The 57,671-nt window shown below is 35.4% G+C and carries 31 protein-coding genes and 1 pseudogene (1 of these 32 only partly in view); 12 read left to right on the top strand and 20 right to left on the bottom strand.

Translation table 11 applies throughout. The features are described 5' to 3' along the window. Together K322_RS0104650 and K322_RS0104645 are read left to right on the top strand one after the other, a co-directional pair. Positions 1 to 1,074, top strand: partial view of an ATP-binding cassette domain-containing protein gene (locus tag K322_RS0104650; protein ID WP_026625834.1) — the 3' portion only. 525 nt of this gene lie to the left of the window's left edge; only the last 1,074 of its 1,599 coding nucleotides appear in the window; the start codon falls outside the window, past its left edge; its stop codon occupies positions 1,072 to 1,074. A 31-nt stretch (positions 1,075 to 1,105) separates the two neighbouring features. Further along, entirely contained in the window at positions 1,106 to 2,092 is a 987-nt protein-coding gene (locus K322_RS0104645; protein ID WP_026625833.1) for an acyl-ACP desaturase, read from the top strand. A gap of 61 nt (positions 2,093 to 2,153) precedes the next feature. On the opposite strand, the gene K322_RS0104640 is transcribed toward K322_RS0104645, so the two are convergent. The 6 genes from K322_RS0104640 to K322_RS0104615 form a co-directional block, all read right to left on the bottom strand. Further along, entirely contained in the window at positions 2,154 to 3,647 is a 1,494-nt protein-coding gene (locus K322_RS0104640; RefSeq protein ID WP_026625832.1) for a glycoside hydrolase family 125 protein, read from the bottom strand. A gap of 35 nt (positions 3,648 to 3,682) precedes the next feature. Next, complete coding sequence (locus K322_RS0104635; RefSeq protein ID WP_026625831.1) at positions 3,683 to 4,879, bottom strand: glycoside hydrolase family 76 protein; 1,197 nt, start codon at positions 4,877 to 4,879, stop codon at positions 3,683 to 3,685. Between the two features lie 179 nt (positions 4,880 to 5,058). Next, entirely contained in the window at positions 5,059 to 6,219 is a 1,161-nt protein-coding gene (locus K322_RS0104630; RefSeq protein ID WP_026625830.1) for a glycoside hydrolase family 76 protein, read from the bottom strand. Between the two features lie 85 nt (positions 6,220 to 6,304). Continuing rightward, positions 6,305 to 7,435, bottom strand: a complete 1,131-nt coding sequence (locus K322_RS0104625) for a SusE domain-containing protein (RefSeq protein ID WP_026625829.1) — start codon at positions 7,433 to 7,435, stop codon at positions 6,305 to 6,307. 43 nt (positions 7,436 to 7,478) lie between these two features. Beyond that, positions 7,479 to 9,104 carry a RagB/SusD family nutrient uptake outer membrane protein gene (locus K322_RS0104620; RefSeq protein ID WP_026625828.1) on the bottom strand — a complete coding sequence of 542 codons (1,626 nt, stop codon included), beginning with the start codon at positions 9,102 to 9,104 and terminating at the stop codon, positions 7,479 to 7,481. A 19-nt stretch (positions 9,105 to 9,123) separates the two neighbouring features. Further along, a complete protein-coding gene (locus K322_RS0104615) occupies positions 9,124 to 12,243 on the bottom strand; it encodes a SusC/RagA family TonB-linked outer membrane protein (RefSeq protein WP_026625827.1) in 3,120 nt (1,039 codons plus the stop codon). A gap of 400 nt (positions 12,244 to 12,643) precedes the next feature. On the opposite strand from K322_RS0104615, the gene K322_RS0104610 reads away from it, so the two are divergent. Both K322_RS0104610 and K322_RS0104605 read left to right on the top strand, forming a co-directional pair. Further along, on the top strand, positions 12,644 to 16,726 hold the full coding sequence (locus tag K322_RS0104610; protein ID WP_035331335.1) for a hybrid sensor histidine kinase/response regulator transcription factor: 4,083 nt from the start codon (positions 12,644 to 12,646) through the stop codon (positions 16,724 to 16,726). Positions 16,727 to 17,113: 387 nt separating this feature from the next. Then, positions 17,114 to 19,468, top strand: a complete 2,355-nt coding sequence (locus tag K322_RS0104605) for a DUF5686 family protein (RefSeq protein ID WP_026625825.1) — start codon at positions 17,114 to 17,116, stop codon at positions 19,466 to 19,468. 131 nt (positions 19,469 to 19,599) lie between these two features. Here the strand turns inward: K322_RS0104605 and K322_RS18570 are convergent. The 8 genes and pseudogenes from K322_RS18570 to K322_RS0104565 all read right to left on the bottom strand — a co-directional run bounded on the left by K322_RS18570 (position 19,600) and on the right by K322_RS0104565 (position 33,694). After that, positions 19,600 to 20,807, bottom strand: a pseudogene (locus K322_RS18570) (hexokinase family protein). An 18-nt stretch (positions 20,808 to 20,825) separates the two neighbouring features. Next, a complete protein-coding gene (locus K322_RS0104595; RefSeq protein ID WP_026625824.1) occupies positions 20,826 to 22,061 on the bottom strand; it encodes a glycoside hydrolase family 88 protein in 1,236 nt (411 codons plus the stop codon). 41 nt (positions 22,062 to 22,102) lie between these two features. Continuing rightward, complete coding sequence (locus K322_RS0104590; RefSeq protein ID WP_026625823.1) at positions 22,103 to 23,767, bottom strand: glycoside hydrolase family 43 protein; 1,665 nt, start codon at positions 23,765 to 23,767, stop codon at positions 22,103 to 22,105. 16 nt (positions 23,768 to 23,783) lie between these two features. Beyond that, on the bottom strand, positions 23,784 to 26,516 hold the full coding sequence (locus K322_RS0104585) for a heparinase II/III family protein (protein ID WP_026625822.1): 2,733 nt from the start codon (positions 26,514 to 26,516) through the stop codon (positions 23,784 to 23,786). Positions 26,517 to 26,619: 103 nt separating this feature from the next. Continuing rightward, positions 26,620 to 28,023, bottom strand: coding sequence for a glycosyl hydrolase family 28 protein (locus K322_RS0104580; protein WP_026625821.1), 1,404 nt, complete (start codon positions 28,021 to 28,023; stop codon positions 26,620 to 26,622). A gap of 59 nt (positions 28,024 to 28,082) precedes the next feature. Further along, complete coding sequence (locus K322_RS0104575) at positions 28,083 to 30,011, bottom strand: glycoside hydrolase family 127 protein (RefSeq protein WP_051290637.1); 1,929 nt, start codon at positions 30,009 to 30,011, stop codon at positions 28,083 to 28,085. Between the two features lie 105 nt (positions 30,012 to 30,116). Further along, positions 30,117 to 32,069 carry a glycoside hydrolase family 97 protein gene (locus K322_RS0104570; protein ID WP_026625819.1) on the bottom strand — a complete coding sequence of 651 codons (1,953 nt, stop codon included), beginning with the start codon at positions 32,067 to 32,069 and terminating at the stop codon, positions 30,117 to 30,119. Between the two features lie 17 nt (positions 32,070 to 32,086). Then, entirely contained in the window at positions 32,087 to 33,694 is a 1,608-nt protein-coding gene (locus K322_RS0104565; protein WP_026625818.1) for a hypothetical protein, read from the bottom strand. A 629-nt stretch (positions 33,695 to 34,323) separates the two neighbouring features. On the opposite strand from K322_RS0104565, the gene K322_RS0104560 reads away from it, so the two are divergent. From K322_RS0104560 to K322_RS18560, 8 genes are all read left to right on the top strand, one after another. After that, positions 34,324 to 37,086 carry a ligand-binding sensor domain-containing protein gene (locus tag K322_RS0104560; RefSeq protein ID WP_026625817.1) on the top strand — a complete coding sequence of 921 codons (2,763 nt, stop codon included), beginning with the start codon at positions 34,324 to 34,326 and terminating at the stop codon, positions 37,084 to 37,086. Positions 37,087 to 37,573: 487 nt separating this feature from the next. Continuing rightward, a complete protein-coding gene (locus tag K322_RS0104555) occupies positions 37,574 to 40,879 on the top strand; it encodes a SusC/RagA family TonB-linked outer membrane protein (RefSeq protein ID WP_035331334.1) in 3,306 nt (1,101 codons plus the stop codon). Positions 40,880 to 40,898: 19 nt separating this feature from the next. Continuing rightward, positions 40,899 to 42,920, top strand: coding sequence for a RagB/SusD family nutrient uptake outer membrane protein (locus K322_RS0104550; RefSeq protein WP_026625815.1), 2,022 nt, complete (start codon positions 40,899 to 40,901; stop codon positions 42,918 to 42,920). A gap of 547 nt (positions 42,921 to 43,467) precedes the next feature. After that, entirely contained in the window at positions 43,468 to 44,514 is a 1,047-nt protein-coding gene (locus tag K322_RS0104545; protein WP_026625814.1) for a site-specific integrase, read from the top strand. Between the two features lie 266 nt (positions 44,515 to 44,780). Continuing rightward, positions 44,781 to 45,641, top strand: coding sequence for a type IV toxin-antitoxin system AbiEi family antitoxin (locus tag K322_RS0104540; protein WP_084158508.1), 861 nt, complete (start codon positions 44,781 to 44,783; stop codon positions 45,639 to 45,641). Beyond that, the gene (locus tag K322_RS0104535) at positions 45,641 to 46,555 is read left to right on the top strand and encodes a nucleotidyl transferase AbiEii/AbiGii toxin family protein (protein WP_026625812.1); all 915 of its coding nucleotides are present in this window, start codon (positions 45,641 to 45,643) and stop codon (positions 46,553 to 46,555) included. The genes K322_RS0104540 and K322_RS0104535 overlap by 1 nt, the downstream gene beginning before the upstream one ends. Positions 46,556 to 46,570: 15 nt before the next feature. Beyond that, a complete protein-coding gene (locus K322_RS18565) occupies positions 46,571 to 49,939 on the top strand; it encodes a helicase-related protein (protein WP_051290636.1) in 3,369 nt (1,122 codons plus the stop codon). 12 nt (positions 49,940 to 49,951) lie between these two features. Beyond that, positions 49,952 to 53,662 carry an Eco57I restriction-modification methylase domain-containing protein gene (locus tag K322_RS18560; RefSeq protein ID WP_051290635.1) on the top strand — a complete coding sequence of 1,237 codons (3,711 nt, stop codon included), beginning with the start codon at positions 49,952 to 49,954 and terminating at the stop codon, positions 53,660 to 53,662. 469 nt (positions 53,663 to 54,131) lie between these two features. On the opposite strand, the gene K322_RS0104515 is transcribed toward K322_RS18560, so the two are convergent. The 6 genes from K322_RS0104515 to K322_RS0104490 form a co-directional block, all read right to left on the bottom strand. Beyond that, on the bottom strand, positions 54,132 to 54,782 hold the full coding sequence (locus K322_RS0104515) for a master DNA invertase Mpi family serine-type recombinase (RefSeq protein ID WP_026625811.1): 651 nt from the start codon (positions 54,780 to 54,782) through the stop codon (positions 54,132 to 54,134). Between the two features lie 129 nt (positions 54,783 to 54,911). After that, the gene (locus K322_RS18550) at positions 54,912 to 55,436 is read right to left on the bottom strand and encodes a hypothetical protein (protein ID WP_051290633.1); all 525 of its coding nucleotides are present in this window, start codon (positions 55,434 to 55,436) and stop codon (positions 54,912 to 54,914) included. A gap of 34 nt (positions 55,437 to 55,470) precedes the next feature. Further along, on the bottom strand, positions 55,471 to 56,406 hold the full coding sequence (locus K322_RS0104505) for a relaxase/mobilization nuclease domain-containing protein (protein WP_026625810.1): 936 nt from the start codon (positions 56,404 to 56,406) through the stop codon (positions 55,471 to 55,473). Beyond that, positions 56,372 to 56,761: a plasmid mobilization protein gene (locus tag K322_RS0104500; RefSeq protein WP_026625809.1), complete on the bottom strand. Its 390-nt coding sequence runs from the start codon at positions 56,759 to 56,761 to the stop codon at positions 56,372 to 56,374. The genes K322_RS0104505 and K322_RS0104500 overlap by 35 nt, the downstream gene beginning before the upstream one ends. A 12-nt stretch (positions 56,762 to 56,773) precedes the next feature. Next, complete coding sequence (locus tag K322_RS20790) at positions 56,774 to 57,007, bottom strand: hypothetical protein (protein WP_157279386.1); 234 nt, start codon at positions 57,005 to 57,007, stop codon at positions 56,774 to 56,776. Further along, on the bottom strand, positions 56,992 to 57,531 hold the full coding sequence (locus K322_RS0104490) for a DUF3408 domain-containing protein (protein WP_026625808.1): 540 nt from the start codon (positions 57,529 to 57,531) through the stop codon (positions 56,992 to 56,994). Before K322_RS0104490 ends, K322_RS20790 begins: the two co-directional genes overlap by 16 nt. Positions 57,532 to 57,671: the final 140 nt, after the last annotated feature.

The following is a 57,671-nucleotide window of genomic DNA, read 5'->3' as shown; positions in this document are numbered from 1 at the left end:
GTGCCTCAGTTGATTTTCAGAAAAAACAGGACGTTATATGAAAAACTGAAATCGCAGCGAGAAGAGAATAATCAGGAACTTATTCAAAGTTTCAGAGGACGTATAGAGATTTCCAAATATAATATGGAAGGAAAAGCTATCGGTCAATACGAGCAAAGACTATTGAGCCTCGAACGATTAGAGAATAAATTACAGACTAATTCCTTCACACTTCAGCTTATTGCGGGATTGGGAGTCAGCTATATTGCTGCGTTCCTTCTTTGGGATTCGAGTAATTACAGTGTTAGTGCCCCAATGGCAATCGGGATTTTTTTCGGAATTATGGCTCAGGCAGAATTAGCCGAAATGCTCTTTTCGGGAAAGTCTGAAAAAAGCTCAGTCAGAAATCAGATTAAGGATCTTGATTCGATAATTGAGCAAGGCGATCAGCCTGTTGACAGTGTACGAGTAGCTTCCCGTCTTGAATCTGTAAGTTTAAAAAATATAAGTGCAAAAATTCCGGAAACGCATATAGAAACAGCAGAAATTTCATTGGATATAAAGAAAGGTGATTGGATTGCTCTTTATGGCGAAACCGGGAAAGGAAAGACTACTTTGTTGAATAGCCTTTTTTATCCAGAGTACAGAAAGAATGGCTTGCTGATATGGAATGGAGATACTGAATTGAGACATCTGCCTGTTCCCGAATGTATCTATGTAACCCAGAAGGCTTATCTGCTTACCGGAACATTGCGTGAAAATTTCGAAGGCTATTCTGATGATGACATAGAAGAAGCCTTGCAAATAGTCGATTTGGAAAGCTGGCGTTTGTCTCTTCCCGATGGTCTATCCACTTGGCTGGGTGAAAACGGTGAAACCTTGAGCGGTGGGCAGCGTAAAAAGTTGTTATTGGCACAGGCTCTCCTGAAAAAGCCTCAGTTATTGGTGGTGGATGAACCGACAGCCGGGATAAGTTCAGAAAATGCAATTGCCATTTTTGAGAATATCAAGAGCAAGTATCCTGATGTGTCCATTCTGATGGCTACTCATCTCAAAGATTTTGAGAGTGTAGTAGATCGAATTATTAATCTTTAGTTATAGAAAGTCTTTAAAGAAGCATATATTTATGTCTATAAAAAATATTCGTTTGGAAGTTATGCGCTTCCTTGAAAAAAATGTCGATACTTTTATCGAGCAATATTTAGTTCCGATTGAAAAAATCTGGCAGCCAAGTGATTATTTACCTAATTCACAGAAAGAAACTTTCTTTGAAGATGTCAAGGAGTTACGCGAACTGGCTAAAGAACTGCCTTATGATTTTTGGGTGGTATTGGTTGGTGATACCATTACCGAAGAAGCCTTGCCTACGTACGAGTCATGGCTAATGGAGGTTGAAGGTGTTGATAATATGGAACGTAATGGCTGGTCGAGATGGGTAAGGCATTGGACAAGTGAGGAAAACCGGCATGGAGATTTGTTGAACAAATATTTATATCTGTCGGGGAGGGTAAATATGAGAGAAATTGAAATAACAACCCAGCACCTTATAAGTGATGGCTTTGATATAGGCACAGGGCGAGATCCATATAAAAATTTCGTATATACAAGTTTTCAGGAGTTGGCGACATTTATTTCTCATAGCCGTGTTGCCGAATTGGCAAAAAAAATAGGAGATGATAAATTATCCCGGATGTGTAAGAGGATTGCCAGTGACGAGATGAGGCATCATTATGCATACAGTGAGTTTGTGAAGAATATATTCGAAGTAGACCCAAGTGAAATGATGCTTGCTTTCCAGTATATGATGAAACAGAAAGTAGTTATGCCTGCGCATTTTCTAAGAGAATCGGGTCAAAAAATAAGCAGTGCGTTCGAGCATTTTTCTAATGCCGCTCAACGAATGGGTGTTTACACGGCCTCCGATTATGTTGATATTATGCAGAAGCTTATCGATAAATGGCAGATTGACAAATTGTCGGGATTGACTGACGAGGCTGAACGTGCCCGTGATTTTCTGATGAAATTACCTTCACGAATGGCTAAGATTTCCGAACGATTGACAGTTCCTGTTGATTCTTATATCTTTAAATGGGTACAACCTGCGGTGAAGTAAGACATAATAGGAGGGAATTTGTTATATATTACTAAATTCCCTCCTAATTGCTTTTTTCAGATTATTCGATACTGTTCAACAGATCGGTTTTGCCTTCATTTACAAGTTTCAGGATAAGTTCACCGAACAAGGTGTTCTGCCAAGCAAACCACGAACGGGTAAACTTCTCAGGGTTATCTTTGTTGAATGATTCGTGAATGAAACCTGTGCCTGCATCAGTATCCATTACCATTTTGATACAAGCTTTTATTTCTTCATCATCCTGACTGGTAAATGCTTTCATCATTAAACTCATCGGCCATACCATGTCATATCCGATGTGAGGTCCTCCGATACCTTCTCCTGCTTTACCTTTGAAAAAGTAAGGGTTGTCAAGGCTCCACACGTACTTACGGGTATTTTGGTATATTGGGTCATTTACAGACACATCACCCAAATATGGCATAGCCAGCAAACTGGGGACATTGGCATCATCCATCAAAAATTTAGTACCGAAACCATCCACTTCATAAGCATAGATTGTTCCGTATTTAGGATGTTCATAGGTCGCATGCTCTTTTAAGGCTGATTCTACTTCATTTGCAAGATCAGTACATTCTTGAGCCAACTTTGTATCTTTATTGACTTTAGTCAGTATTTCGGCTGCTTTACGTAATGATGTAACTGCAAAAAAGTTAGAGGGTACAAGGTACAATAATGTTGTAGCATCATCAGAGGGGCGGAATGCCGAAGCGATAAGACCAACCGGTTTTACAGGAGCTCCCCATCCGTCGTTTATCATTGTGTCTGTGGCTTTTTCTGCACGACGTTGAAATCTGTATGGGCCAAGATTATCTTTACGTTGTTGTTCTTTGAATGTCTTCAGTACATTCTTTATTGCGCTCATCCAAATATCATCGAATACACTGGTGTCACCCGTTACAGTCCAATAGTAATATGCCAGACGCAGCGGATAGCAAAGGGAATCTATTTCCCACTTGCGTTCATGCAGTTCAGGTTTCATATCTGTTTGGTCTGTCTGCCATTGATGATCAGGATTGGGATCATGAGGATCAAGAAATGCGTTGGCGTAAGGATCTATAACAATACATTTAAATTGACGGCGAATTGTTCCTGCGAGCATCTTTCTCAGTTTTTCGTCTTTAGTTGCCAGCTGAACGTAAGGCCAGACCTGAGCTCCGGAATCCCGCAGCCACATAGCATGAATATCACCCGTATATACAACAGTATCATCCTTACCGTCTATCGTATAATACCGAACGGTAGTATCCAATGTATTCGGGAAACAGTTTTCGAACATCCATGCCAGTTTTCTATTTGTTATAACTTTTTTGATTCGTTCTATTTCTTTTTCTACTGCATTCGATTTAAATAAACGTTCTCCCGGTGCAGGTCTGTTTGTTACGGAGTAATCGGGAATAACCTCTTCCGCCATTTTTCTTGATACTGCTGTATTATCACTTGGATGCACTTTTATATCCATAGAGGCAAACGTGTTTCCTCCTGAAAGAAGCATAAGAGCCAAAGCATAAATGCTGACATGTTTTTTTTTCATATTTTACTTATTTGAGTATTTGTTGGTATTCAATCTTATTTGGTGTTTTTTATCTCAGCCAGCCGTCCATAGAATTCTACAAATGCGGCTTGTGTCAGCAACCATTTTTTGTCGTCTTTTTTCTCTCCTGTCCAATCGGTGCTGAATAAGCCTTTTTCGTCACGCATATGAGTCCATGCGTATTCGAGGTTTTTACGGAACGCATTGATGTATACATCATTTTTGTCCAGATTATATAATTCGATATAGCCTCGGAACATTACAGCTATAAACCAGACATCGCTTTTCTTCAATAATCTGAATTCTTCTCCATCGGATGTTTTAAAATCCGTAAAGAAATAGTTATAACCTGATTTGGCTATATTCTGAGCATCTGTCAGATAGTCTTTGTTTTTGGTCAGTTTATATAGTAAAGCCGAAGCCTGGAGCATTTGTCCGCTGTTGTATGGATATTTAGCTTTGTCGACCTTACCTTCCATATTAATATTATCGAAGTACAAATAATCTTCGGTATCCTGAAGGTTTTTTTTCGTCCATTCATATAGCTTTTTTCCCTGATAAAAATAGCTGCTGTCATTTGTTGCTTCAAACAGTTTCAAGGCGTATACTGCTCCCGGAGCATTCGAGCATGTATTCTTTCCGGATTTCTTTTGTTCGCACCAATAAATACCTCCGCCCAGTTTGTCATCGGTTCCGCTTTCGATAAATTTCCATATCATTTTTGCTTTGTCGAGGTATGATTGTTGTTTGGTCTGCATATAGATATCGGTAAAATCAATTCCTAACCATACATTGTCATCATAAAAACGATCCGATTCGGAAGCCAAATTTATGTACGAAGCATATGCTGCTGGTTGTCTTTTTGTATCTAAGTACTCTTCAAGTCCCGGTAGAACTCTGTTATCCAATACCTTTTTATTATAGACTGTGTCTCCGGCTGCAATTAATACATTTATAGCGGAAAATGTTCCTGAATACGGCCATAAATACGAGTATGCATTAGGTACATTTGCTTGTTCCGCAGATGCCAGATAAGTAGCTGTATGAGCCGAATCGAGAGGGTAGGTTTCCCTGAGTAGATTAGAGCCTTCTACCGAATAATACTTATACAAAGAATCTAGTGTTTGCTGAGCTCTTAACCGATCCGTATTTTCTTCATGAACTGATTTTGTTGCACAAGCCACAGATAGAAATAGAAATAGAAGCGGAAATATTCTGTTTGCTTTATTCATGTCCGATGTTTGATTTAAGTTATTATAAAAATATTAAGTAACAATAAGTACTTTACTTATCGTAGCGTCACTGACTGTTACGTACATAACGTAGTTCAACGGGATAGCTGTTCGTCTTTTTCAGGGAAGAATAGAGAAGATGTTGTCAATCTCTCTATTCTTCTTTACATTAGAAGTAATTACTTCTGAGATGTATTCCATTTTTCATATGCGGCTTTGGCTTCTATGAGCATACATCCGCTGGCCTGTGACGTTAGTTGGGTAAAGCTAACTGGTGCAGAATCCCAAGAAGTTCCAAATAGCAAGTTATCATCATAAGTCCCCTTTTTATATACACCCGAAGACCAAAGTTCATATGCATTATTATTAAAGAAGGTGATAAACTTATGCTTATAAGCATCATCAAGGTCATTTACTTTGATAAGCTCAAAAAAGTAACGCATAAATATACCTTTAAATAAACCATTATCGCCACTTCCTTCATCTCTTAATACATTACTGCTCGAATTAATCAGGGTTGAAATTGTATAGTTGGCAGCTTTTTTTGCATCATTCAAATATATAATCTCTTTTGTCAAATTATACAGTTCGACTCCGGCTCCTACATAAGTTCCCTGATTGTAGGTGAGAGCCGTACCGGAAACTGTTCCGGTTTCGACATTGATATTATCCTTAACTTCTCCTGTCGAAGAATTTACCAGAGTTTGCTTCTCCCAGTCATATATTTTTTTTGCCCATTCGAGATCGGATTCGTCATTGGTTATCTGATACATCCGGGCTCCGATAATAGCTGCCGGCCCGTTGGAACAAGCATTCTTCGTAAATGCTTCCCATGATCCTGTGCACCATCTGATACCGCCGCCTACGTCTTCAGACCAAGCATCTTTAATCCATGTCCATAATTGTTTGGCTGTATCAAGATACTTTTCATCTTTAGTCGCATTATAAATCCGAATCATAGTCAATGCATTCCATTCCATATCGTCTACATATGCATTCTTATAAGTATTGCCGTTTTTTATTTTGATTCCGGCTAACCACTTATCGAAGTAAGCACTGTATTTACTGTCTCCTGTACGCAGATAGGCATCCACCAGTACGTCTATTGCATGGGCATTGGGCCAATAGTGAAAAGTCAAATCTTTACTGTCATTTCCATAATTGAAGTAATTATCGGTTTCATTCCAAAATTTATTGATCAGGGCAGTTGACGAACTATCAGCTGCAGCATTCCAGTCGTATTCTATCTGGCTTCCGTAGGAATATTCATCTTTAGGATCATTACAAGATGATAACGCCATAACAGCCAAAGCTATGCTGCCGAATATTATATTTTTCATAGGCTTCATGTTCTATTTATATCTCAGAAAGTATGACCCTGATTAAGAAACAGGGTCATTACTCCTGATTATTATTCATTTTTTATCAAAGAGAAACTTCGTGAGTATAGGTATCCCCTGTCATTTTAACAGTGAGAGTTACGGTTTTACCATTGAAATCATTTGCAAATTTCCATTTATGATCCCATTGAGAAACCGAAGTGTATATCGCTAGATTGTAATAACTGGCTGTTCCGGAAGGTTTTCCGTCTTCTCCGGCATTAGCCGGTCCCCAATCTTCCAATGCTTCAACACCTTTTAAATCTTTGGTTATTACTCTGAACTTGTATCGTTCGTCTCCTCCCCATGATTCAACTTTGAAGTTTACAGGTCCTGCACCTTTCCATACACCTTTACCTTCGTAAGAAAGTTTCCACTCGGTTTTATTCGTAGGACAGAACCAATAACCAACCTCTTCTATCTTAACAGGACTTGATGCCGAAGCAGACCCGAAGTCAATTTTTATACGATAAATACCATCTAATGTATTGGCTACGGCATCCGATCCTTCTTTCAGTTTGCTATTTTCGTCAATATAATATGAAGCAGGACTTCCTGATTTAGAGTCAACGAATGTATATGACGCACCTGATACTAATTTTACATAGATTTCGTATTCTCCATCACCTATACGATGCAAAGGCAATGCATTAGCCAAATCGCTGCCGGCCTCTGTTCCGGCTCCTGTAATATAAACTTGACCCGGATCTTCAAGCCCTTCTATTCTTGTAACAGTTAAGGAACTACTCATTTTACTTATTTTGGGATTGATACCTCTCGAGGAGGCTACAGTCCATGAAAGAGTTATTGTTTCCCCGGGTTCGGCTCCTGCCAAAGCTGCAACTTTGTTCAGAATCTTATGAGAAATATCTGCGCCATTAGAATATCCGTTGAGATCTGATGATAAGATATACAGAGGACTTGAAAAATCACCTCCGGCTTTGTCAAAGTAAACTTCGTATAAAGCGGCTCCACCATCTTGAGCTAATGCCGGTTCCCAAGAAAAATAAAGAGATCCGCTTGATGTTAGATTTATGGCTTTACCATCTGTCGGCTCATATAATTTGGTAACTTCCGACACTTCTGCATTTTTAAATTCCATGTCATCGCTTCCGCAGGCTGTCATTAGTATTAAAAGAGGAAGCAGTATACATATCTTATTAAATATCTTCTTCATGATAATTATGTTTTTCTGTTTAGTTGTCTTTATTTTAGATTTATTATTCCGAATATCCGGAATTGTTAGGCTTTAAATTCGGATTTTTAACTATTTCCTCAAGAGGTACCGACCATAGATAATCTTTACCCTCATTGAACTTTCGTCCATCCAATGAGATAAAAGCCGTATTGTTATTTGCAAATTTTGCTCCGTGTACTGTCCCATTCAGGTATTTGGTTCCTTCTTTCCATCGAACGATGTCGTAGTAACGTAAACCTTCAAAAACTAATTCGGTACGGCGTTCGCGATGAATCAACTCACGCATCTCTGTCGTTGATAGAGTTGAAGGATAAGTTAGTGCACTTGCAGCTGTAAATCCTGCACGTTCACGTATTTTGCGGATTGTTTCATTCCAAACGGACTGGCTCATTTTATTTTGTTCAAACATGGCTTCTGCATACATTAATAGTACATCTGCATAACGGAACATGATTATATTATTTTCCTGAGCGTAATCAGACAAAATTTTTCTTGATGCCGGATCGTAATATTTGCGGATGTAGTATCCTGTTACAGATTTATTAGAAGTAACACCTTCCCAAGAGTCTTTTGTACCTGTACCATAGGCTGTACGTATTGTGGAAACGGTACCATTTTGGTCAACCCATTTAAATCCATCATAAACCACACTTGCTGTAAAACGAGGATCTCTGTTTACATAAGGGAACTCTGCACTGTAAGCCGGGTCTTTACTGATTGTATATCCGTTTACAGTAAGATAATCATCGACCAATTCTTGAACAGGGGCGCAAGAATTTAAAAATGCCCCTTGAGTCATAGGTACACGTGAATACATTTCTGCCCAAGACCGATTTGCTGTAGCATAACCGTAATCAAGTATCACTTCTTTATTGTATTTATTCTCGGAGCGGAACAGGGTTTCATAGTCGGCAAAGAGATCATAAGTACCATAGGTGCCTTGTTCGTTGATCAGCATGCTTGTATATTTTTCGACCATTGCCCAATTATTTTCATACAGATATGCACGAGCCTGAAAAGCTACTGCCGCTGCATTAGTTATTCGTCCCTTGTTTGTTGCTCCATCTTTTGTCGGCAGCAGTTTGATTATATCATCCAATTCATCATGAACGAAAGTGAGTACCGTTGCTTTTGGTGTACGGGATATGACCTTGGCTTCTGATAAAGAAATGTCTTGAGTGAAGAACGGAATATCTCCATAGAAATAAGCCAAGCGGAAGAACAAGAATGCTCTGATAAACCTGATTTCGGCTTTTCTTGTATCTCTCAGGCTTGTACTCATATCAGGAACACGATCAATATTCTCAAGGTATTTGTGACAAGTTTTTATTCCTTCGTAAGCCCATTTCCATTCACTTGCAAATAATCCTAAAGAAGGCGTAGCCAATCCATTACGGATCTTACGGGGATCATTATCATCTCTGGCTTGAATAACATTATCACTCAAAGCCTCATCATTCCAGAGCTTAGAGGCTCCGTACATTTGGCTGTATGCCATATTCACCAACAGTTCGGAGTTGTCGGCCGATTGCCAGTATGTATCATCAGTATGCTTATCCGATGGGCTCTGATCCAAGTCATTACATGCGGCAAGCAAAAGAGATCCGATACATAAAGCCATATATTTTATTATGTGTTTTCTTTTCATCTTTGTTTGTTTCTGTTTGTTAGAATTCTATATCCAATCCAAATCCAAAGTATCTCAGGGTAGGATAGTTACGGGCACTATTTGCAGAGCCCCCCATATTTGCATCAAATTCAGACGATTCGGGATCTATCCAAGAGTTTTTACTCAAGGTAAATAAATTCTGGGCATTCACATAGGCGCGTACTTTCGAAAGAGACAGCTTATTGGTTAAGGTTTTAGGTACAGTATAGCCTAGTTGTATATTTTTTAGTCTAAGGTATTTGCCGTCAAACTTATTTATTTCAGAACCTTGTCCGTAGTTGTTGGTATTTGATGCTGATCCGATTGCCGCCAAGCGAGGATATTTTGCATCGGTATTAGTAGGTGTCCAGTAATCTAGCTGATGCTTATAAATCGTATAAGAATAGTTTGAGTGGAATGGCTCAACTAATTCACCACGTACCATCATATCTCTTTTGCCAACCCCTTGCAGAAAGAATCCAAAGTCAAACCCTTTCCATTCTACATTGTAAGAAAAACCAAATGTATAACGAGGAAATCCGTTGCCTAATACATAGCGGTCTTTCTCATCAATAATACCATCGCCATTCCTGTCTACGTATTTAACATCACCGGGACGTAAATCCGAAGCCGAAATTCCCGAGGGCAGAGCAGATGTTTGTATTTCATCCATTGTCTGAAAGAATCCGTCTGTCTTATATCCATAATAAGAGCGAAAAGGCAAGCCAACTTCTTTCAGAATATAATATTCATTGGCAGATGATATCTCTCGGCCACCAACCAGTTTGGTTACTTTATTCTGGGTATCTCCTAAGTTTCCACTAAAGCTATGAGAAAAATCTCCAGTCTTGAGGTAATAGTTCAATGTAATTTCCCATCCATGATTTTTCATTTCTCCAATATTTTCGGAGCTGAGAGAAGTTCCGAATACAGTTGGAACCTGAGGGGCCAGCAATATATCGGACGTTGTTTTATGGAAATAATCAAATGTACCGGAAAGAGCTCCGTTCAGGAATGAGAAGTCTGCACCCACATTGAATGTTTTTGATTTTTCCCATTTCAGATTTTCGTTGCCGTATTTATAACCTGCTCCTCCTACGGTTTCGTTATCAAATACATATGTGTTTGTCGTAACCGAGTAGGTTGTGAGTGTTTGATATGAATCGATATTTTGATTTCCTAAGACTCCGTACGAACCTCTCAGTTTTAGATCTCCAATCTTGGTTTTATAAAAGTCCATGAAAGATTCGTCTGAAATACGCCAGCCTAATGACATAGATGGAAAGAAGCCCCATCGGTTGTTTTTAGCAAATTTAGAAGATCCATCTTCACGGAAGCTGAATTCGGCATAGTATTTATCTTCATAGTTGTAAGATGCACGTCCTAAAACAGATGTTATACTTTCTTTCTTCCGTCCCTCTAAAGATGTACTTCCCGATTTCGGACTTTCGGTCGGAATTCCCAATATAGGATCTGTATTTATGAATTTAACTTCATTTGTTTTGAATGTGTATGATTCATTAGTTGCGCCGAACAAAAGTGACAGGTTATGCGATTTATTGAATGTTTTCTGATAATCCGCTAAAAGCTGGTAATTCATCAAACGTTTGTTCTCATTATAATCTTCTGTGTTTCTATCGGCGTTCATGATCATATCAGCAGTTGTATTATTTTCGTTATTATACAACTTAACTTCTTTCCTCCTGATGAAACGGTGATATGAATATATGTCTGCTCCGATAATTCCTTTCAATTTCAAACCATCAATAATTTTTACTTCCAGATTTACATTTGCATTTATATAGTCGGTATTTCCTTTTTCATATCCGCCTTCTTTTAATCCTGCCAATGGGTTCTGATCAGTCAATAAACTATTCACAAGGTATTTTCCATTATCGGCCTGCATTTTAGTCCAATAATAAGACGGAATACGTGAAGAGTTGATAATAGCATTTCCATCTACATTTTTCTTACCATCGTCCCTGGTATATGCCAAAATAGAAGTTAATTTAAGACGTCCAACCTCTGTTGTTATATTTGAGCGTAGGTTGTACCGTTGTTTTCCATATTTAGGGCCTATAAAATTACTTTCCTGATCGAAATAACCGGCAGAGAACATATAGGTCGTAGATTCACTACCACCGGATATACTCATATTATAGGATTGTTGAAGTGCCGATTGCATAATTTTGTCATAGTTCCAGTATTCTTCATTCCTGTGATTATACAAATCAAGAACTTCTTTAGGTGAATACATTGCACTCTGACCGACATTTGTCAAGGATAGATTTTTCAGTATTGCATTTTGATATCCTGCCACGGGGCGGTATAAAATATCAGGATCTTGTACTCCCATCTGCATACCTAAGCGAACGATGGAGCGTTGATTCTTCTTTCCCGTTTTGGTTGTAACCAAAATAACACCATTAGAAGAACGCGATCCGTAAATTGCAGCTGTTCCAGCATCTTTCAGTACCGAAATGTTTTCAATGTCTCCGGGATTCAGCTTATTTAAACTGGCATTGTCTGTTACCAATCCGTCAATAACTATCAGAGGCGAGTTACTATTCATCGTGGATAGTCCTCTGATGTTTATATTCATGCTATTATCATTGGGATCCATGCTGCGCTGCTGTATTGTCAAACTGGGAGAAGCTCCTTGTAATGCTTGTGTAACATTGGCTACAGGACGTTCTTCTATCATTTTCGATTTAACCTGATCAACAGCTCCAATAGCATTTTTACGAGTGGTGGTACCGTATCCTATCACTATAATTTCATCTAAGACTTTAGAATCTTCAGACAGGGTAATAAGGATACTGTTTTTGTTGCCGACAGTTATTTCCTGAGACGTGAATCCCATATAGGAAATATCCAGAATATCTGAGCTCTTGGCATCGATAGAGAAGTTTCCGTCAATATCGGAGACAGCTCCTTTGGCTGTTCCTTTAACCTTAATTATGGCTCCGATCAGTGGTTCTCCATCCTTGTCCTTAACAGTGCCTCGCACCGGTCTGTCAGATGTTTGCTGAGCCCCATTCTGATTATTTTTTTCTGCATACACGTATATAGGGGTATTCACAGATATGAATCCGCATAATATGCAGGCAAAAATTGTTTTGTACTTTCCTTTAATCATACGATGGTTCTTAGATTTAATTTAGTTTGGTTTCTTGTAGGTGGAATTTTGCTTTAAAACCTCTATTTTCCTTTTAAGAACAGTTTTTAAGTTCTGTTCGTTTTTTTTATTTAAAAGATGTTTTATTGAAAATAGCAAAATACATTAGTGTAAAAAAAATCTCTACTTATCATTTCTCATGTGGTACGGTTTCATGGTTATTATTTCATATTTATTCAACAGGAAACAAATGTAATCTTTGTTTTATTAGATGATAAAAAGTATGAGGTGTAGATTATCCTTATGTCTCATATTTATATAACAATGTCGCAAATAAATACTTCTTGTAGTCTTGTTTTAATGCGGTTTAATCAGGGTGTGAGGCGTTTAATTCTTATATTTGTCGCAAATAAATACTGTCATGCGGGAATTTAATACTAGCAGTTCAGGTGTTAGAATATCAGGTATTATAGGATGCCTTTTTCTTTTTCTCTATTCATTTGTATCTGATGCAACTAATATTCGTCAAATAACAAATCAGGATGGATTATCCAATAGTGCCATCCTTTCTATTCTTCAAGACAGCGAAGGATATGTTTGGTTTGGTACTTGTGATGGGTTAAATTTATTTAATGGACTCAATGTCCAGGTATATAAACCGACCGAAGATAACCGCAATTTATCAGGAAATCTGATAGAGGGGATTCTGGAAGCCGAAGATAATGTGCTTTGGATACATACAAACTATGGACTGAACAGGCTTGATAAGAAAAAGTGGAAACTTTCGGTTTTCAATCAATTCAAGGGGCTTTATTTTATTGAAAAGGATAATAAGAATACAATATTTATAATCAATCAGGACAAAAGTATATTCTATTATAATAAAACAGACGGTTTATTCAAAAAAATAGATATTCCGAATATTTCATACCGTGATATAATAAGCTTTACAATAACATCAGAAGACCAAATTAACATTTTTACAAATGATGGACGGAATCTTTGTTTTGCGATTAACCGATTAGCTGACGGAAATGTTACATTGTCTAAAAAAAACGCTTTTAGCCACCCGGCCAAACTAATTTATTGTTTTCATGAGAAAAATAACCCTGACATAATTTATTTCATAGACGATACGAATACTTTATATGAGTATAATTTTATAACTAAGAAAAAGTATTATATATACAATTTAGGTAAGGAAATAAATAATAAAGGGCTTATATCTTCTATCATAAAATATCATGACGATTATTTTATCGGATTTAAAACAAATGGCCTTCTGCAATTAAAAAACACAAGTTACAAAGTTGATAATTATCAGGTAGAAGATGCCGGGATTAAGTCCGGTGTATTTTGCTTGGCAAAAGACAGGTATCAGGATCTCATATGGATCGGAACGGATGGACATGGTGTTTATATGTACTCCAATGATATATACACGATGCGTTCATATACTTTTCTCAATTTTGGATTCAAAATAGATAAACCCGTGAGAGCTCTCTTTATGGATCAGAATAATGGCCTCTGGGTAGGGACTAAAGGTGATGGGATCGCTCTTATTAATAATTTCTCTATAGATAAAAATTTCTCGAAAGAAAATATCGAATATATTAATGCAGAGAACAGCAGCTTAACAGACAATTCAATTTACAGCTTTGAGAAGAGCAGGCATAATCTTTTGTGGATAGGTGCTGAACTGGGGCTGAATTATTATTCATTTTCTGAAAAGAAGGTCAATACTCTGCATTTCCAGGCAGGAGGACAGCCTGTAAAATATATACATGGAATATGTGAACTGAACGATTCTACTCTCTGGATCTCTACCGTGGGAACGGGTATTATTAAAGCTCATCTGAAATGGAATAATAACATACCCTTAGTAACAAAGGCTGAGAGGTTGACTATTTATGATGGCAGTGATTTTTATAATTATTTTTTCTCGATATATAAAGATCCGGACAATTCTAAAATATGGTTTGGAAACAGAGGATATGGGGCTTATTTTGTTACACCGGATGAGAATAAACTTCATAATGTTAATTTCGATAATCTGTGTACTAATCAGACTGTAAATGATATATATGCAATACAGCGGGATTCCCATAATAATATCTGGTTCGGAACGAGTTTTGGGCTAGTTAAGCAAAGTCCCGACGGCATATCCCAACTACTAAATCAACGTGATGGACTGCCCAATAATACTGTTCATACAATTTTGTCAGATGCTGATGATAATCTTTGGCTTAGTACTAACCGGGGGATAGTAAAATTCAATACAATGTTGAATACTTTCCAAACTTATAATCAGCATAATGGACTCCAAATAACAGAATTTAGTGATGGTGCTGCATTCAAAGACAGCAAAACAAATAATATGTATTTTGGCGGTATTAATGGTTTTATTGTAATTTCTGAAACAGGTCTGCCTCAGCAAGAATTTTCGCCGCCTATATACTTCGGTGATTTATTTATTTTCGGAAATAAAGAGAATCTCCATGATTATGTAGTAACAAATGAAAATCAGGAAATACTAAAGCTTACATATAAACAAAATTTCTTTTCGTTGTCGTTCACTGCTCTCGATTATATCAATGGAAATGATTACAATTATTATTATCAGCTCGAAGGTCTCAGTAAACAATGGATAGATAATGGTTCGTCCAATACCGTATTCTTTACTAGTATTCCTCCGGGAGAATATGTCCTTCATGCCAAATATAAAAACAAACTGACAGGTGTCGAAAGTCAGGAATACTCTCTTACTATACTTATCTCTCCGCCTTGGTATATGTCGTGGTGGGCATACCTTATATACATTATACTAATTCAGATATGTGTTGGTTTTGCAATCAGAACTATATATGTACGTAATTACAGGAAAAAAAAGAATGCAATGCGGAAGCTGCAACAGCAACATATAGAAGAAGTACACGAATCGAAACTTCGTTTTTTTACAAATATTGCACATGAATTCTGTACTCCTTTAACTCTTATACATGGTCCGTGCAGTCATATATTGACATACTCGGGAGCTGATAACTATATACGAAAAAATACATTGCTGATACAGCGTAATGCCGAGCGGATGAATGATCTTATTCAAAATTTAATAGATTTCCGAAGGCTGGAGACCGGTAATCAATTACCCATTGTACAGGAAATAGATGTAGCTGTTCTTATTTCCGATATCAGTGATTCTTTCGGAGATCTGGCTAATTCACGGAATATAAAACTCAAGAAAGATATTCAGAGTCATTTGCAATGGAAGTCAGATCGGAATTTTTTATATACGATAGTTTCAAATCTCATATCCAATGCCTTTAAATATACCTATGATCATGGATGCGTAGATGTAGAGGTCTATGAAGAAAATGGAGACTTGTATCTTATTATAACTAATACGGGTAAAGGGATAGAAGAAGAAAATCTGATCAAGATTTTCGATAGATATATGATATTAGATGATTTCGAGAATCAAAATAAAACGAAAGGCAGTTCGCGTAATGGATTAGGATTGGCTATATCCTATAATATGGTGAAGTTACTAAATGGAACAATAGAGGTTGAGAGTGTTATGGATGAAAAAACAACATTTGTTGTTTGTCTTCCACCATTAGATATAACCGAAATAGACGAAAGTCTGAAAATAAAGCAATCATTACCCGAAATAAAGCCTCTATCTGATCATGAGACAATAATAGAATTGCCTAAATATACTTTTGATCAGGCTAAGCGTTCATTGCTTATCATCGAAGACGATATTGAAATACTGTGGTTTATCTGCGAAATTTTCAAAGAGGAATATAATGTAATTCCGGTAAATAATCCAATGACTATTACGGATGTTCTGCTCGAAATTCAACCCGATATTATTATCTGTGATGTGATGATGCCCGAAATAGATGGAATCACTTTGGCTAAAGGTTTTAAAAGTGATAAGAAAACCGCACATATCCCTCTGATTCTGATTTCAGCAAAACATTCTACTGAAGAGCAAATAGAAGGTCTGGCAACAGGAGCACAGATGTATATAGGCAAACCTTTTGATCCGGATTATCTGAAAGCCTCAGTCAGAACGCTTTTATCCGGAAAAGAGAATCTGAAAAATTATTTGGATTCGCCAATAAGTGCATTTGTTCTCCAGCAGGGGAAGCTGACTCACAAAGAACATATTAAATTCATAACCGATATATTCGATATTATCAATAAAAATATAAATGACCCCAAATTATCGACTCAATTTATTGCCCGTGAACTCAATATGAGTCCGAGGCATATGTATCGAAAGTTGAACGAGATAGGAAGCGAAAGTCCTTCGGAAATGATCAAAGAGAGCCGGATGCATATTGCCAAAAAGCTTTTATTGAATAGTCAAATGACCATAGATGAGATTATTTACAAGTCGGGATTTTCCAATAGAGCTACATTTTTCCGGCTTTTTGCCCAGAAATACGGATGTACACCGAAAGATTACAGAGAACAGAATACAGATATAAAGTAATAGATATTGAATACATAGAGAGGACAAATCGTTGTTTACTTAACCTGTAGTCTATTTCAATATACTTTCTAGTACGATATCTCATACGTGATAGTTGATATTTTCTGTACTTTTAGCTTATTCCTATATTCACTCGGTGAGAATCTGAATACTCTCAGTTCAGAATCTGAATATTGAGTGTAATACATCTGAATGAGTGTTTTCTTTTTGTCTGCATTAATTTAAGTACATTTCTGTTTCGTTTTAGGCTTAATATTAAAATATTTGTATTCGTATTACAAAAAATGAGGAAGTGTATTTCCATTACAAACCGGATGCCGGATTAACTCTGCTCTGGGTTTTCTTGATTTTATGTGGAGTTATAGGTTATTTAAAGACTTTTTGTAGATGAATATACATAGTGTATTAAAATCTCTATTTATTCTTTTGGTTTTGTTTATAGGAAATAACGCAGAAGCATCGGTTATCAAAGGAAAAATAACCGATACGGAAGGTAATCCTATAGTTGCTAGCATTCATATATCTACATTGAAGGTAGGGGCTTTCAGCAATACTGATGGATATTATGAGCTTAATATATCATCCGGCATACATGATATAGATTTTCTGTATCCCGGTTATAGAACTAAAAATATTCATCTTGAGGTTAAAGAAGATACTGCTTATGTGGCTGATATAATAATGGATAAAGCGATATTCAGTATTCCTCAAAATGTGAAAGATAAAAAGAATGATCAATCGGGCTTAAATAAGATAGCTCAAATTGTTCAACAGGAGATATATAACAGAAATGTATTGAAGAATGTAAAAGCCGAAATATATTCGAAAGGGACTGCCAATACTCAAAAAGTATATCCAATACTTCGAAAAGCAATTAGGTATACTCCTTTTTCTTTTTTGGCTACATGCTCTAATGTATTTACTGAATATATCGATAGTACAGAATATACATATCCTGATCAATTTACAAGGAAGGTTGATGATATCAATGGAAATATACCAAATCCGGAGGTATTTGTGAAAGTCCTGGATGAGATGAGAGGGGCTTTGTTTTTATCAAAGGATCAGTTGTTTATTACTCCGTTTACGGTCAATACTTTAAAATTCTACCGTTATTATTATGAGGGTTCAACAGTTAATGATAAAGGAGATCTTATAAGTAAAATCCGAGTTAGTTCGAAATATGACGATGCTGCTCTTTTTAATGGGTATGTGTATATCAATGAACATGATTGGATAATAGAACAGATAGATATAAGTAATCTGTTTTATGGGATTCGTGTATCTTGGATGAAAGTGAATGATAAGAATATTTATCTTCCCGGTACTGTAATGGTCAAAAACAAGGTTAAAGTAGAAGGTATTAATCTAGATTTTAATCTTTATTCTACGAACAGATATATTCAGATAACACTATTGGATAAAGAGTCTCCCGTTGTTCAATACAAGCCTTTTAATGCAATTGATACATATATTAGTCCGGGGTTTCGAAAAGATTCTGCTTTTTGGGCTAATAGGCGTCATTTTCCGCTGGTCAAGAGTGACAATTATACTTTGTCTATTCAGGATTCGATTGCTTCAGAAACAAAGAATGCGGGAAAAAACAAATCGTCATTGAAACAAATATTTTCTAAAAAACAGATTAGTACAAATTCGGGCAATGGAATATTAACATTTAGTGGATTATCTTTATCGCTTCCCGAGTATAACTTTGTTGATGGATTCGTAATAGGGCAGCATATCTACTATAAACTAAATACAGGGGAGGATAGAAGTTATGAGGTAAATCCTTATGTATATTATTTAACCGGTAGACATCGGTTTAATGGAGGGGTGGATCTTATTCGCAATTATAGCAGAGGACAAATTATTTTATCGGTCGGTACCGAATCTGCGGACTTTAATCCCTTGGGAAACAGAACCGGTAACACATTATCGTCAATCTTATGGGGAAAAAACAATAGTTTTTTCTATGAAAATAACTTCGTGAAAATAAATAATGATGTCTTTTTTAATAACACCATAAAGCTAATAACTGGCTTTACTTTACAAAAAAGGAACGGTTTGGAAAATAGTACAGACTTTTCTCTTTTAGGCAATAAAGAAGATATAAAGCCTAATATGTACAGTGATGCCGTTTTTGATAAGACAGCATATTGGCTGGGATTGGAATATTTGCCCGATAATAAAACTACTTTTCGGGCAGAATACGAAGAAGCCTTTGGCCGCTGGCAAAGAGATAATTCAAGATATCGAAAAATAAAAGCATTTGTCAATAGGCAAAAAACTTTAGATATATTCAGCGCATACCAGTATTTTTTTGAAGCCGGAACATTTTTAGGGAGCAATAATGCCCATTTTGCAGACTATAACCATTTTAATGCCTCAGATTCGTATGTAAGTGCAGGCTCTCCTTTTGCATCATATATGCTGTTGGATAGTTACAAGGCTTCAACAGATGATTTTTGGCTTGATTTTAAAATAAATTATACGAATAAATATTTGCTGATTAAAAAAATACCGTTCTTTCAGGCATTTCCATTCACCGAAAGTGTACATTTTAAATCTCTATATACTCCACAGATTAAGCATCATATTGAATTTGGTTATTCTGTGAACTTCACCCATCATATAAATTTCGGAATCTTCTGTTCTGTTAATGATCATAATAATTTTGAAAAAGTGGCTTTGAGGTTTTCTTATAACTTACAAGCTTTTAAAGCTGAACTGCCTAAGTTTTGATGAGCCTAAATTATATTCCGGGTAGTTCGTTTCTTGACTGGAACATATTATATAAGGCAGTTTAAGCGAAAAGAGAAGAAAATAGCCAAAGCCCATTGATGATGAAAATTAAGCATTATATAATTAATATTTTAACCAAAAGCAGCATAAGCTGCTCCAATTAAATTTGCATTCTCAATCCTATTGATTTCAATTGTTAAATCAGTATAGCCCAATGAGTCCAATAAAAGATATAATTCTTTTGATACTATCTCTTTATAATTTTCGCCTTTTCTGTTTTCGCTCCAAAATAAGCTTCCCTCAGCTGTTATACAAATCTTTTTTATTGACGGAGACTGTTCTTTTAGTTCCTTAATTAGTCCGGCTAGTGAAGCTGCAACTAAATAGGCAGACCGAATATAGATATTAGTAGCGACCTTTACATATTCAACCTTATGAATATCTGGATAGCTTATAATTTGTGTTAATTTTTGTGCATCAAATTTATTTTCAAACTCAGTATCTGGAAATACAGCCTTTACTATTTCACCTAGATACATCCCCGAAACTGCTTTTTCGAATATTTGAGCTCCTAATATATCAGACTTAACATCTACAATATCATCGATCATGGTTAAATGAGGTGGTGTGAAGTTTCCTGATTCCAAATTCACTGGGATGTATTTCCCGAGATAAAGTTTTTATCTAATTTCTTTACTTTATTTGTTTCTACAAATGTTGCCATATTTGTACCCGTGCCAACGATTAGACCTATTTGAGCATCGTATCCTGATCTCGAAAGTCCGGCAAATAAACTGGCTACTGTGTCGTTTATGATTTTAATACCCGAAAACTGCCCGATATTGTTATTTCTTAAATAGTCTAATAATGGTTTTCCGACGTTTTCCCCTATCATTTCGCGAATATCAACACCTTTAGTCCATCGTATAAGTGAGGCATCACCGTTGGATAATGATTGAGCAGGATATGAAAAACAATAGCCAATAGGCATTTCCTCCTCAAGATCGAGCTGACTTATAAAATCAGAAATTTCTTTAAACAGCTGATCTCGTGTGTAACCCGAAGTTTTCATCACTGACAAGTCTTTCTTATAACCATTTATTGGATGTATAACAGGTCTTCCATTAATAAACTCTACTACTGCAGCCCGGTAGTTTGTTCCTCCAAGATCCAGAACTAAAGCCTTGTCATTTTGTATATTTACATTCGGGTTAATATAAATAGGAATACATTGAACCTGTGTATTCTCTTCCTCGAGCCCTTTCTTAATCTTACTCTGGAATGATAAAGCTATATCCATTAATTCATTCAGACTTAATTCGAAAATATTATCTTTCATTACTTATTCCCTGCTTTTTTAATATTTAAAATTGTCTGTAACCTTCAATCCTTGTAGCATCTTTTTGTATCTAATCAGAGCTTCAATATAATAATAATCGGCATAATTTATTGATGCGTCAATTTCTGATCCGTTTGGTAAATGACCTGTGGAATGTAGTAAAAAAGAAGGTTTCAATTCTCGACTTTGATACCTGTCTGATGACAATTCGATAAGCATATTTATTGATGCTTGTTTATACTCAGCTGCTTTTGTTGGATTATCTTCAAGTTGCGATAATTCTAATAAAGCGGATGCTACAACAGCTGCCGCAGATGCGTCTTTCGGCGAATTGGGTATAGCAGGATCATCAAAGTCCCAATAAGGAACGTATTCATCTTTAGGTAGTCTTGATAAATACAGATCAGAGACTTTCTCCGCAAAACGTAAAAATTTTTCATCTTTCGTTTCGCGATAAACAAATGTGTATGCATAAATAGCCCATGCCTGACCTCGAGCCCAAAGACTGTTGTCAGCATAACCCTGATGAGTAACACCTTTGATAAAATCACCTGTTTCAGGGTCGTATAATACGACATGATAACATCCTCCATCTTCCCTAAATTGATATTTCATGGTAGTTTCGGCATGTTTGGTCGCTATTTCAGCCAAGTGTTTATCTCCTCCATTCCTAGCAGCCCAATATAACATTTCCAGATTAATCATATTATCCATAATTGTATTGAACGGGGCAAACCTGCCATTTTCAACTTCGCGAGGCCATGAAAGAATTGTTCCAACCTTAGGATTAAATAATGTTGCTAAAGTATCGGCTGCATTGATAATTATTTGTTTATATTTATTATCTCCCGTCAATCGATATGCGTTTCCGTAACTGCAAAATATCTGAAAACCTAAATCGTGATCGTAGGCTGGAAGTTTAGTTAATGGATTTAATAATTCTGTATAATAGACAGCAATATCTGCATCTTTTTTATTTTGAGTATTTTCGTAATTATACCATAATATGCCCGGCCAGAATCCGACTGTCCATTCGGAAATATCTACAGGAACCAGCTTCCAATTGTTCAAACTATCCATAATATTCCGAGGCATCATATCTTTACCCGATATTTCGGCTAAAGTTTTAGTAATCTGATTGCTGCAATAGTTTAGATCTTTTTCAATATCTGGTTTCGTGTTGTTTTTTTCTATCGAACAAGACAAAAGAAATACAACTAACGGTACAACCGTCAGTAAATTAGTTAATCTCATAATCTTTTATTATTTAGTTATTTTTCCTTTTTTATTCGTCTTTATTTAGTTACTCTAAACCAGTCAACGTCCATCCAAGACTTTAGATATCTGTTTTCTTTGTTCAAGATAAACATTCCCATCTTTGCACCTATCCACTTACCTTGTCGAGCATGGAATAGTTTCCCTATCTCTTGGAATTTTTTACCATCTAGGCTATAAGAAAAAATACAAGTGCCACCATCCTTCATTGACAAGCGATAGTAGAAATCAAGATATTCAAGCCGAGTCTTATAATTGTAGCTGATGCGTGGTTTCGCTGCACTCAAGTTCACACGTTGAATCTCTTCTTCCGGATGTTTATCTTCAGCATCCTTACAGATGATTTGTTCTAAATCGTAGCCTGTATCTGTTTTTATTAATGCTATGTATGAGTAATCCCAACCCATAAGAATCAATCCTGCTTTATCTCCTGTATTCTGAAGTACAACAGTAGCTTTCATCGTCGCAGTAAATTCTGGAGCAGGAAGTTTCTGCATCAACAGGTTTGGAATATCCCAAAAATTCGAAAAATTATCCGGATAGTATTGACCATAAAGACGGACATATCCATTAGCTGATCCATATCCCCATGTCTGTTGTGGATTAGCATGCCATGACCATTGTAAGCCTAGTTTTGAAGAATTGAATTCATCACTTTCCTGAGGTGTTGATATAGGAGAAATTTTCCCGATATTTGGTTTATTGTAAGTCTGCACGGGTTCTCCGCAATAATCTTTATCATTGATTCCCATAACAGGCCAACCGTCTTTCCATGTTACAGGTTGGAGATGGGTTATGCGCCCATATGCACCTTTATCCTGAAAATGAAGAAACCACCATTCTCTGGTCTGGGTTTCAACCAAACCTCCCTGATGAGGACCATTTATCGATGTATTACCCTGAGCTAGGACTTTCTTCATTTCATAAGGACCATAAATATTTTTCGATCTTAAGGCGATTTGCCATCCTGTTTCCACACCTCCGGCAGGAGCCAGTAAATAATAATATCCGTCTTTTTTATAAAACTTTCCTCCTTCAGTAGTATGATTCCCATCTTCCAATCCGTTATAGATCAAAGATTCTTCGCTAATCACTCTTGTTCCGGTTTTATCAAGTTCGCACAGGGTCATTATACTATTAAGCTGGGCACGACTTCCAGCCCAAGCATGTGTAAGATATACTTTTCCATCTTCGTCAAACAGAGGACTCGGATCAATGCGTCCTTTGCCAGAAAGTACTAATATCGGCTTATCCCATTTACCCAAAATATCTTTGGTTTTTACAACATAGATACCAAAATCGGGATCTCCCCAATAAATCATATATTCTCCATTGTGATACCGTATGCACGGAGCCCAAACTCCTTTACCGTGTTGAGCTTTATCGAAAAAGGTAGGTTCGACTCCTTCCAGTTTTAAATCGCTTAAAGCATAGTTAATGATCGACCAGTTTATCAAATCCTTCGAATGCAGAATAGGTAGGCCCGGTACACAACTAAAACTGGATGCAGTCATGTAATAGTCATCGCCAACACGAATAATATCTGGATCGGAATAGTCAGAGTATAATACTGGATTTTTATATGTTCCATTACCCTGATCAGACACCCAAACTTCTGATTTATAAGATTGAGAAACGCTATTTAAACAAATAAATAATCCTATAGTTATAAAAATTTTAGTCATATGGCTGATTTATTTTTTATAGTTTTATTTGTTGAAAGTCCATTTTATCTTTTCTGATTTCTTTTCCCTTGAAACTTATTACAGAAGGTTTGTCGCTAGTGAAATAATATTTACCGTCTTTATATTCTAAAATGACATTCGCTTTATCTTCTGTTTTTATCAAAATATCTTTTCTTTTAATGAGGGTACCATTACCTAAAAATAAAGTGAAATTATTACCACTTTCACTTATAACAGCGTAAGTTGCGTTTACTTCCATATGCTTAAATAATACTTTCTCATTTTTGACTGAAGAGAAAATATAATCAGTTCTGTCCGATTTACTTGTTACTATTAATCCCACAAAATCAGGAGAAACATTTTTCACTTCAAATGATTCTATCGACTGGATTGACTTACCTTCTTTTTCTGTTGTTGGCTCAAATACCGACACAAAAGGATGATTCCAAGCTTCGCCATGTTGACGGGCAGCAATAGTCAGATAAGGAGCTTTTTCTACTTCATACGGAATACCATGGTTCCCTCTAAAAGCCTTGCATGAGGGAGCCTTAATCGAAAATACCTCACGTCCATCATATCCTTTCATCCATAAATTCATGTATATATTATCTCCGTCAGGCATAGCCATTTTCCATATTGCCTGATAATCGTTACTTGTCTTAGCAGAACGTTTATCCCACATATAATCCAATGCAAAAAGATGCCCCCCTGCAAAACCCATTTCATCACTTGGTTGTAAATGAAGGCTGTCGCCTTTTATATTTTGCAGAAATAACTCTTGTCCAAGATTATGATAGAAATAATCATGAAATTTATCTCCTTGCCTTTGTTTTTTTGATCTGAAAATGTCGATATAATATCCTGTTGTTTCTCCTGTGCTAATGATGCTTAACAAACGATTCTGATCGCTGCGGCTTTCCGGTTCCAGAAAATACGCATCAGAATAAGTGATATCCTTGTAATAGCCGTTTTTCTGATTAGATATAGGATAAGATGCTAATAGGTCAAAAGGATGATTGCTTAACATTTCCGGATATTTAGAAATTCCATCTACCATCACTGTATTGTGTGCCGGAAACTGGGAATAATATTCCAGATATGGTTTCTCAAAATAAGAAGATCCTCTTCCCGATTCAGCACCCAGTACATATCCTTTTCCGTATAGCTCTATTGACAGCCCATTACTATGAGCATGATTTCCATAAGATGCATATTGAGAAATCATTAACCCGTTCTTTTTGCTGTCATATTTACTGCGTTGTACAAACCAACTAACGTTCGGGGCATAAAATGTCTGAGTTATATAATCGTTAAGCTGACCTTTCTCTATTGTCGGATCTAAGACTAGTGGTTTTGTTACAAAAAATGATGAAACTTCAGTCGGAAGTTTTAATGAAGCACTATTATCGGCATCTTGTATTCCAAACAACTTATACATTTTGGTAAACTCTAGTTCTTCATCTTTGTTGTTATATTTTTGAGCAATACGAATCATATCGCTGAAAGCCTCGGTATAGATATCTGCATAATCAGTATCGCCGAAAGCCGTTATTTTTCGATTGGGAAAAAGGTATTGAGGTAATGCCTCTACAGCTTTTTTCATAACAGGAGCATAGGGCAACAAATTTTGATTAAATGTATTATCGTAATCGCGAATGAAATTTGTAAGATCTTTAGTTACACCTTGTGCATATCCCGGACATTCATTCCAAATCCCGGTATTGGTGTCGTAACCATATTTCAAAAAATCTGTTAGTGACCATTGTCTGGCAGACGATTTATTCAATATATAATCAATATAATATTCACGTCCTTTATTATCGGAGTAGTGTTTATTATCTTCCAGAACCATAGCAACTTTTAATACAAATTTAGATTTATGCAAGTTCCAATTATTGTGAGGTACTCCATTTTTAATACTTACATCTATCCATTTCTTAAATGTTTCAGCATATTTATCTTCCTTATCCTTATGATTAGTATCAATATAAGGGTATAAAAAATCGTATAGATAAGCTAACTCATTGAGTATTCTTTCCTGTATTACCTCAAATGTAGATAGCCCGACAAGAGTCTGGGCATGTCCGTGACCTAAATCGATAGGTTCGTTACGATAGTACATCCCCATCATATAAGTCTCGAATAAGCCGAATGAAAATCGGGCATATTTTTCATCCCCGGTTAACCAATAAAGAAATGCAGCATCTTTACCTATACGCATGATCTCTTCATTTACACTTTCGATACTTGAACCTGAAACATTAGACTGTTCAACCCACTCTAAAGGATTACCTGTCTTAGAGCTATTGTGAAAATACACCCCTTTTGTATCATCCATATAAGGAATAATATCTTCTATTCGGGGTCTTTTGTAAGGACTGCTAACACCGCGTGTGCTTCCGAAGCGAACAGTTGGTACAGGCGATTCTCCATCCGCATGCGAATAAACTCCTCCATTGATATATACTTGAGTTGCCCTGCTTTTCCAATACATCATCAAGCGGGAATACATCCAATCTGGTTGTGATTGAGTCTTATCAACATAGAAGTCTACTCGCTTTTCTATTCCTTGTATAATTTCTTTTGCCCACACTTCTTCTTTTATCTGAGTTTGAAGAATTGGTTTATATTTATCAAAAGTCATCAACCTTGGATGTCCTTCAGGTAAATCTGATGGTAATGGAATATTCTGTCCCGATAAATGAGTGTAGATAAATAAGAAGGATACAGCTATAATTATATATTTCATTTTTCTTGATTTTTACTTAAGGTCTCAGACCTTTTTATTGCTTTCGTTATGATACTTACTAAAGCCGGTTATAACCTAAAAGTATATCATTAAATACTTTCTGTTACTTAAAGTGAATATTTTTTATAAACTCGTTGTGACGGAAATAGTCCAGATTATTAATCTTTTTCCCGTTTATAGTTACATTCTCAAAAGTCACATCTTTTATTATCTGATTTTTACTCAATCCCTCCAATACACATAAACTTTCGTTGGTTCCATTGTACGATATATTACGGAACCTAATATTTTCTATACCTCGACCCGGTTGTTTATCATATTTTTCATTAAAACGAACTTTTAGATAAAGCAATCTTCCTTCCTGTATACTTTCCACTCTAATATCTTCGCATAAGATATTTCTTACAAGATTGCGGTCGCCGGCATCGATAGAAATACATCCCTGATAAGGAGGGTCATCCTCATCATGCTCTAAAATATCGATATTTCGAATTGTTATATTTTCCATAATCTCACCAGGATCATTGTTCGGGTCGCCATGTCCACCTATATTTATAGGGTGAGCAATATCTGCCCAAAGAGTAGAATTCTGTATCGTTATATTGTTGCTTCCTCCGTAAAATTCCCATCTGTGATTATAGAGAGCTATACAGTCATCACTGTTTCTCATAAAGACATTATCGATGAGTACATCCCGACAGCACATCATATCTATACCATCGCTCCACCCTTGGTTACTGAACGATCTGAAATTACGGATTGTTATTCCGGATGATTGTCCACCCGAAATTGAATAATGGCGTGGGTTGATGGCTATAATATCATGTATTTCTACGTTTTTAGAAAAGTTTATAGCAATACCTTGTGTTGGTTCCAAAATGATACCTCGTCCGTATATTTTCACATTCTCAACATTCTCACATAGTAATTTACCGTTTAACACAGCTCCGCTTGCCAGATATACTGCAGTATTAGACGGTATTTTGAAAACTCCTTTGTTTTCCTCGGTCGGAGTATGTAATCCTGCATCAAAATACATAATACCTTTTGCTTCTTTTTCAGGTTTATCTTTTTCAATAGAATTTGTGAAAACATGCAGATTGTGAAGACGATCTCCGTTAAATTCTACAGATAGGTTTTCTGGAGAGTCAAGTGTGAAAATTATAACATTATCATTAATATGTTGCACTACTTGCTTTGATAGCGGACGAATCGAAACTCTGCCTATATCTCCGTTGTTTTTTTGTACTTTAACCTCAACAGTACCTTTGAAATCAAAATAAACCATCGATGCATCGGATTTTGTATCCATATCGACTTTTACATTGTATTCATATAAATCAGTCCATTCACGGTCTCCTTGCATTCGCACCTGCACGGTATAATCGTCATTATGCATCTTGTAATACAATTCTTTCGGTACAGAATGAGTCACAATCTGCGTGAAAGCATTGTTATTTATAAATACAATCAGGAGTAACATTACAAACAAAGATGTCTTTTTCATACTTTTATTTCAATAAGTTAAAATATTGGTGGTTAACCTACATGTTCTAATTTTTTATTTTACTCTACTATATTCCAATACACGACATAACGCTGGCGATGTATTTTATAGATCGGCTCAAGACGGATATTATCACTTTTTACATTGAATACTAATCCTTTTTGTTTTTCAATATAATCTTTCAGATTCTTGCGATCAAGCCTTAATGAGGTTTGCAGATTTGCAGGCACATGGTAGTCGTAAGTATAATAGTCATTGTACTGACTAGGGTCTGAAAATGGAGCCGGAGCTGTCATATTTTCGGTTCCCATTACACCCGCCAATACCAGAGGGCCGTACATAACTGCCGCCAGATTTGGATTGTCATTAGTTTCAGCAAGATGCAAGTTCATAGGATAACGTACTTCTATTTTATCTCCGTCTTTCCATGTACGATCTAATTTTATATAGCTTGATGGGGTTTGTTGTACTCTTACTGTTTTGCCATTTACTTTGACTTCGACATTCTTTGCCCATTCTGGATAGCGCAGATAAAGTGGCATTTTTATAGTTTTATCAGTCGATACAGTGAGTTTTACATTTTCATCATTCGGAAACTGAGTTTCTTGAGTAATTTTTACACCTTTCTCTTTCCATGTGAGTTCAGATGGTATGAATAGGTTTATATATATCCCTTTGCCATCATTATAATAAATGGCCTCTCCGTACTTTGCATGATTTTCGAAACCTGTACCAACACAACACCAGAATGAATTTTCGGGAGTGCTGTATACTTTATATGCTCCGGGCAGTAAGGGTAAAAAGTAAGCAACCATACCTGATTCCGGGTCTTGCTGACCAAGTATGTGGTTATACAAAGCTCTTTCATAAAAATCGGCATAACGAGGATTAGTGTCCCAACAGAATAGATGACGCGTAAGTTTCAACATATTGTTGGTATTACAAGTCTCCTGTGTATAGCCTGTTAGATTTTTCGAGATACTATCAGCCTTAATAAATTTCTCTTTATGACTGTTCCCTCCTGTACAAAATGTCTGATGGTCATGTACAGTATTCCAAAAGAAAGTTGCAACATCCTTTGATCTTTCATCCGAAAATAATTCGTAATTACGTGCTTCTCCAATTAACTTCGGTATAAATGTATTAGCATGTTTGAGGTTGAGGTCTGCATGATGTTGAGCCAACGGATCGAGAACATCTGCATGATAGAAGAATTCTGCCAATTTCTTATGTTCGGGATTACCCGTTATCGAGTACAGATTATAAAAAGCCTCGTTAGTTCCACCAAATTCGTTACGCAACATAAGTTTACGCTGCTCTTCGGTTAAAGGCATCAACTTTTGATATGCCCATGCAGCAGCCTTAATCATAATATCCAATGCCTCTTGATTGTTGCAGTAAAGATATTGATCAATCAAACCTGCATATATTTTATGCAGAGTATACCACGGAGCCCATACGCTTTTACCGGCAATGTTGCGGTTGATAAGATTTTCGGAGTAGGCACTAATATAGCCTTTCTGCCCACTATCCAGCATGGTAGCTTGAACTTCTTGTAAGCCTTTGACAATACTGTCTCCTTTTATTTTGTATTTAACATCACCGGTAGATGCATACAGATAGGCAAGTCCCGACATAATGTGGCCGGTAGTATGTCCGCGAAGTTCGCAGTCAAGTGATTCCCATCCTCCCAATTTATTAACTGTCATATAACCGCCTTCACGACCGGCATAAGTACCGGAAGTGTTGCGGAAACTATGTAATAAACGATCGACACCAATAGAAAGTATCCATTTTGATTCCCGATCCATATTCTCTTTAAATGGAGAATCCAATAATCTGATCTCGTTCAGATCAAAGCTAAAGGCTTTAACTTCTCCTGTCAGGGGTTGTTTTATCTTACCGGTATGTTGTCCCGGATAAATAGATTGAGCAACTAGAGAATAAGATATTAAGAATGATAATAATATGAAATATATTTTTTTCATGAGAATTTTCGTTGTTAAGGTCTCAGACCTATTTGTTGACTTTGCAAGTATAATAACAACAGTTAGTTATCTCTAAAGAACATATCATTAAATACTTATAGTTACTTATAACATGTGCTTCTTATTGTATGCTTTGTACTTTTTCAAATCATCGTTTGATACAGGAGTAAAATGTATTGTACAGCCTCCTTTAGGTTTTAGTGTAAATTGTAATACGTTTTCTTTCGTTACAATTAACTTGGTGATTTGCACTTTTGTTTTAGTATTAACCTTATCGTTATCGGTATAAATACTAGCTACATACTTTGTGCTATTATCAAGGAAAGACAATGACGTTGATATTTTATGTGATTCGTTATTGCCAATAGTACCCAGAAACCAATCATGACCACTGCGACGAGCTATCGTTATATATTGTCCAATACTGTCATGGATAACTCTGGTATCATCAAAAGTAACAGGTACATTATCAAAGAACTCTAATTCCGGTACATTCTCAATTCTGGCAGGTGTATCATACCAATACAATGTTTGTAAAGGGCTGTAGTATATAATTGGAAAAGCGAGTTGATGAGCATGGGTGTTTTTGATACGAGGATCAAAATAACAAACGGTATAATCGCCTGCACCTGAAATCATTCGGGTGAAAGGTAATATTGTATTATGTGTTGCCTCAGGAAACTCTTCATTTCCTCGTATCCCCTCTTGAGTTAAGAGGTTGGGATAAGTACGGCTAAATCCAGAAGGTCTAAACTCATCATGTATATTTACCATAAGATTATTGTCAGCAGCTAATCGAACCAGATTATGTACCCATGTTGCCCAGCGATGAGTTTTGAATTGTACAAAACCGAATTTAATTCCAGCGATACCCCATTCTTTATAAATAGGAAATATTTTCTCCGCTTGTTTTTCCAGTGCGTGGTGATTTGCATACAGCCAAACTCCAACTCCTTTTTCTTTACCGTATTCCACTACCTTTTTCATGTCAATGGGAGCCACTACTTTCGAAGCATCCGAAGAATAATCAAAAGCCGGACCATACCATTTCCAATCAAATAGTATATATTGCATATTGTGTTTTTCGCAAAAATCGATACATGCAATAGTATTCTCTGTGGTTAGAGTTGTCTCCCGCATAATTTTGCCGGGCTTTATCCAATCCGTATTTGCTATTTTATTGGGTTCATTCAAATTCAATATAATATCATTGTTTTCAAGCAATCTTCCGGGAGAATCTGCTGCCATAATAACCTTCCAAGGAGTAGAGTAGGGGGTAAGCATATCCATAGATTCATACATTGTTGTCGAGATTGTATTAGCCTTGTATTTTGATTTAACAAAATTCAGAAAAGTCCAATTCGAAACTTCTGCATCTGTCAGACATGCCCATTTACCGCTGGGTAATTGTATTGTCAATGGACGTTCGTAAGGAATATTATCCTCCCATTCTGAAAGAGCCATTTGCTTATAATCTCCCTGTGCCCATTTGGTATTCCATGTTTTAGCATTTTCAGGAAGAGTATAATCTGTCAGATCGGCTGTGATTTTATTATAGACAGCATCTGGATGCATCGGAAATGTATATCTGAAAGCTATACCTTCATTATAAGCTCGAACTTCAATATTCATTTTATAATTAGAGCGATCAGGCTTTTCTAAAGAGATTACAACAGAGTTGTAATGATCTTTTATTTGCGACCGTTCTCCATAGAGAGGAGTCCATGTTGAACTATGTTGATCAAATTTGGCATCCTTGTATATTAGATTATCGTTCCAACTATTAACCTTATCTACCTTAGGTGTATATGCTAATGCGCTTTCCCATAATTGATTGTCCATTTCCAAACCCATTATAGAGGGTTGAATGATAGACTCATTTTTATATAGAATCTCATAATACATCGTGAAAATCCCATTGTCTTCTTTTTGAGAAAAGCAAAATTTCAAGTTGTTATCAGGAGATGAAAGCGTTATATTTGATTTTTGCATATTTTCTGCATGCAGAGGCATACAACAGATTAGTGAAGAGACAGCTAAATAAAGTATCTTTTTCATGGTCATCATATCTGATTTTATTTGTTAATATAAAAACTTCGTTCAATAGTATCAGCGGTTTTCCATTGGCCTTCAATTCCGTATTGCCAGGCTACTACTGTTACTTTTATCGGGTATTTAGAGCGAGGAGGTATCGGGGTAAATATAATTTTATTGTTTTCTATTTCAGCAGGGCCTTCTTTTACATAAAAGTACACAGGAAGTCCGCTCGAACTACTTGCTTCAAGAGAAGCATTCGATACATCTTTAGACTGGTTCGGCAGAGGAGGAAATGATATATCTTGTGTATTTCCATTTTTGATAGGGAAAGGTATCTGTATATTCATTTGCTGAATTGTGCTCTTGTATTCCCGATCCCCTTTATTAGACGCTAATAACCAAATCTCGCCTGTTCGTCGAGTCGGGTACATTCCCATACGATAAAAGCGAACCGAAAAGGTAGTGTCATTTAGTTGCGTAACAGGACCACAAATACGGGATATTTTTATGTGTCCTTTTGTATGGTTATTACTTTTTATAATTCTTGATGAGTCTGTATAAACAGCATTTATATTGAAGGTCAAACCATCAGTCTGAGGTAAAAACTTTGCAACAATTCGTGCATGTAACTTTTCATTGTATGGCAGTAGCTTTCCATTTTGAGTGAATCCGATGTATTGCTCTTTCTTACCTCTAGCTATTAAATAGTATTTTTCTGTAGCTTGTGCCATTTCTTTATCAAAATACCAAAAAGCTGTATTCTTATCTCCGTCGTATTTCTTGTATGGAGCAGCTTGGGCACTAGAAGGTATATCTTTATGCCATCTATCTGCTAACCAACCATCTTTGGCATTGATAGGTATCAACTGTACAGCTCTATCTGTAGGCATCAATTTAGGTAATCTGTATTTAGCCGCTTTTTTGAGGAATAGTGAGAGATAATCAATCAATTCATCGGAATGATCGAAATGTCCGTGTCCGGCATCTGCTAACAACGACAGCGGAGCTTCAGGATATTCAGCCCGATAATCCAAAGCTGATGTTAGGCGGTCTTCCATCCATTCATATTCCCCCATTACCATTAATCCGGGAATGCCTTCAATTGTACGTTTTCCCCAATCAAGATTTTCCCTTCCATATCCGGTAAGCTTAGTTCTAGGAGAATCTCCATGTATTGAAAGAATGGCAAGTGTACGGTTAGGATTCCAGACCGCAAAGTTCCACGGATATGTAGCCATTGCCGAATGTCCTATTGGAACTATCGGTGCAAATTTCAATTCACTATACCCAGATACTTCAGACAATTGTGTCATCATATCCTCAAAGATTCTATTTACATTGTTCTTAGGATCCCATTTTACATCAATACTTGGTGTAACCCATACAATGGCAAAGCCTAATTCTGACATGGTTTTTCTGAATTTGGGATGTTCAAAAATGCCTTCTTCAGACATATTATGCATACCAACCACAACTGCTTTTACTTGTTTGCAATTATAAGGAATCCATAAAAAAGCCTGTGGTGAATGGTTGGTCTCAGTTTTAGCAACCCCTTTTACTTCAACCGACCACTGCCATTCTGCTGTATATGCTTTGCCTGATGTAATTAACATTAAGACAAATACTATTTTAAATAGAAATTTCATTTTATGTAATCGTTTTATGAATTTATAGTTCCCTTATTAAAAGACATCGACATAGCAAAACTTCTTTATTTACGGTAAGAGAACCATTATTGTCTGCTCTAACTATTTCTTTAGTTGTCTCTTGAGAAAAGAAGGTAATCGGTATTAGATTAATGATTATTGTTATGAGTTTTTTTCGCATTATCATTGATAAAATAGAGTTAACAACTTATTATTTTTCTTGACCTAACGGATTTATAATAGAAACCAAAGTCAAATCAAACAAGTTTAAATATATTGATGTTGTTTATGTCTCTGATAGGCTAACATTGTTGCGATACCCTTTGACTGGTTTATTCAGTAACAAGATCAAGGGGACAGAACAAAAATAAATAAAAAATAAAGGAGGTGCTGAATCAATGTTATTTATATATGTATCTGTAAATTCTCTCAAACAAAAATGATGTAATTTTATTATATACAGCTATTTATGTTGATTTATGCCGGTCTTTTTAAATTTAAAAGAACTAATAGTCCCGATGCTTAACCTTAAATAGAGTCACTTCACCCTAATGAAAGGTAAAGTCTGGTAATACCTTTATTAAACTCTTACTTTTTTTTGTAACTTTCGGGTAAATAAATTACAATTCATGCGCATTAGACATCTACTTTCACTAATTATTCTGATTTTAAGCATTGGAGAATACTCTTATGCGAGAGAATCTGATTATAGAAATTTAGGAACTAAAGATGGATTTTCGAATCTGACATGTTATTCTATCTTCAAGGATTCAAAAGGTTTTATCTGGTTTGGGATGAATAATGGATTAAATCGTTTTGATGGAGTAAATGTAAAAGTATATCCCGAGTTTGAAGATTCTCAGATTTTTTCTATTTCGGAAAAAGATAACTATTTATGGATTGGTTCAAGTAACAGATTAAAACGTATGAATCTAGTGACTGAAAAAATTGATGAGATTTTATCTACAGATGAAAAATCGTCAATAAAAGGTGTACGTGATTTGTATATTAGTGATGATAATATCCTTTATATTGCAAGTGAAACAGGATTATACATGTATCGGGATGGAAAGTTAGAACATCACATATTTGAGTCTAATGTACTTTCATCTGCTAATTTTATATTTTCAATCGTTGAAGAAAAGAAGGATTCGTATTGGCTGATAACGAGAAAGGGATTAATTCATTTTAATCCAACTAATAAGAGTTCTGAATTATATACATTAAATAATGCAGCTCAGCTTGCAAAACAAGCAAGCTTGGTGTTTACCGATAATACCTTATATATAGGTTTATTTCCTGAAGGAATTATAGCATTCGACTGTAAATCGAAACAGATGGATGTGCTTAAAGATTTTAAGGGAATAGATGTTTCGAAATTAATATATGAAAAACCCCTAATATACGCTGCTACAGGAAAAGGGTTAAAAACTATTTCCACTTTGACTAATAGAGAAGTTTCAATTGATGATGTTTTAGATATTCCTAATAATGTAAGGATAAACAACATTAGTTCTTTATTGAAAGTACAAAACGGATATTGGGTAAATGTTTTTCAAGGAGGTATTTATTATATTGAAACCCTGAAAAGAAAATTCGAAGTATACAGCCAACCTTCATTACAATATTCAACAAAAGGAAATACTATAAGATCATTTTGGGTCGGCAAAAATGAAATATTAGTTGGTACTAAAGAGTACGGATTAGATTATATATCAGAAGATCGGGCTTTTGTGAAAAAATTCACATCTAAATCGACTCCTGAATTACCGGGTAACCTTATTCTTTTTATAAAACCATATAATAATAAGTACTTAATTGGAACATATACAGGATTAACTGTATTTGATCCAAAGACTTTAACATTCTCATCTTTTTCTGATGAAAAAGTTTTTCAGGAGAATACAGCGTTCTATTACTGCGAAGAGGATAAAAATAATAATCTGTGGTTTGCTACAAATAAAGGTTTAATTAACTACAATACAAAGAACAGAACGTTAAATAAGTATCTGGGAATGAGTACCGGTGTAATTGCCGGAGATATTAATCTTATTTATTGCGATTCAAAAAATAGATTATGGATTGGAACAACCTCTGGAGTTCATTTATTAGATATCCCTTCCGGTATCCTAAAAAGTGATATTTTCCCTAAAGTTGAACCTTTAAAAGAAGAAATAAAATACTTTTTTGAAGATAGCAGGCATTTTATCTGGATATGCACGCAAAAAGATGGAGTTATCAGGCTTAACCAAGAGCTTACTGAATTAAAAACATTCTCAACTCAGAATATCTTACCTAATAATGTAGTATCTTCGATAATAGAGGATAAAAATAATAATTTGTGGTTTGCTACATTAAGTGGTATCTTAAAATTTAATCCGAATACCGAGAGATATCGATTATTCGGATACTCTGATGGTATTACAAATTCTTTTTTCTACAATAGAGTACAATATGACAGTAAGGATAATACTATTTGGTGGGCTAATGGAGATGGGCTACTTACTGCAAATTTAGATCATATCGATGATAAGTCATTCTCAATACCTCAAATTGTTTCTATTACTATATCAGGTAAAAAAATGTCGCTCATCAATGACGAGAATGGAAACAGGATAACACCCGAATATATGCAATCTCTGAGTTTAGAATCTGGCGAAAACACAATCCGTATTGCATTTTCTTTGCTTAATTTTTCATTTTCTAAAGGCTCATATGAATATATGTTAGAGGGGTACGACAAAGACTGGCAAAAAAGTATCGAAAATGATGAAATTGAATATTCTAATTTAGCTGCAGGCTCTTACTTGTTGAAAATCCGAGAGTTTGGTAAGCCTGAAAGCGAACGCTCGGTAAAAATAAGAGTCTCTGAGACATTCTTTTCATATATAGTAATATTTCTGGCGATTATATTTATAGTCTTTATAGCTTTTATTATTTATTGGAAAAAAATAAGAGTTGCAAAAACTGAGAATGTAGCAGTAGTATCAGAAACACCCCAAGAGGTTGTATTAGAGAATAAGCCAAAATATAAATTTTCGAAGACAGATAAAGAACGGTTAGAGAAAATATATAATGAACTAATTGAATACATAAAGGCTAACAAACCTTATACAAATCCCGATTTGAAATTATCAGATCTCGCATCTGAAATAAACTATCCTCCATACGAATTATCAAAGATGTTTAGTTTGTATCTTAATAAGAATTATTATGATTTCATAAATGAATTCAGAATTAATTTATTTAAAGAATTGGCCGATTCAGGTGAATATAAAAACTACACATTAATGTCTATTGCCGAGCAATGTGGATTTAAGTCTAAAAGCTCATTTTATGGAGCATTTAAGAAGATAATGAATACAACTCCTAATGAGTATATTAAGAGATAGATTGTTTTTCTAAATTTATTCGAACTCGTCTATACCTATAATAAGATTTTGCATTTCAGTGCGTTATCGTTGTTTTGTTCCCTTACAATTTACCAATACAAATCTGCCATAGATTGTCTCAAAAAAAACGTCAGAACAGCTTTTCTTTGTTGTCTATAAATTTCTTTACGGACAGAATAATGTCTACATATTAGTTATTTTAATATTATAGTTAAGCTCTACATTGTGAATGTTCAGAATAGGGATCATCTATTTGAAATATTTATGTGTATATGGTCTTAGCTGATTATTCTGATATTCTAATTGTGTCATTCATATCTATGTCTTTAATAGAAAGAAATATAACCTAACTTCTAAATATGCCTATGAAGAATGATACCGATGAAAAGAAACACATGTTGTAATGTTCTATTATCAAGAAAAATGTTAATCACCTTTCCTCATTATATGTATAAAATACAATAATGCTAATACAAAAATTATAATTATGAAATGGAATTTAAAATCTAATTTACCATCGAGTAAGGTATTTTTAATGTCTCTTGCTTTAGGTTGTATACCTATGGTCTCTTTGCAGGCTAAAGCTGAGATAAAAGACATTTTAGCCGAAAATCAGACAACAAAATTAATAAAAGGAAAAATAGTAGATACCAAAGGAGAACCTCTAATTGGGGTTAGTGTGGTAGTGGTGGGAGCTACAACGGGAACAGTAACAGATTTGGACGGAAACTTTTCAATAAATGTACCCAATGACAAGTCTCAAATAAAAGTATCTTATATTGCCTATAAAGATCAAATTATTAATATCGCTAATAGATCAGTTGTAAATATTACACTAGAGGAGAACTCCGAAGCACTGGACGAAGTTGTAGTGGTTGGATATGGTGTACAGAAAAAAGCATCGCTTACAAGTGCTATCTCTCAAATAAAAGGTGAAGATGTTTTTAAAGACAGAGGTATTGGCAACCCGACTGTGGCACTACAAGGAGAGGTTCCGGGACTTTCAATCACCAGAACATCGACACGTCCGGGAAATGAAGGCGCTGAGATGAAAATTAGAGGAGACATATCCGTAAATGGAAAATCAAGTCCTCTGATTCTAATAGATGGCATGGCCGGATCTCTGGACGAATTAAACTCGATGGATGCCAATGATATTGAAAATATTTCCGTATTGAAGGATGCTTCTGCAGCTATATATGGAGCTCGTTCTGCATCCGGTGTTGTCTTAGTAACAACCAAAAGAGGAAAACAAGGAAAAGCTCAAATATCTTATAATGCTTCATTTAGTAGAACTATAAATGGGATACAACCACCTATTACAACCAACAAGGAATGGTTAGATATGTTTTACGAAGCCCAGTATAATGATGCTGCGGCAAACAATCCGAAATTGACCGATCCAAAAGAAATTCATCAGAACATCAATTGGTGGATATTTAACTCTTTCGGCGGTACAACAATAGATGGAAATCCGACAACTTACGTAGGAGAATCCTTGTTCAATGCCTTACGAGAAGGTAAATCATTGACATTGCAACGGGGTAGTAATATTGACCGTTGGGAACCTGATAATTATATGATGGATTATTTGTATGGTCAGGCTTCCTCCCAAAAACACTCGGTTAGTATTGCAGGGGCTGATGATAAATTCGGATATAGGATATCGTTGAGTTATTCGGATAATAATTCACAACTAAAGGTTGCCGAAGACGGAGAGAAGAAGTATGGTGCACGCCTGAATATGGATTATCAGGCGACATCTCAATTGAAAATAGAATCGAACATTTCATACGAAAAACGCGATATTATTAATCCTAGTACAGATGTCGGTGCCGGCTATTTCGATCCATGGTTCTGGGCTGTTTATAATGAAAAAGGCGATGCTTATGACACCTTTAGCGGTAACAGAAACCCTATTGGCGGCTTAACCCAGGGTGGACGCAATAAAACAGGTTTTATTACATTCAGAGGAGGGATGAAAGCAACCTATGATTTATCTAAATATCTTCAGGGGTTATCGGTCTCAGGCAGTGGCGCATATAAAACTGTAGAAAAGAACTTCCAAGAGCAGAAAAACAAAGTACAGTATTATGACTGGACAGGAAATATGACAGGTAACAAACAGGGTCCTGGCTCTTTGAAAGAAGAACTGGAAAAATGGGAGAATATCACATTAGGAGGATTCGTTAATTACCAACGTACATTTGCTGATGTACATAATGTTAGTGCCATGTTGGGGATGACAGCCGAAGAAGAAACATACAAAAAAGTAGGAGCAAAACGTAATCAAGGTCAGATTTATCCTGGTTCAGATCTTACTGATTTAGATGTTTGGGTTAGTGGAACTAACAACGAGGCATATGGAGGTCAGAATTCTTGGGGATTTATATCTTATATTACCCGTTTAAATTATAATTATTCTGACAAATACTTATTTGAATTTCTTGCACGCCGCGATGGTTCTTCAAAATTAGCAGAAAACCAACGTTGGAAAAATTTCTACTCGCTATCCGGAGGATGGGTTATCTCAAATGAAAATTTCATGAAAGATATACATGTCCTTGACAATCTGAAAATACGATACAACTATGGTAAGACTGGAAGTGTAGAGGGTATAGACAATTACGAACGATACGCAAGAATATCTACTGGGAATGCTCTTTTTGGAAAAGACCCTACGAATCAAACTTCACTTTGGTTGACAGGTATGACTTCTGATCTTCGTACATGGGAGACCATCAATAGCCACAATGCCGGTTTGGACTTCGGATTTCTTCGCAACCGCCTAAGAGGTTCGTTCGATTACTTTGTAAAAACAAATACAGGTATGTTTATCGATGTTACCTATCCTGCTGTTTTAGGAGCATCTGCACCGAAAACAAATAATGGTAAATTTAGAGCCAGAGGTTGGGAGTTAGCTCTTAATTGGAATGACAAAATAGGACAGGTAAGATATAACTTCGGAGCTTCTCTTTCTGATGCATGGTCAACCGTAATGGAACTTACCAATAACGAGAACGTACCTAATCCCGGAAAAAACGAAAATCGCTTAGTAGGAAAACCCAGACAAGCTATTTATGTATATAAAACAGATGGAATTTTCCAGACTCAGGAAGAGGTCGATGCTTATTATGCAAAATATTACTGGAATGCAGATCACTCCGGGCCTAAATCAAACAATATTATTCCGGCTCCGAAAGAAGCAGGAACCAGTCAGTTACGTCCCGGAGCTCGTAAGGTTGTAGATCTCAATGGGGATGGATCTATAACCAAAGATGATCTATATTATGCCGGTGATATGGCTCCCCGTCTAATGTTTGGTTTTAAGGCAGGATTAGAATGGAAAGGTATTGATGTACAGGCATTCTTCCAGGGTGTAGGCAAGCAAGTTGTATTAAGAAGTGGATATTTGGCTGCTCCATGGATGACCAATTATGTATTACAAAACAACACTTTCTTAGGGAAGATGTGGAGCGAGAACAACACTAATACAAATTATACCATATCGTCACGTGATCAGAATTTCAACAAATGGAATTATGAAAATAAGGATGTTCTGGTACAAAACAACAAGTATATCCGTTTGAAATCTTTAATCATTGGTTATACGCTGCCTAAACACTGCCTGACAAAAGCTGGAATCAATAAAGTCAGAGTTTATTTCTCTGGTGATGATTTGTGGGAATGGTCAAAAGTGAAAGACGGATACGATCCTGAATATGGAGAAAATTCTAATAATACATTCCCTTTCAGTCGCTTGTTAACTTTCGGGCTTGATGTCACATTCTAAACCTATAAAAATTATATGTATGAAATCTATAATAAATAAAATATTCCTACTATCGGTATTAACTATGTCGTTATCTGCCTGTAGTGATTTCCTCGATAAAGAGCCGTTATCTCAGGGTACAGAAAATATCGTATTCAAAACTCCTGAACATTTCAAGCAGGCAGCTAATAATCTATATAAAATGGAAGGTTGGAAAGATTACAATGATAAGGCAACTTATTATAAAATGGATCAGAACCTAGATATTTCAGGATTAAGCAGCAACGGAGGTAATTCAACTCCTGAAGATAATTTTCAGTGGAATAAACCATATGAACATATCAGAGGCTGTAATATCTTATTACAAAAAGCAGAAGAATATACAGGAGACGCTTCTGAAATAACACAATCAGTGGGTACAGCCTATTTCTTTAGAGCTTGGCAACACTTCTATCTATTACAAATATTTGGAGGTGTACCTATATTAGACCACACACCAACACTCTCAGATCCTGTACTGAAAGGGTCTCGGAATAGTAGATATGAAGTCACAAACTTCATTATAGCTGACTTAGAGAAAGCAATATCTCTTTTACCTGTTGAAAAGAATATTCCGGATGTAGATAAAGGAAAAGTAAGCCAAGAAGCTGCCAAAGCATTCTTAGCAAGAGTTTTGCTTTATGAAGCAACTTGGGAAAAATATGCCGAGAGTGTTTCTAACTTCGATGGTGATGGAAGTTCTGTCGGAGCAGGTGCAGCAAAACCAGAAAACTATCCGTCAATCACATCTATGTTAACACAATCGAAGAAGCTTTCGGGTGAAGTTATCACAGAAGCTGAAACCGGGACATACCAACTTTGGAACGAATGCGATTCTCTCAGTTATTATTATCTTTTCAACATAGATGATAAAGGCGGAAACATTCCTAATTTTAAAGGAAAAGGAAAATCAACTAATAAGGAATTTATTTTTAGCGCCAAATATGATTATGATTTAAGACGAGGAGGAATTAACCTATCTCATACTGTAGCTGTATGGGGGGCAACTAATATTAGTACTCAGTTTGGAGAATCATTCTTATGTCGTAACGGATTACCAATACGGGTTAGTTATACAGGTAATATTGCTGATGCTCAAAACAATTCTGAATTTTTAGGTTATAAAAACTTTGTTGACGAATACCGCAATCGAGACTACCGCTTTGTAGGATCCACATATCTACCGGATCGTACGACATGGAGCAGTCGTTCCGAAGATGGACGTCAATTAACAGCAACAGGGCAACCCTACCCCGAACCGGTTTTTCCTCAACCATCAGAAAATCTTAATCTTAAAGACCCTGCTTACAGTAGTAAACGTGCTGTATTTATACCAACCATCAGAGGAAATAGTACATTTAGCTCCTATGGTAGCCGTAAATTCATGATTGAAGGAGCAGGTAGATCCGATAATACAGAGTCGGCAGACTACCCTCTTATACGTTTGGCCGAAGTGCACTTAATTTATGCCGAAGCTACTTGTGAATTAAATAACGGATCTATTTCTGATGCCGACTTAAATTTTTCGATAAATAAGAACCGTGCTCGTGCAGGTGTTGCTCCACTAACAAATGCTTTAATTGCAAATGTTTGGGATGCTGGATGGTGGGATCATAGCCTAGGCAAAACCGTTTGTAAGAAAATGAATATGCTTGACGAAATCCGCAGAGAAAGAGCATGTGAATTATTCGGTGAAGGTTTTCGTTTAGATGACCTTAAGCGCTGGGGTATCGCCCATATCAACCTGACCGGACAAAAATTAGGCCGTCATATTTACAATACTGCTTATATGACAGCAAAGGCGAATGACGCAACTTATTTTGGTGAACCAGCATATTATCCCGAAAAATACCCATTATTATATGGAATTTATTTAGGTGGAGGAGAGAATGATCCTGATTACGGGCGTTCGATTGCAACTTTAAGTGGAAATTTATTATTCAGAGAACGTGATTATCTGGCTCCGGTTCCATTACAGCAAATACGATTAAATCCGAATTTGAAACAGAATCCGGGATGGTAACTTTGATTAATCCTGAAATAAACTCTCGGAGGAGTAAATAATCTTGCTTATATCTATAAATAGTATTGTTTAAAATATTTTAACAATACGAACAACACTAAAGTTCGATGAAAGGATAAATATTGAAAGATACTTTTGATCCTGACATCGAACTTTATTTTAATCTTGATAATATGGCTGATCTGGCTAGAATGAAAACAATGGTTAATGCGAAGCAGGAACCTTTTTCTATTACATTTTTCTGATTAAGGAGATCGGTTCCTGAAAAATGACATTTAGGATGTAATCCTATAAAATAGAATAAGCTGCTAATAAATAGCAGCTTATTACTTGTTTTGCGGAAGCGGGGGGATTCGAGGTAACTACTTAGTGTTGTGCCGTTTCACCACTAAACAAACTGCTATTTAGTCGCATTGTAGATATTCGAACAATTGAAAAATTATAAAAGTTGCCATTAATTTGGACGAATCAATATTTATTAAACGCTTGATTTATAGTTGATAATTCGAAAAGGACTATTAGTTATTAATATTAATAATTAGTAGTTATGAATTTCAATGTAAATTTCATTGTCAGACCTGCAAAAATGAACAAAGCAGGTTATTCTCCACTTGAAGTATCAATCATTATTGGGAAAGAAAGAAGTATTCTCACATTACCAAGAAGGATAAAACCATCCAATTGGAATCAATCTTTCCAAATGGTAGATGGTGAAGATGACGAAGCGAAAGAGGTTAATGAATTTATTAATGCATCTCGATTGAAGTTGTATGCTTGTCAATCTAAGCTTATGTCTCAAAACATACCTGTTACAATCGAAACAGTAAAAGATGCATTTACAGACAAGATAAAGGATAAAAACACTTCATTGGTTACTCTATACCAAGAACACAACACAGAATACGAAGCAATGTACAAAGCTGACTCTATAACCTATGCAACTTATCAAAAGCATACAACGACACTAAAACACCTTCGGGCTTATCTAAAGGAAAAATATGATAGGGTTGATATCCAAATGAGTGAGATAAATAAAACCTTTGTCGATGGCTTTTGGAACTACATTAGAGTTAATCGTAAAATTCAAAATAATACTTCTGTCAATTATATGAAGAACTTTAGAAAAATCTGTCTCAGAGCCTTCAATGATGGAATTATTGAGAGAAATCCATTCTCAAGTGTAAAACTCCATATTGAGCCTGTAGATGTTGATTTTCTAACAATGGCAGAGATAAAAGCTATTCATAATAAAGATTGTCATTGTAGCAGGCTCAATACAGTTAAAGACATATTTGTATTTTGTTGCTTTACGGGTCTCGCCTATATAGATGTTAGAGAACTGAATGTAGAGAAACATTTGATAACTGATGATAAAGGCAATCTATGGATAATGAAAAAAAGAGAAAAAACAGGCATCATGTCTAATATCCCACTATTGCCAATTGCCAAAGAAATCTTAGAAAAACATAATTATAGGCTATTTGTACCTTCCAATCAGAAGGTTAATGCCTACTTAAAAGAAATTGGTGTTTTGTGTGGGATAAAAAAGCAATTACATTTCCATGTCGCAAGACACAGTGAAAACTTTTTTTAGCTATTAATCAACAGATTACACGACCTTCGTTTTAAAACAGGTAACGATTTAGAAACGAGCCTATGCTTTTGAATTATTCCTTTCTGAATCAGAGTTTTAAAACTAAATAAATTCAGAATAGGTAACGGATAAGTAATGAGATAACTTCATCAATTTGCTCCGCTTTGAGCAGGTTGATTAGCCTCCGACAAAGATAAAATAAATCTTCAAATGATACATTATATAAATCTGTAATTTATATTTAATCTGAAAAATGTATTATAAATATGATTTATGGATCTAATATAAACTTATTGCGCCTTGTTTTGTTTGCTAATTTTGTTTACATTTACACTTGTAATAATATATGTAATATGGATGAGGGTTCTAAAATAAATAGATCTAAAATAAATAAGCTAATGCAAGAATATCCCAAAGGTCTTGTACTATTATCTTCTTGGCTTATTTTGAAAGGATATCCGTATGAATTACAACAGCAATACCGTAGAAGTGGATGGATGAAGTCAATAGGAAAGGGTGCAATGCTAAAATCGGGAGATTCACTTTTATTGTCTGGTGCACTCGCGGCATTGCAATCACAAGCAAACATAAATATCCATATAGGAGGTCGATCTTCATTAGAGTTAAATGGCAGTGCTCACTATCTGCAATTAGCCTCACCCGAGGTAACCTTATTCGTTCTGGGTAAAACAAAATTACCTTCTTGGTTCATAAATAATAAATGGGATATAGATTATAGAATATTTAAAGTATCCTTATTCAGGGATGATACTATTGGCTTAGTACACTATCAGGACACTGGATTAGATATGAAAATATCAAGCTCAGGGAGAGCAATGCTGGAATGCCTATCACTATGTCCTACTATATTTTCTCTGACTGAGGCTTATGAATTAATGGAAGGATTATCTACATTGCGCCCAAAACAAGTGCAAGAGTTATTAGAAGATTGTAAATCGATAAAAGCCAAAAGGCTATTTCTTTATTTTGCCGAGCGAGCCAGGCATACTTGGTTCAAATATCTAAATCTAACAAAGATAGACCTTGGTTCCGGCAATCGTAGTCTTGCTAATAATGGTATATTAATCCCAAGATATAATTTAGTATTACCCAAAGATTTCTCATAATGAAAGATACATATAAAAAGCAAGTATTACTCTTACTAGACATATTACCAGAAGTAGCGAAAGAAGAAGTATTCGCTCTTCATGGGGGGACAGCTATTAATCTATTCTGCCTGAATATGCCACGCCTATCGGTTGACATAGACCTTACCTATATCCCAGCTAGCGAAAGTCGAGATACGGATCTACAGAATATACGATTAGCGCTTGAAAGAGTTAAAGATCGATTGAGAAAACAAATACCCAATATAGATTTTACTGATCCAGCCAGGGCTGAAGAAGAATTAAAATTGATTTGTACGACTCCCGAAGCAATGGTTAAAATAGAAGTAAATCAAATCAACCGAGGAACAATTGCGGAAACAGAATTAAAAGTATTGTGTGATAAAGCACAGGAGGTTTTCGATAAATTTTGTGAAGTTAGAACTGTTTCTCAAAAACAATTATGGGGTGGGAAAATTATCGCAGCACTAGACAGACAACACCCACGAGATTTGTTTGATGTAAGAAATCTGATAAATGAGATAGGCTATTCGACGGAAATAAAAGAAGGATTTATATTCTTTCTTTTATGTAGCAAGCGTCCTATGCAAGAACTATTAAATCCTCACCTAATTGATCAGTCTCTCGTTTTTGAAAGTCAATTCAAAGGTATGACCGATAACTCTTTTGAAGACAATGAATTTAAGAATACTAGAGAACTACTTATTAAAATGGTCAATGAATCTCTAACAAATGAGGATAAAGAATTCTTATTAACCTTTTCTAAAGGAGAGCCAGATTGGACAAAAGTTAATTATGGTAAGCTTCCCGCAGTAAGATGGAAGCTTTTAAATATTCAAAAATTGAAAGATAATAATCCTTCAAAATATGCCGAGCAAGTAGATGCTGTTAGGCTAGTTCTGTCCTTATCTTAAGTGAATTGAAAGAAAATGAAAATTGAAGATAACAAACTAAATAGTGAATATTTCATTACTAACAATGGTGAAAAATCACTAGCTAAAATGATAAAGGGAATCTTACCTGTAAAAGCTGATTGTTTAGATTTTCTTGTAGGATATTTCTATTTTTCAGGGATAGAAGAAATTTACAAAAATATCTCTGATAAAAAAATGAGAATTTTGGTGGGGCTGGAGATGGAGAAAGATCTTTTAAATAAAACATCAGAGATTGATTTTTTACATAAGAAGCAAAAAAGCTCTCGTCTCGAAATTCGAAATGAATTTAATTATTCCCTGGTTGAGCTATTTAATAAAACAGATTTCTTTGAAGGGAAAAAAGAAACTGAGGCTTTTAAAATATATTATGAAAAAATCAAGAACGGAACATTAGAAATCCGAAAGACAAAAGAACCTTGTCATGCTAAGATGTATATATTCTCATACAAAGATGAATTTTCTGAAGAAGGAGAAACTCCTGGTACAGTAATTACAGGATCAAGCAATCTCACATATAAAGGGCTACGTGGACAAAATGAAATCAATGTGAGGTTCCAACATAAAACAGAATTTCATGATGCACAAAATATTTTCAATACTCTTTGGCAAAGTGCAATTGTTATAGCAGATAAAGATCATATTAATGACTTCGAAGATGGAGTAATCAAACATATTTGGTATGAAAAATTGCCATCCCCATATCTTCTCTATTTAAGAGTATTATATGAATATTTCAAAATAGATACCTCGAGAAGAATACGAACTCCACATGACATAAACAAAAAATTCTTTAATCTCAAATATCAAGAAGATGCAATTCGAATGGCGATATCCATCATTGAAAAACATAATGGAGTTATTGTCTCGGATGTAGTTGGTTTAGGTAAAAGTATTATTGGTTCAACTGTTGCTAACAATTTGAACTTAAGAACTATTATCATTTCACCTCCACATTTGAAACAGCAATGGGAAGATTATATTGATGAGTTTAAAATCAATACTGCTCGTGTATTTAGTCGTGGTGTAATATCCAAAGCTTTAGAACATTATCAAACAAGAACGGATGAGAATGAAGAATGGCTTATTGTAATTGATGAAGCACACAATTATCGTAATGAATTTACCCTAGATTATGGTATGCTTCATGAACTTTGTCGGGGAAATAAAGTTATGCTCTTAACTGCAACTCCATTTAATAATCAGCCTTCGGATATTTACTCAATGATAAAATTGTTCCAGATTCCAACTAAGTCAACACTTCAAACAGTAAATAATCTGGGATATAGTTTTCGACATTTAATCAATGTATATAAAAACTTAAAGAAAAAGCAAAAGGACAAACAGCTCTCAGAGGACGAATTAAAATTAGAGATAGAGAGTATAGCTCAGCAAATAAGAGCAATAATTTCTCCTTTAATCATTCGGCGATCCCGTTTAGATTTAGATGCGATTCCTGCTTATAAAGAGGATCTAAAGAAGCAAAAAATTGAGTTTTCAAAACCTGCTCCTCCAAGACTATTAGATTATGATTTGAATAATCTTCGAAATTTATACATTTCAACATTAGAGCAAATTTCACGTAAAGGTGCCGATGAAAATATAGATATGCAAGATTATAACTATTCTGATGATATATACGATGAAAATATACCTTTGAATCTTTTTCATGCTACAAGATATAAGCCAATTATGTACGTTAAGCCAGAGTATGATGAAGAGGTTAAAAAAACAGTAGAAAAAGCGGGGTTTGAGTATAATCTTTTTAAAGGTGCCCAGCGAAATCTTGCAAAATTCATGAGAACATTACTTGTGAGGCGTTTCGAAAGTTCTCAAATAGCTTTCCGAATATCGTTAGATAATATGCTTTCCAATCATAAAAATATAAAAAAATGGATTGAAAAAAGGCAAACTATACCTGTCTTTAAAAAAGGAATGTTACCTGATATTGAAGCCATGTATGAGTCTACGAATGACATTATACCAGAGATGGTTGATGATGAAATAGATGCTGCTATTGAAAAACTACAAACTAGAGGATTATTTGAAATTAAAACAGAATATTTAAAAGATAGTTTTTTCGATGAATTAGATTCTGATATCGAAATATTACAAAATCTGAAAAGTGAATGGAATAAAGTCAATAATGACCCTAAGCTAAATGAATTTATCAATATCCTTAATGAACAGTTAGCTAAAGATCCTGAACGAAAAATAGTTGTATTTAGTCAATTTGCTGATACTATTGACTATTTGGATAAAAAGTTAACAGAAGCAGGACTTCCTGTGTTTTCATACACTGCAAATAAAGCCACTCCACGCAATAAGGAAATAATAAGAGCTAATTTTGATGCTGGATACGAAGTCTACAAGCAACAGGATACATATAAAATATTAGTCGCAACAGATGCTATTTCTGAAGGATATAATCTCCATCGAGCAGGGACTATCTTTAATTATGATATCCCCTATAATCCAACACGGGTTATTCAACGAATTGGACGTATTAATCGTATCAATAAAAAGATGTTTGACGAATTGTATATCTATAATTATTTTCCTACAGATATCGGAGAAAGTGAGATTAGAGTTCAGGAAATTTCAACATTGAAAATGGCTATGATTCATGCAATAATGGGTGAGGATACTAAAGTTTTGACTTCCAATGAAGAGTTACGAGCATTCTTTATAGAACAATACAAAACTATTATCGAAAATGACGAACGAAAATCGTGGGATACTGAATATCGTGCAGAATTAGATACAGTGCTCTATTCTAATGAAATGAGAGAGGCCTTAAACCTCCCCTTACGGACAAAAATTCGTAGAAGGGCATCTCTCCCCGAAGATGGAGTTTTGGTTTTTGCAAAAAAAGGTAATGACTTCGTTTTTAAATATTCTAATGACGAAAATAAACCTTATGACAGAACTCCAGAAGATGCTTTCAGACTATTGAAAACAAGCAAAGAAGAAAAACCTTATAAACCTTCAGAGACATTTGATAATACATTCAATATAATAAAGTCAGCCCTTTTTTCTGATGATTCGGAAAGTGATACAGAGAAAATAAAAAGAGATGCATTAGATAAAGTGAGATTAATGATACAAATGAAATCCTGTGAAAATGAATATCTTGAAGATCTAAAAACAGCAGTAGAATTAGATGCAATTTCAGGTTATGCTTTACGGTTAATAAATCGAATGAAACCGTCAGAGTATGTTGCTTTACCAGACAAAATATCTCGTACTTATATTCTAAAGGCATTACGTACTTATGATAATATATCACATGGCACTGAAACTCTAATTCTTGCAGAAGAATTTGAAAGTGACAGCATTACTTCGAAAACAAATGAATTATTCTAAAATATAAACGATATGTATAATTTCAGTAACAGTTACAATCGCGACAATTTTGTAAGCTTTCTTGAAAACAATTTTCTTCCCGAAGATTTCGAATTAAAAGAAGAAAAGCTGAACTTGAATTTCTCTCCAAAGTTTACCTCTTCAGTTACAAGATTGGGTAAATGTAAAAGTTTAGAACTTGAAGTTTTTGAGGTAGAGCATAACTCTACACACGACGCTCGTGTTGGAATTTCGAGAGATGCTTTTCAGGTGATGCAAAAGAATAGTTATTGTAATAGGGCTTTAGTTGCTTTTATCCCTAAGGGAGGGACACAATATCGTTTCTCGTATCTCCAGATAGATGCTGAACTAAAAGATCATTCTGCTCGAATAGAACGAAATTACTCAAATCCAAGACGATACTCATACTTGTTAGGAAATGAAACAGGTGGCTATACCCCAAATGAATTTTTATTAAAAAAAGGTAGAGTAAAGAATAAAAAAGATTTAGTAGAGAGATTTTCCGTAGAAATTCTTACAAAAGCATTTTATCAGGAATTATATAATTGGTATGAAAGAGCCATACAAACTGTTAAATTTCCAGGAGAATTTCATTTGGAAACTGAAGATGAACGTATTGAACATCGCTCAAAAAATGTGATTCGTTTGTTAACTCGCTTATTATTTGTTTGGTTTTTGAAACAGAAAAATCTTATTCCTAATGAGCTGTTTGATATACAGTTTCTCAATAATGAACTAGTCAAAGACTTTAATCCAAACCTCAAATCGGGATTATTTGCTGAAAAATCCAATGCAAGTAAATACTATAAAGCCATATTACAAAATCTTTTTTTTGCTACTCTCAATTGTCCTATTACACCCCAGAGTAAAGAGGATAGCCGAACTCGAGAATTTAGGAAAATGGATTGGTATGGACAGGCATTCGGCTCTGATCACTTGATGCGGTACGAAGAACTATTTATCAAACCTGAGCTATTTTTAGAATTAGTAAATGCAAAAGTTCCTTTCCTTAATGGAGGATTATTTGATTGCTTAGACAACAAGCAGGATGGTGTGTACATTGACGGATTCTCAGATAATTTACCGAGTCCCAATCTCCTAATAGTTCCCGATTTTTTATTTTTTGGAGATAAAAAAAACATTGATAGCTTAGGTCTGATAGATATTTTACAAAAATATAATTTTACGGTTGAAGAAAATACACCTTTTGATCAAGAAGTATCTCTTGATCCTGAGTTACTCGGTAAAGTTTTTGAAAACTTACTTGCCAGTTATAATCCTGAGACCAAAACCACAGCTCGTAAGCAAACAGGATCATTTTATACGCCACGTGAAGTTGTTCAATATATGGTGAACGAAAGTCTTATTTCTCATCTCAATCAAGTTGTAGGCGAGGTATATGAAGAAGAGTATCGCAAATTAATGTTATATTCCGAAGAAGATCTAAATTTGAGTAATGAAACTAAACAATTAATAATTCAAGCAATACAAACCTGCAAAGTGTTAGATCCAGCTTGTGGATCAGGGGCCTTTCCTGTAGGAGTATTACAACAGATGGTGCATATTCTCTCTCAATTAGATCCTAAAAATGAGATTTGGAAGTCATTAATTCTTCAGGAGTCGATGAAGGAAATAAGTTCAACATTGAAAGATTATTCTGTTGAAGAACGAGATGAAATTCAAACAGATATTAATCGAAGCTTTGATGACAATATCAATAGTCCAGATTATGCTCGTAAATTATATTTGATAGAAAAATGTATCTATGGTATCGATATTCAAAGCATTGCAGTTCAAGTATCCAAGTTGCGTTTTTTCATATCATTGATTGTAGACCAACGACCAACTACTAAGCCAGAAGACAACTTTGGTATTCGACCACTGCCTAATTTAGAAGCCAAATTTGTTGCAGCCAACTCACTGATTGGACTACAAAAGACAAAGGATCTCTTCAATACTCCTGAATTAGAAAAATTACAAGAAAAATTGATTCAGGCAACTCACCGTATATTTGGAGCCAAGAGTAATAAAACTAAGAATAAGTATAGAAGACGTGTGCAAGAACTACAAAGTCAGATAGCAGATACACTAGAAAATTTGCGTGTCGTAGATAGTCACAATGCTGTATTAATGCAACAATGGAAAATGTTTGACCAAAATGCTTCTTCACCATTTTTTGATTCAGAATGGATGTTTGGGGTAAAAAATGGTTTTGATATAGTGATAGGAAATCCTCCTTACATTTCCACAAAGGGAATTTCTACGGCAGAAAAGAAATCATATGAAATTGAGTTTGGATTTTCAGATGACACATATAATCTATTTACCTTTAAGGGCATGAGGCTTACAAAAGAGAATGGGTCAATTACATACATCATACCAAAAACTTTTTGGACAACACAGACAAAAAGAAATATGCGTGAATTAATTTTAAAGAACTCAATTCGCTATATTTTTGATACTGCAAATCCTTTCGATTCAGTGATGGTAGATACCTGCATAATACAAGTCGTCAAGAAGCCGTATACAGAAAGCCATAAAGTGAACTTCTTGGATGGAAGTAAAAATCTGAAAGATCCAATATTTTTTCCTAGCATAGCTCAAAAAGTTTATCGTGAGACACAAAACTCCGTTCTTTTTAAGCCTACAGAATATAATATAAAGATCCACAATCGCTATGGCAAGAAAGTAAAAGACTTATATGACCAGTGGTGGGACAAAATAGAAACCAGTAAAAAAATTACTCAAAATGCAGCATTACTAGAAGAGTATAGAAGGAGCCTAAAACCGGGAGATGTTGCATTACTCGGTTGCTTAACCGAAGGTGGACAAGGATTGGCTACTGCGAACAATGGCAAATATATCGCTATACGGAAGTCTACCAAATGGGCTGCCAATATCACGAACTCTCGTCCCAAGAAGCTAGTAGAGGTCATGACTAGATATAAAATATCCAATAATGAATTGGCCGGGCTTTCACCAATTGAGTTTTTGACACAACGAACCGAAGAGGAAATTGCCATTAAATTCGACCAGTTAAAAGAAAAATATGGACGAGATATTTTTGGACAAGGGTATATATATCGACTAATTGAAGATAATGAAATTGCTGATGTAGACACTCTTACAGATGATGAAAAGGAAAATGGTATTGATACTTCTAAAAATTATTACGTTCCTTATGATAAGGGAGATAAAGATGGTAATCGTTGGTATTTAGAAACTCCATTTGCAATTGCATGGTCTAAGGAAAACGTCCAGTTTTTGAAGACAAACTCCGGTAAAAAAGGACAAGGTATGCCTGTTGTCAGAAACCCTCAATTCTATTTTAGGGAGGGGTTTTGTTGGAATAATATTCTTAATCCGCAAGCTCGATTACTGAAAGCTAAAATAAAGTCCATCTCAGTAAATGATGTTGGTTCGATGTCACTATATTCAGCATATAGCTATAGTCCTAATTTTTATATTGTTACTGCAATTAATTCTAATTTTCTATTTACATACTATAGAGAATTTATAAATTGTACCGTGAATATTCAAATAAATGATATTCGTCAACTACCAATAATAATTCCAACAGAAGAACAATTGAATATTTGTAAACAATTGTTTGACAGTATGATATATTTAAAATCTTCAACTTCTTCTCAAAATGACAAGGAAGATGCTGATCTATTAGAAAACAAACTGGATTCCTTTGTTAGTGAATTATATTCTATATAGTTCGCTAACAGTTTTGTCCAATCTATTTTGAATTTTAATCAAGAAGTTATCTGCTTCTTGGGACGTTAGTAATGATGCAAACTGTTGTTTTTTTATCTCTTCCGCAGCAATAAATATATTATGAAATATATCTAATTCCTGTTCTGATGGTATCACTATAGGCAACTGTCTTGCATCATTTATTTGAAAATGAGATGTGTTATTTATAAAGTTGTCAACATACAAGCTAATAAAATGTGAGTTGATAAGACACACGTAATACCAATCTGGTAAATTTAAGGTAGTGAATAAACTCATACTTAACACATCAAAAACGCACTTTTCTTTCAAGCGAGCTTTCAAAAAGGTAGAGTTAACATCTATCCAACAAAATCCCTCCCTAAAATAGAATTGAGGGTTTCTGACAACAGGCATACCTTGTCCTTTTTTACCGGAGTTTGTCTTCAAAAACTGGACGACAAACTTGAACTTAGTATATACCTCTTTCCCAACGTCCGTTGATAGATTTAGTTGGTTTTCTAATATTGGTATAAGCGAGGTAGCGATATAAAGTACCACGAGCTACTTTTATTTTCTTTGCGATATCCGGAATACTAGTGCCACCTTCTAGCTCTTTTAAAATTAGATTGTGATTTCTACTACAAACTTTGTTTAGATGAACATTCCTGATACCTTCCTTTCTACCGATATGCTTCCCATCTGCTTTCAGACGTGCCAATGCTTCTTTCGTTCTTTGGCTTATCAAATTTCGTTCTATCTCGGCAGAAAGTCCAAAAGCAAAGGCTAATACTTTACTTTGGATATCTTCTCCAAGACGATAGTTATCTTTAATTGTCCATACTTTACATTCTTTAGACATGCAAATATTCAATATCTCCATTATCATAAAGAGATTTCTACCTAGTCGAGACAGCTCTGCACAAATAATCAAATCGTCTTTCTGAACTTTTTTTAATAACCTACCAAGTTCTCTTTTGTTATATGCCTTCGTTCCACTGATAGTCTCTTCTATCCATCCGTCTATGTTAAGATCTTCCTTATCGCAAAAATTACCAATCTCAAATCGTTGGTTCTCTACAGTCTGCTTATCGCTACTTACTCTAATATATCCGTAAATCATATTGCTCTAAATGTAAAAAGGTAGTTATTCTAAAATTAACTGCAAAGCTACGAGCATTATGTATTTATCTTCTGTTTTGTAGTTCGGAACTCCCATATTCCATCAATTTTGCTTATTTCAACCATCTTCTCAATTATCGGTATCCACTTGTGTCTCGTTTAAATATCTATTCAGCTTATAATGTCCATCCATCAAAATCACATAATCATTCTGCTGTTTCATACAAAATAGTGTCAGAATAAACACCAGCCAGCTAAGAATAGCAATTACTAAAGACGATTTCCGAAGTTTGAATAATTTGAAATTCAAGAAGGACTTTTTATCATCTGACTTTATTGCAGGCTGTTCTGCGGGTTCTTTCAGTATTGCTGACATATAAGACAAAATTTTATATACTCCTTCCGTATTCTTTTCTAACTGCTCAATATCTTTATGAATAACTTTGAAATGCGAATCGCAATGTGTACCCAATCCTTGTATATACTTTTCTAATTTTGAGATTATCTCGTCTTTTTCTTTCTGAAAATCAGGTTTAATGGTTACCTGCTCATCCCTTAAATTTGATAATTTATGCATTTCGGAAAGTTTTTCCAACTTCTTATCTATCTCTGAAAGTTTCTCCCAAAGGGCATCGTTTGATACTGCCTGTGCCATATTCTTTTATTTTTAAGTGATTAATAATTCGTTTTTAGAGTCTTGGTCTTTTGATTTTCTTCTTTTTCTTTTTTAATCGTAAGGCTTCTGCTTCATTCATATCGTAATTTGATGGTTGGATATCAAACAAACTACCTATACCTGATACTGCATCGGCTACTCCTGATACAGCATTTTCTATCAAATTCGTTTCTGTGGCTTTTGGAATGGCTACTTGTTGATCTTGTTGTTGCTCCAGACTATAGCTACTATCGTTAAACAGTGTATCCAACTTGGAATAGCTGAATTTCCGATCTATTTCCGAACCCTTGAAAGAATGTTCTCCTTTTTTGAATGAAATACCCTGCATTTCGTTGGTTTGTCCTTTACGTTTGTATTCGATAGCTACTCCTTGCTGTTTGAGGGTTTCTTCAAACTGTTTCCAACTCGTGGCTTTAGGAAGAGCATCTTTAATCACATGGTAGATTTCGTATTTAGTTTGCTCCGCTCCTTTGAGCTTCTGTACATTTACATTCTCTTTACCCTTACCATAAGTCAGATTATACTTATCCTTTAGCTGTTTACATACTTTCTCATTACGATATTGATCGTTTTTATCGGAAATCGTCTTACCATCGTTATCCACCCGATTGAACACAATATGACAATGCGGATGAGAAGTATTGCTGTGGCTAACAATGAGATATTGTGTGTTTTCTATTCCCATTTCTTTCATATATTCTTTTGCCAAGCGTTCCATAAACTGATCCGTCATCCGCTCTTTGTCATCAGGAGAGAATGCCAAAGGGATATGTCCGACACATTTCGAAAGCTTCGGATTGAGCAGGCTCTGCATATAAAAGCTGTTGATTATTGATTTTGTATCAACCTCCAAGACACCTTCGCTCACCAAAACCTTAGCATTTTTATCAGCCAAAACATATGAAATACACCCCTTAAAGCTTCTTCCTTTTACTATTTTTCCAATCATCCGAAAGCTTGTTTATGATATTTTGTATCGATTCCAGTAATGGAACAGCCATATTTTCGAGACGTTTTACACTCAAAAACTTGGCTGTTTTTACGAATTGATTTAGATTATTTCCCATGTTGGAGATGCTTCGAAGCGTATCCAGCTCTTCTTTTTTGAGTGGTTCTTTTATTTCACCGTTCAAAATAGCATCATGACAATAAACACTAAGCGGAAGATTGGCTTTGGCTGCCCGATGCCTGATAGCATAGAGTTCCGGCTCAGAAAAACAAACGGCAATAGTCTTGTCTTTCCGAGTAATGGAACTCTTCTTCGGGCGTCCACCTTTTCGCTTATCTTGATTGTCTTGACTCAAATTTTCCGATTATTATTTACTGATAAAGCAATAATAAATAAAAGGGTCTGTGACCCTGACCCTAAACTGCGACCATCGGGAGCGGTTTTCCCTTTGGCGGTTAGCCAAAGCGAGGGTTTTGATGCAATCAAAACATAACCTCGCTCCGCTAACATGAACATGGAATGTTCCATTCAAAGCTAAGTCATAGATACTGTGCAGACTTACTTTACAATTGGTAGAAGCCAAACTTAAAGCTTCTTCCATATTTCAAGGGCATCGAAGTAGATTTCCAAATGATGACGGGCAAGATTTTCAATAAAGCCCGATACACTCATTCTTCGTCCTCCCAATTTGCGAGCAATCTCATCCAAACTGTCCCTGACTTCTCGACTGATAAATACAGGCTTTCGGTCTTCGAGTTTCGGAACAGAGAGAAACGTCTGCCGATATTCCTCTAGAGATTCTTTTCGTTGTTTACTGCTGACACGCTTCGGGGTGGAAAGTGTTTCTACAGTCGACTCCGTTTGCAAACGATCTACTGTATTGGTACTGTCGTCAGACTCGATAAAATCACCGGTATCAATACTGTTTGCCCTTTTGCGACTAGTCTTGTGATTGGGCATAGTCTCGCCAATAACTCCATCGGCAAACATTTTCTGAAATTCGGCTTCAACATTTTCATTGCTTGGCTCTGCCGATTTAGCTCTCCCTAAAAATGAAGAGATAGGAGAGTAATCTTCAGGCATTGTTTTTTTTCGCTCGTTGTTGTCAGTCTGTTTACTGTTCATAGAATTTGATATTTAAATTGTGAATATTGTGGCTCTTCAAAAGATAGAGAACCGATTGTCGATTGCAAATAAACAACTATTAGTCAGGTGTGTGAACGAACTAGATTCGTCTGGTATATTCTGCAATATCTTTCTGCTGA

Source organism: Indolivaga capnocytophagoides DSM 22835, assembly GCF_000426485.1.
Classification (GTDB): domain Bacteria; phylum Bacteroidota; class Bacteroidia; order Bacteroidales; family Dysgonomonadaceae; genus Dysgonomonas_A; species Dysgonomonas_A capnocytophagoides.
Note: the sequence above shows the minus strand (reverse complement) of the source record. Positions and strands in the feature narration are given on the sequence as shown.

What these genes read in the sequence shown, in the direction of transcription:
- K322_RS0104645 (WP_026625833.1), top strand. Translation starts at nt 1,106, where the DNA reads ATGTCTATAAAAAATATTCGTTTGGAAGTTATGCGCTTCCTTGAAAAA.
- K322_RS0104640 (WP_026625832.1), bottom strand. Translation starts at nt 3,647, where the DNA reads ATGAAAAAAAAACATGTCAGCATTTATGCTTTGGCTCTTATGCTTCTT.
- K322_RS0104635 (WP_026625831.1), bottom strand. Translation starts at nt 4,879, where the DNA reads ATGAATAAAGCAAACAGAATATTTCCGCTTCTATTTCTATTTCTATCT.
- K322_RS0104630 (WP_026625830.1), bottom strand. Translation starts at nt 6,219, where the DNA reads ATGAAAAATATAATATTCGGCAGCATAGCTTTGGCTGTTATGGCGTTA.
- K322_RS0104625 (WP_026625829.1), bottom strand. Translation starts at nt 7,435, where the DNA reads ATGAAGAAGATATTTAATAAGATATGTATACTGCTTCCTCTTTTAATA.
- K322_RS0104620 (WP_026625828.1), bottom strand. Translation starts at nt 9,104, where the DNA reads ATGAAAAGAAAACACATAATAAAATATATGGCTTTATGTATCGGATCT.
- K322_RS0104615 (WP_026625827.1), bottom strand. Translation starts at nt 12,243, where the DNA reads ATGATTAAAGGAAAGTACAAAACAATTTTTGCCTGCATATTATGCGGA.
- K322_RS0104610 (WP_035331335.1), top strand. Translation starts at nt 12,644, where the DNA reads ATGCGGGAATTTAATACTAGCAGTTCAGGTGTTAGAATATCAGGTATT.
- K322_RS0104605 (WP_026625825.1), top strand. Translation starts at nt 17,114, where the DNA reads ATGAATATACATAGTGTATTAAAATCTCTATTTATTCTTTTGGTTTTG.
- K322_RS0104595 (WP_026625824.1), bottom strand. Translation starts at nt 22,061, where the DNA reads ATGAGATTAACTAATTTACTGACGGTTGTACCGTTAGTTGTATTTCTT.
- K322_RS0104590 (WP_026625823.1), bottom strand. Translation starts at nt 23,767, where the DNA reads ATGACTAAAATTTTTATAACTATAGGATTATTTATTTGTTTAAATAGC.
- K322_RS0104585 (WP_026625822.1), bottom strand. Translation starts at nt 26,516, where the DNA reads ATGAAATATATAATTATAGCTGTATCCTTCTTATTTATCTACACTCAT.
- K322_RS0104580 (WP_026625821.1), bottom strand. Translation starts at nt 28,023, where the DNA reads ATGAAAAAGACATCTTTGTTTGTAATGTTACTCCTGATTGTATTTATA.
- K322_RS0104575 (WP_051290637.1), bottom strand. Translation starts at nt 30,011, where the DNA reads ATGAAAAAAATATATTTCATATTATTATCATTCTTAATATCTTATTCT.
- K322_RS0104570 (WP_026625819.1), bottom strand. Translation starts at nt 32,069, where the DNA reads ATGAAAAAGATACTTTATTTAGCTGTCTCTTCACTAATCTGTTGTATG.
- K322_RS0104565 (WP_026625818.1), bottom strand. Translation starts at nt 33,694, where the DNA reads ATGAAATTTCTATTTAAAATAGTATTTGTCTTAATGTTAATTACATCA.
- K322_RS0104560 (WP_026625817.1), top strand. Translation starts at nt 34,324, where the DNA reads ATGCGCATTAGACATCTACTTTCACTAATTATTCTGATTTTAAGCATT.
- K322_RS0104555 (WP_035331334.1), top strand. Translation starts at nt 37,574, where the DNA reads ATGAAATGGAATTTAAAATCTAATTTACCATCGAGTAAGGTATTTTTA.
- K322_RS0104550 (WP_026625815.1), top strand. Translation starts at nt 40,899, where the DNA reads ATGAAATCTATAATAAATAAAATATTCCTACTATCGGTATTAACTATG.
- K322_RS0104545 (WP_026625814.1), top strand. Translation starts at nt 43,468, where the DNA reads ATGAATTTCAATGTAAATTTCATTGTCAGACCTGCAAAAATGAACAAA.
- K322_RS0104540 (WP_084158508.1), top strand. Translation starts at nt 44,781, where the DNA reads ATGATTTATGGATCTAATATAAACTTATTGCGCCTTGTTTTGTTTGCT.
- K322_RS0104535 (WP_026625812.1), top strand. Translation starts at nt 45,641, where the DNA reads ATGAAAGATACATATAAAAAGCAAGTATTACTCTTACTAGACATATTA.
- K322_RS18565 (WP_051290636.1), top strand. Translation starts at nt 46,571, where the DNA reads ATGAAAATTGAAGATAACAAACTAAATAGTGAATATTTCATTACTAAC.
- K322_RS18560 (WP_051290635.1), top strand. Translation starts at nt 49,952, where the DNA reads ATGTATAATTTCAGTAACAGTTACAATCGCGACAATTTTGTAAGCTTT.
- K322_RS0104515 (WP_026625811.1), bottom strand. Translation starts at nt 54,782, where the DNA reads ATGATTTACGGATATATTAGAGTAAGTAGCGATAAGCAGACTGTAGAG.
- K322_RS18550 (WP_051290633.1), bottom strand. Translation starts at nt 55,436, where the DNA reads ATGGCACAGGCAGTATCAAACGATGCCCTTTGGGAGAAACTTTCAGAG.
- K322_RS0104505 (WP_026625810.1), bottom strand. Translation starts at nt 56,406, where the DNA reads ATGATTGGAAAAATAGTAAAAGGAAGAAGCTTTAAGGGGTGTATTTCA.
- K322_RS20790 (WP_157279386.1), bottom strand. Translation starts at nt 57,007, where the DNA reads ATGGAAGAAGCTTTAAGTTTGGCTTCTACCAATTGTAAAGTAAGTCTG.
- K322_RS0104490 (WP_026625808.1), bottom strand. Translation starts at nt 57,531, where the DNA reads ATGAACAGTAAACAGACTGACAACAACGAGCGAAAAAAAACAATGCCT.